Raw genomic sequence first — 55,947 nt, 5'->3', positions numbered from 1 at the left:
CGTGATCGGCGGTGCGCTGTCGGTCAGCCTCGCGGTGCATCGTGTCGCGCTGCCGTTCCTCGAGGCACGCATCGCGCGCATGCGCGGCTTCGCGCTCGGCGACGAGCAACTACAGGTGCTCGACCGTCTCGTGCATGGTCTGTCCGACCAGGAGATCGCGAGTGCACTGCGCACGTCGCTGCACAAGGTCGGCCACCATATCCGCTCGCTCGAAAAACTCTTCAACGTGCAGAACCGCGCGCAGCTCGCATACCTGGCGGCCCGCCGGCTGCCGTCCTGACGCCGCGCGTCCGCCGCGTTCGTCCCCGTTTTTTCCGCGACCGATGAACGTCGGGCCGGCCCATGCGCGGCCGGCCCGACGGGCGGCTGCGGCCGCGCGCGCCGGCGCGCTCTGCAGACGATGCTTGACAGCATTTTTTTCGAGTGATTGGCGAGTTCACCTATGAATTATTGCTGATTTATTTCTTCGTAATATGGCCCGGTCGTCACGCCGGACGGCGGGCCGCGAGGTTGCGCCGTGCGTGACGGAACTGGTCAACAGGGGCGGACAAATCAATGTGCGGAATCGACGGCTTTTTGAATAGCGTCGCCTGCGATGAGGAGACAGCGCGCGGCACACTCGCGCGCATGACGGCGAGCCTTGCGCATCGCGGGCCGGATGGGCAGGGGATCTGGGTCGACCCGGAAGCCGGCATCGCGCTCGGCCACCGGCGGCTCGCGATCGTCGACCTGTCGGTACACGGCCGACAGCCGATGGCATCCGCGTGCGGTCGCTACGTCATGGTCTTCAACGGCGAAATCTACAACCATCGCGAACTGCGCGCGGAGCTCGAGCGCGCGGGGCGCGCACCGGCGTGGCGCGGCCACTCCGACAGCGAGGTGCTGATCGCGGCGATCGTCGCGTGGGGTGTCGACGCGACGCTGCGGCGCGCGACCGGCATGTTTGCGTTCGCGCTGTGGAATCGCGCATCGCGGGTGCTGACGCTCGCGCGTGACCGGATCGGCGAAAAACCGCTCTACTACGGCCGGATCGGCGACGCGCTCGTGTTCGCGTCCGAACTGAAGGCGCTGCGCGGTTATCCGGGCTTCGACGGCGCGATCGATCGCGATGCGCTGTGCCTGTACCTGCGCCAGTCGAGCGTGCCCGCGCCGCATACGATCTATCGCGGTATCCACAAGCTGCCGCCCGGCACGTATATCCAGTTCGAGCATGCGCGCGACACGCCGCGCCTGCGTGCGTACTGGACGCTCGAACAGGTGATCGAGGACGGTCGCGCGGAGCCGTTCGAGGGCAGTGCCGACGACGCGGTGGGCCAGCTCGACGCGGTCCTGCGCCAGGCCGTCGCGCGGCAGATGGAAGCCGACGTGCCGCTCGGCGCGTTCCTGTCCGGCGGCGTCGATTCGTCGACGATCGTCGCGCTGATGCAGGCGCAATCGTCGACACCGGTCGATACGTTCACGATCGGCTTCCACGAGGCCGGCTACGACGAGGCCGGTTATGCAAAGGCCGTCGCGCGCCATCTCGGCACGCGCCATACCGAGCTCTACGTCACGGCCGACCACGCGCTCGGTGTCGTGCCGAAGCTCCCGTCGATCTACGACGAGCCGTTTTCCGATGCCTCGCAGATCCCGACCTTTCTCGTGTCGGAGCTGACGCGCCGGCACGTGAAGGTGAGCCTGTCCGGCGACGGCGGCGACGAGCTGTTCGGCGGCTACACGCGCTATTTCCTGACGCCGCGCCTGTGGCGCAAGCTGCATCGCGTACCGGGCGCCGTGCGCGCGCGTATCGCCGCCGCGCTGCATGCGTTGCGGCCCGATCACGCGGATCAGCTTGCGGCCGTCGCGCAGGGGGCGTGGGGCGGCGCGGAGGCACGCGAATCGGCGGCGCGCATCGGCGATCGCCTGCACAAGCTCGGCCACGTGATGACCGCCGAGAGCCGCATCGGGCTGTACCGGCTGCTGATGTCGTCGGTGCATCATCCCGAGCGCCTCGCGCTGTCGGGGCAGGAGCCGGCGACGCCGCTCGATACCGTATCCGCGTGGCCCGCGCACCTGAGCTTCGCCGAGCAGGCGATGGCGATCGATACGCTCACGTACCTGCCGACCGACATCCTCGCGAAAGTCGATCGCGCGGCGATGGCGGTGAGCCTCGAAACGCGCATGCCGTTCCTCGATCATCACGTCGTCGAATTCGCGTGGCGCGTGCCGGCGCACGTGCGCTTGCCGGAAGGGCAATCGAAGGCGCTGCTGCGCCGGCTGCTCGACCGCTACGTGCCGTCCGCGCTGATCGACCGGCCGAAGCAGGGCTTCTGCGCGCCCGTCGATCACTGGCTGCGCGGCGCGCTGCGCGACTGGGCCGAGGCGCTGCTGCGGCCGTCGCGGTTGCGCGAGGAAGGCTATTTCGATGCGGACGCGGTCGAACGTCTGTGGCGGCAGCACGTGACCGGCCGGATGAACTGGCAGCACCAGCTGTGGACGGTGCTGATGTTCCAGGCGTGGCTGGAGGCGCAACGCGCCGCATGAGGCGGCGCGTTGCGCGTCGTTACTGATCGAGGCAGCGCATGCAGCGCCGCTTCGCGTCGTTCGAGTGGAGGCCGCGACACATCGTCATCACGGGCCGCGCATGGCACGAAGGCGGATCGGCGGAGGCCGCCGGCGAAGCTTGCCGGCGCACGCGATCGGGCGGCGTGGTTGCAGCGGCATCCAACCGGCGCTGGCGTGCGGGCGGCGTGTCGCGACCGGCGCTGCCGTCATCCGGATCGCCCGGCGTCATCGACGCGGCGTGAAGCGTGGTGTCGTTCGCCGCGTGCGCAACGGGCGGCGCGGTGCACACGAGTGCGACCAGCGCGGCCAACGCGCAAAGGCAGGCGACGGCGGTTCGCGAATCGCGCATCTTCATGATCGTTCCGTTCGTTCCGGGCCGGCGGCGCGGAGGGCGCGCGGCTACCGGGTCGATTGTAGGGACGGCGAGTGTCGTGTGTCACGCCGGATTCCGTAGTCGCGGGCATCGGCGGGGGCACGAGCGGACGCGACGACGCGCGACGAAGCGCGGTGTCGTGCGGCCGCCGGCGCCCAAAAGCGACCGCCGCCCGGAGGCGGCGGTCGGGTCGCGACTGGCTGGCGGGCCGGGCGGCGTGCGGGCCGCGCCCGACGGGCGTGCCGCGAAGCGCTGCGGATCGGCGCAGCGCGGTGGGGGGAGCTTGGCAGGCGAGCCGCATGCATGCGGCTCGCGGGTAAATCGTCAGGCGTAGTCGGCGGCCATCACGGCTTGCGGTGTCGCGCGCAGGATCGGCGCGGATTCGTGGCGCTCGACGTGCGTCATCGCCGCACCGAACAGCACCAGGCGATAGCCGACCGCATAGATCGGAATGATCCGCAGGTTCTTGTCGTGATCGAGTTGCAGCTTCGAGCGGATACGCGAGATATGGGTGTCGAGCGTGCGCGACGACACGCCGAGTTCACGGCCCCACACGGCTTCCTGGATTGCCTGCCGCGGCACGATCTTGTTCATGTTGTCGAGCAGGAATTCGACGACGTCGAATTCACGCGGCGTGACGTCGACGATCTTGTTGTCGATTTCGATCGTGCGGCGCACGAAGTTGATTTTTATGTTGTCGATGTACAGGTATTTGCAATCCATGGTGGCCCTCGCATGTCCATAAAGGAGTGTTTGCGGGTCCTGTGCTGCAACTTCCGGGCCAGGGAGGGGATCGTCGTGTCACGACAGGGGGCGGCACCCGAGCGGACGGCGCTGTGGCCTTGAATTTAAAAGAATTTTTAAGGAGTGGCGGGCCGCGGGTAGAGAAAGGGTCCGAGCAAAGGTGAAGGATTGTTACGTAGCATCGGCGGCCGACGTTACGGGCGTTACGTCTGACGTAACGCGGGGGGAGCCGGGGGCAACATGCGCGCGATCCGGATCGGCGGCAGGGGATGGGAACACGACATCGAACCCTACATCGAACCCTACACGGGTCGATGGAAAATCAATATAAATCAGTGACATAAGTGACTATAATTGCCGACATCGAACCCTACATGAAACCCTACACGGAAGCATGACGACCGTCGCCACCTTTGAGCCGTTGTTTCCCGAAGATCGCGTACTCGATCCGCTGCTTGAGCAGGCCGCCGAACTCGTCGATTCGTCGCAGCGGTTGCTTGCCGTGCGCGATACCCCGCTGGCGACTGCGCTCGTGCCGCAACTCCGCGCGATGAATTCGTACTACACGAACAAGATCGAAGGCCAGCACACCACGCCGGCCAAGATCGAGGCGGCGCTGCATCGGGATTATTCGACCGATATCGTCGAACGCCGGAAGCAGCGCTTCGCGGTGGCGCATATCGCGACGGAAACAGCGCTCGAGGAGGAGTGGCGAGCGCTTCCGGTCGCCGCGCTGTTTGAACCGGCGCGAATCGCGGCTATTCACGATCGCTTCTTTTCCTGCCTGCGTGACGATGAACGATTGACCGGCGACGGGGATATCGTTGTCCCGGGCGAATTTCGTCGATCGGATGTGACGGTGGGGCGTCATTTGGCGCCGGAACCCGAAATGATCGAACCGTTGCTTCAGGCCTGGGCGACTCGTTATGCCCGCATTCGCGCCAGGGAATACCAACTGATCGGCATTGCCTGTTCGCATCATCGTCTCGCGTGGGTGCACCCGTTCATGGACGGCAACGGTCGCGTCGCACGCTTGCATTCGCATCTCGGATTGCGCGCGGCCGATCTGACCCACGGTCTCTGGTCGCCGCTTCGAGGGCTGGCGCGAGAGCATGAGCAGTATTACGCCAGGCTGAGCGAAGCCGATCAGACACGGCGCAACGATCTGGACGGCCGGGGCAATCTATCCCAGGAAGGACTGGTCAGGTTTGCGCGTTTTTTTCTCGACTGCTGTCAGGACCAGGTCGGGTTTATGGTGCATATGACTCAGTTCGACGGGGTGACGGGAAGGCTGCTGGATTTGCTGAGATTTCTGGAGGCCAATCCGTGGAAGATCCGCTCGGAAAAATCCGTTATCAAAGCGGAAGCCGCGGCGCTCGCGATGGAGTTCGTCGCGCTGCGCCGAACCGTCACGCGTGCGGAATTTGCGCAGATGCTGGGTGTCAGCGACGTATTGGCGCGCAGGATCGTTCGATCGCTGCTGGATTGCGGTCTGCTGACTTCGCCTTCGCATCGCGGCGAGCTTTCATTCGGATTGCCGCTGAGCAGCCTCCGGTTTCTGTTTCCGAGGCTTTGGCCGGAAGTCGAGCAGGAGTAAGGGGGCCGACGGGCCGCGCGAGGTCGGGTGGCGTCGGCCTGAACAAGCACGACATTCCCGCGATGCATTGAAAACGCCCGCCGCAGGGCGTCTCCGCCCCGCGGCCGGCGTGTCGCCCCGCCGTCAAGCCTTCGCGCTATCCGCCGAATCGAACGGCAGCACGTAATGCCGCTTGCCCGTTGCCGCGAAGATCGCGTTCGCGACCGCGGGCCCGACCGGCGCGACGCCCGGCTCACCGACCCCGGTCGGCGCTTCGGCCGACGGCACGATATGCACCTCGACCTTCGGCATCTCCGCGATGCGCAGCACGTGGTAGCCGTCGAAGTTGCGCTGTTCGACCTGGCCGTCCTTCAGCGTGATCGCGCTGTGCATCACCGCGCCGAGCCCGAAGCCGATGCCGCCCTCCATCTGCGCGGCGACGATGTCGGGATTGATCGCGATCCCGCAATCGACCGCGCACACCACGCGCTCGACCTTCACCTTGCCGTCCGCATCGACCGACACCTCGGCCACCTGCGCGACATAGCTCTTGAACGCCTCGGCGACGGCGATCCCGCGCCCGCGGCCCTTCGGCAGCGGCTTGGCCGGATCCCAGCCGGCCTTCTGCGCGGCCAGGTCCAGCACCGCGCGCATGCGCGGCTCCTTCGCGAGCAGGTCGCGGCGGAATGCGTACGGATCCTTGCCCGCCGTGTGCGCGGCTTCGTCGATGAACGCCTCGACGGCGTACGCGGTGTGTGAGCTGCCGACCACGCGCCACCACAGCACGGGCAGGCCCACCTTGGTGGTGGTGAGTTCGACCGACACGTTCGGCACCGCGTACGGCAGGTTCGCCGCGCCCTCGACCGAGGTGGCGTCGATGCCGTTCTTGACCATGAACGCTTCGAACGGCGTGCCGGCGAGAATCGACTGGCCGACGATCCGGTGGCGCCAGCCGACCAGCTTGCCGTCCTCAGTCAGCCCCGCGTCGAGCTTGTGGAAGTACATCGGCCGGTAGAAGCCGCCCTGGATGTCGTCCTCGCGCGTCCATTGCAGCTTGACGGGCTTGCCGTCAGCGCCGAGCGCCTTCGCGATCGACACGGCCTCGACCACGTAGTCGGACCACGCGTTCGCGCGCCGGCCGAAGCTGCCGCCCGCGTACAGCGTGTGGATCCGCACCTGTTCGGGCTTCAGGCCGGCCGTCCTGGCCGCGTTGGCCTGGTCGACCGTCTGGAACTGGTCGCCGGCCCAGATTTCGCAGCTGTCCGCCGTCAGCTTGACGACCGCGTCGAGCGGTTCCATCGGCGCGTGCGCGAGATACGGGAATTCGTACGTCGCGCCGATCTTGCGCGCGGCGCCCGCGATCGCCGCGTCGGCATCGCCGTCCTTGCGAGCCGACGTGCCCGGCTTGTCGGCGAGCTGCCGGTATTCGCGCATGATCTCGTCCGAGCCGCGCTTTTCGGCGTGCGCTTCGTCCCATTCGACCTTCAGCGCGTCGCGACCCTGTTTCGCGGCCCAGAAGCCGGTTCCGACGACCGCGATGCCGCCCGGCACCTGCACGACCGACACGACACCCGGCACGGCCCTGGCGGCCGTCGCGTCGAACGATTTCACCGTGGCGCCGAAGCGCGGCGGGCGCTGCAGCAGCGCGACCCGCATCCCGGGGAAGGTCGTGTCGAGCGTGAAATGCGCGGTGCCGTTCGATTTCGGCGACGCGTCGACGCGCGGAATCCGCTGGCCGATCAGCTTGAAATCGGCCGGCTGCTTCAGCACGACCTTGTCCGGCACCGGCAGCTTCGACGCATCGGCGACGAGCGTGCCGTATGCGGCCTTCTTGCCGCTCTTCGCGTGCGTGACGACGCCGTTGGCGGTGGTCAGCTCGCCGGCCGGAACCTTCCAGCGGGCCGCCGCGGCCGACACCAGCATCGCGCGGGCCTTGCCGCCCGCTTCGCGCAGCTGCTGCCACGAGTTCGCCATCGCCGAGCTGCCGCCCGTGCCCTGCATCGTGCCGAACGCGAGGTTCGCGTAGCGTTTCGCATCGGCCGGCGCGCTTTCGACACGCACGGTCGACCAGTCGGCATCGAGCTCCTCGGCGACGATCGTCGCGATGCCCGTATAGGCCCCCTGGCCCATTTCGACGTGCTTCGCGATGACCGTGACGGCGCCGTCGGGCGTGATGCGCAGGAACGCATTCGGCGCGAAGTCCGCGGCGGGCGCGGTCGCGGCCAGCGCGCGGCGGCCGAGGCCGGCCCATTCGAAGCCGATGGTCAGGCTGACGGCGGCCGCGGCACCCGCGGCCTTCAGGAACGTGCGGCGCGACGGACGCACCGACCCGGTGTTGTCGAGTTCGATCGTCATGGTCAGGCTCCCAGCGTCGCGGCCGCGTCGTGGATCGCCGCCCGGATGCGGGCGTAGGTCGCACAGCGGCACAGGTTGCCGTTCATCGCGGCGTCGATGTCCGCGTCGGTCGGCTTCGGGTTCTGTTCGAGCAGCGCGGTGGCCGACATGATCTGGCCGGACTGGCAGTAGCCGCACTGCGGCACCTGCAGCTTGACCCAGGCGGCCTGCACGGCCTGCGCGGGCTTGCTCTGCAGTCCTTCGATCGTGGTGATGTGCTTGCCCGCGATGCCGGCGAGCGGCAGCACGCACGAGCGGACGGCCTGGCCTTCGAGATGCACCGTGCACGCGCCGCACTGCGCCATGCCGCAGCCGAACTTCGTGCCGGTGAGTCCCGCGTGTTCGCGAATCGCCCAGAGGACGGGCATCGACGGATCGGCGTCGAGCGTGACGTTCTTGCCGTTCAGGACAAACGAGGTTGGCATTTTGATTGTCTCCGTGGGGAAAACCCGGCATGCGCCCGGTTACAGGGTCTGCTCACGCTCATAGCGGGCTTGCGCTGGCCCCCAGAAGGGCCGAGCGCAAGGAATGCGACGCAGCGAATACTCGCCGTATTCGCAAGGAGCATGACGCCGCGATCGGCCCTTCTGGGGGCCAGCCCCAAGAATGAATTTTCCCAAACAGGGGAACGTGCGTTGCCGGCCGTATTGCGGCGTCGATCGTCCCTTGTTTGGCGCGGCCAAACGGCGCTCCTCACTCCTTGCACTACGACCGGCAACGCACGTTCGCAAGCCCGCTATGAGCGTGAGCAGGCCCTGAGTGTGCGCGAGGCGCCGGTTTTTGCGTCTACCCAATCCTGCAAATTTATTGAACAATCCTGCAAATCCCCGGCAGGCTCCGGGCGGTTTCGCTATGCTCCCGCGACATGGGGAAATCTATCGAGGAAGTGTCATGGACATGACCGATATCGTGACGTCGCGCGAATCCGGGCGGCGCGAGCTGGCGACGCTGATCGGCCGTTTCGCGCCGGCGGACGGCTCGCATTCGACGGCCGTGCCGGGCCTGATGCTGCACCGGCATTCGCGGCCGGTCGATCTCGGCTGCGGCGTGTCGCGCGCCGCGCTCGTGATCGCCGCGCAGGGCGCGAAGCGCGTGATCGTCGCCGGCCAGGCTTACGAGTACGACACGCAGAATTGCCTGATTACATCGATCGACTTGCCGATCCTGTCGCGCGTGACACACGCGTCGCCGGAAGCGCCTTACCTGTGTCTGTCGCTGACGCTCGATCCGCAGCGCATCGTCGAGCTCGCGGCCGAGATGCGGCTGCCCGAACCCGACGCGGGCCCCGAAGGCGAGGGGATCGCGCTCGCCGAGCTCACGCCGCCGCTGCTCGATGCCGCGCTGCGCCTGACGCGGCTGCTCGATACGCCCGCCGACATTCCGGTCGTCGCGCCGCTGATCGAAAAGGAACTGCTGTACCGGCTGATGACGAGCGGGCAGGGCACGCGGCTGCGGCACATGGCGATCGCGGGCAGCCAGACGCACCGGATCGCGCGCGCGATCGAATGGCTCCGCGATCACTTCGCGGAGCCGATGCGCGTCGAGTCGCTCGCGCAGGCAGTCAACATGAGCGTGTCGTCGCTGCACCACCATTTCAAGCACGTGACGACGCTGAGCCCGCTGCAGTACCAGAAGCAGCTGCGGCTGCACGAGGCGCGACGGCTGTTGCTGCGGCAGGGCGGCGATGTCGGGTCGGTGGCGGCCGTCGTCGGCTACGAAAGCGCGTCGCAGTTCAGCCGCGAATACAGCCGGCTGTTCGGCGCGCCGCCGATGCGCGACGTCGTGCAGCTGCGGAAGAAGGAACTGCTCGGCTGACGGCCGGCAGCCGGCGCGCGGCCGGTCGCCGGTCACGGGTCACCGGTCATTTCATCGGGCGACCACCGTCGTCTGCAGGAACGTCGGCGCGATCCGCCAGTCCGGCACGTAATGCACCGGCCACGCGCCCGGCGTATCGACCGCGTTGAAATACACGACCGCCTTCAGCAGCGGATAGCGCCACAGCGACCGCTGGAGTTCGTCGAGTGCCTCGCGCTTGCGCGAACCGGACCCGTCGACGCCGAGCTCCGTGATCATCACCGGCAGCCCGTAATCGGTCACCCGCTCGTATTTGGTCCGCAGGATGCTCGCGGCGGACGCATGGCCGCCGGCCGGCCAGGTCGCGCAGCGCGGACAGTCGAACACGGACAGGCCGACGGCGTCCACATAACCGCGGCCCGGAAAATAGTCGTCGAGGTTCCGGTTGCCGGCCGGCGACCACACGTAGCGGAGCTGGTCGGTCATCGTACGGCACGTGGTCACGACGCGCCGGTACGCATCCACGTAGGCCGGCGCATCGCCGATGGCCCACGGATAGCGCCCGGTGTCGGCCTCCATCTCGTGGCCCCAGCGCACGAACACGGGGCCCTTCAACGCGGCGAGCGCCGAGCAGGTGGCCGCGATCTGCGCGTCGTAGCGCCCGTGCGCGATATCCGCGAGCAGCGCGCCCGGGCGCGTGTCGCCCGCCGCCCAGGGCTCGACGGTCAGCATCAGCGAGCGGTTCCGTGCCTGCGCGTTCCGGTAGGCTGCGTCGATTTCCGCGCGGATGTCGGGCGCGTTCCACGACACGAACACATGGTCGAACGCGAGATCCCGGTTGGCCGCGAGCGTGTTGTCGGGATCGTATGCGCCGAGCTCGGGCTGCTTCACCGGTTCGCCCGGCGCGGGCGCGACCACGGCCGGCAGGCCCGAGCGCCACATCATCGCCTGCCAGCCTTTCGGCGCGCGCAGCCCGATGCCCGCGAGCAGCATCGCGAGCGCGAACACGAACAGCGCGTTGCGCACGGGCAGGCGGCTGAAGAACATCTGCCGGAACGCCGACCATTCGAGCCCTTGCTCCCTGCCGTGATTCACCGCGACGACGGCCGCGATCACGAGATACAGGGTGCTCGTCAGCGTCGAGAACAGATAGAAGCCGGCGGCATTGCGCGGGTTCTCGACCGTGACGACGGGCAGGCTGCAGAACAGCGAGATCAGCAGGTACGGCGCGACCACGCGCAGCGGCGCGTCCTGTTCGATCGTGCCGCCCTTCGGCGTGACCTTGAACGGAAATTCCTTGCCGCGCACGAAGTCGAACACCGCCGACGCGCAGCCGAGCACGACCCACGGCCAGCGCGCGAACACGAACGACAGCCCTTCCCACGACAGCAGCTTCGTATTCAGCGGGCGGCACGACTGGGTCGAACGCGTGGCCCAGGTCACGACGCACAGGAGCAGCACGGCCAGCGGCAGCGCATAGGTGAGGTACGTGAGGTAGTCGACGTGTGCCCACACGCGGCCGGTGAGCAGCGCGACGACCGGAATCACGACGCCGCCGGCCATCGCGAGCGCGCACAGCGGGTACCACAGCTGGCAGAACAGGAACTGCGCCTTCAGCTTCAGCGGCAGCCCCATGAAATAGTGGCGCGTGTAGCGCAGCATGATGATCATCACGCTCTTGGACCACTGGAACTCCTGCGTGGCGAGGTCGCCGAACGTGCGCGGTCCTTCGCCGTTCGCGATCGCGTTCAGCGCGTGCATGCCGCGCCAGCCCTTCGAATTGAAGATCATCGTGGTCGAGTGATCCTCGGCGAGCTCGGGCCCGAGCCCGCCGATCTCGCGCAGTGCACGGCAGCGCACCGCATAGTGCGAGCCGATGCACAGCGGCGCGAGCCCGCCCGCATAACCGGCCTGCATCGTGCCGTGCAGCGGCCCCTCGACGTTCACGCGCCCGCGTGCGCTCCAGCTCCCGGCCGCGTTGCTGTCGCAGATGCTCGGTGCCGACACGTAGCCGACTTCCGGATCGACGAACGGCCGCAGCATCTCCTCGAGATAGGTGCGGGTCGGCACGTGGTCGGCGTCGAGCTGCGACACGAAATCGTAGTTGTCGTAGCCGACCATGTCGTAGAAGTACGCGAGATTGCCTTCCTTGCATCTGGTGCGGCGCGGCCAGCTCGCGCGGTGGTACGCGGCGATGCCGCGCCGCGTCGACACGAATACGCCGTGCTCGCGGCACCAGTCGAGCGTCTCGGGCGACGGGTCTTCATCCGCGAGCCACGTATCGTGCGGGTAGGTCTGGTCGAGCATCGCGAGCAGCGTCGTGCGGACGATGTCGAACGGCTCCGACGGCGCCTTGGTGACGACCATCGCGACGCGCCAGTCGCGCGGCACCGGCAGCGCGGGGTTCGGCACGACCGCCGAGCGGATGATGAAGATGAAGTAGCCGGGAATGAAGGTGGTCCAGAACAGCACGAAGCAGTTGACGCCGAAGCGGAATGCGTCGACGTAATGCTCGTCGCGCAGCCACCAGCGCCAGAAGATGCCCAGCGCGACGAACCAGCACAGCGCGAGGATGTGGAAGACGATCCTGGTCCCGCTGTCCATCAACGGGACGACGAGCGGGACGTCAGCCTGCTGCGAGTCGGTGCGAACGGCCTCGGTGTCGGTTTCGTTGGTATCGGCGGTATCGGTGGTATCCGGCACGGAGCCGCCGGCAAGCGACGCGACCAGCTTCTTCATGGTGTTCTCCCGTCAAGGTCAGATCATCAGTCTTGAAGCAGGCCGCGTTGCGGCCGGGTGTCCTCGCTGGCGTGCTGTTGTTCCGGTTCCGGGGCCGCCGGCGTGCGTTCGCCGCACGAGCGGCCCACGCGTTCGTAGCGGCGAAAGCCGCTGTCGACGGCCAGCCGTTCGCTGAACAGGTTGCGCATGTCGAGCATCACGGGATCGGCCATGTGATCCGCGAGGTCGGCGAGATCGAGTGCCTCGAACGCCTTCCATTCGGTCATCACGACGACGGCGTCCGCGCTGCGCACCGCGTCGATCGCGGAACCCTCCATGAACACCTGCGGCAGCAGCCGCGACGCTTCGTGCGGACGCGCCGGGTCGTACGCGCGGATATGCGCGCCCGCGCCGACGAGCAGCTGGATCACGTCGATGCTCGGGCTTTCGCGCACGTCGTCGGTCTGGCCTTTGAACGTGAGGCCGAGCACCGCGATGCGCTTGTCCTTGATCGAGCCGCCGCAGGCCTTCTCGATGCGGCGCAGGATCCGCTCCTTGCGCAGCGCGTTCGATTCGATCGCCGCGCTGACGATGCGCAGTGGCACCGCGTGTTCGGACGCCGTCGCCTTCAGCGCGCGCGTGTCCTTCGGAAAGCACGAGCCGCCCCAGCCGGGGCCGGCCTTCAGGAACGATGCGCCGATGCGGCGGTCGAGGCCCATCCCGTTCGCGACCAGTTCGACATCGGCGCCGACCGCTTCGCACAGGTCCGAGATCTCGTTGATGTAGCTGATCTTCACCGCGAGGAACGCATTCGCCGCGTATTTCACGAGTTCGGCCGTTTCGATCTCGGTCGCGAGCACGAGGTGGCCCGTCGCTTCGAGCGGCGCATAGATGGCCTTCATGATCTCGATCGCGCGCGGATGCTCGGCGCCGAACACGACGCGGTCCGGATGCATGAAATCGTCGATCGCCGAGCCTTCGCGCAGGAACTCCGGATTCGATGCGATCGCCGCGTCGACGCCTGCCGGCGCGTGGCGTTCGACGATCTGCTTGACGACCCGGTTGGTGCCGACCGGCACCGTCGACTTCGTGACGACGACCGCGAAACCGGTCAGGTTCGACGCGATCTCGCGCGCGGCTGCCTCGACGTACTGCAGGTCTGCCCGGTCGGTGCCCGGCAGCGTCGGCGTGCCGACCGCGATGAATACCGCGTCGCGATCGCACACGCTCGCCGCGAGATCGCTGCTGAAGCGCAGCGTGCCGCGTTCGACGTTGCGTGCGACGAGTGCGTCGAGGCCCGGTTCGTAGATCGGGATGCGGCCTTCGTTCAGCGCGTCGATCTTGCCGCGATTGTTGTCGATGCAGACGACGTCATGCCCGAGATCCGCAAAGCACGCGCCGCTCACCAGCCCGACGTAACCGGTGCCGACGATGGCGATCCGCACATTCATGGTGATTCCCCTGGGTGGCGTTCAAGGAAACTGGCTCACTTGCCGGATTCGACTTGCAGTGCTTTCTGAAACCAGGCCGCGGCGTGTTCGACCATCGGTTCGATCGCGGTGAAACGCGGCCGCCAGCCGAGCACGAGCGCGGCTTTCGTGGCGTCGGCGTACAGCTCGGGCGGGTCGCCCGGGCGGCGCGCGGCCGTCACCGTCGGCACGCGGCGGCCCGTCACGGCTTCGACGGCGCGCAGCGCGTCGAGCACCGACGTCCCTTTGCCGGTGCCGAGATTCAACGCGACGCTGTGGCCGCCGCCGCACAGATAGGCGGTCGCCTGCAGGTGCGCGTCGGCGAGGTCGCTCACGTGCACGTAGTCGCGAATCGCCGAGCCGTCGGGCGTCGGGTAGTCGGTGCCCATCACCTGGAACGCGTCGCCCGTGCCGAGTGCCGCGCGGATCGCGAGCGGCAGCGCGTGCGTTTCCGGTTCGTGGCATTCGCCGATCATGCCGTCAGGGTCCGCGCCTGCCGCGTTGAAGTAGCGCAGCGCGACCCACCTGGTTCCGTACGCACGCTCGAAATCGGCGGCCATCCGTTCCATCGCGTACTTGGTGAAGCCGTACGGATTGATCGGCCGCTGCGGCGTGCGTTCCGAGATCGGCAGCGCATCCGGAATGCCGTAAGTCGCGCACGACGACGACATCACGATCCGCCCGACGCCGGCCGCGCGCATCGCGCTCAGCAGCGTGCAGGTGCCCGTGACGTTGACCGTGTAATAGCGCTCGGGCGCGAGCACCGATTCGCCGACGTAGGCGAGCGCGGCGAAATGGATCACGACGTCGGGCCGATGCACGGCGAATGCCTTCGACAGCGCGTCGCGATCGAGAATGTCGGCCGCGACGAGCGGCCCCCATCGAACGGCGTCGCGATGGCCGGTCGACAGATTGTCGTAGGCGACCGGCTCGTGTCCCGCCGCCGCGAGCGCCTTGCAGGTATGGCTGCCGATATAGCCCGCTCCGCCTGTCACGAGCACCTTCATGCCGTGGCCCCGGTCATGCGCAGCACCGGCTCGAGCCACAGTTCCCGGCTGAAATAGTCGACGGTCCGGCGCAGCCCTTCGTCGAGATCGACGGCCGGCCGCCAGCCGAGCTCGGCCGCCGCGATCGAGATGTCGGGCCTGCGCTGGTGCGGATCGTCGATCGGCAGCGGCCGGAACAGGATCTCCGATTTCGAGCCCGTCATCGCGAGCACTTTCTCCGCGAGTTCGAGCATCGTGAATTCGCCGGGGTTGCCGAGGTTGACCGGCGTGCCGATGTTGCGCTCGGCACTCATCAGGCAGAAGAAGCCGTCGACCAGATCGGTCGCGAAGCAGAACGAACGTGTCTGCATGCCGTCGCCGTAGATCTCGAGCGGCGCGCCGTTGAGCGCGCCGACGATGAAGTTCGACACGACGCGGCCGTCGCGCGGCGACATCCGCGGGCCGTAGGTGTTGAAGATGCGCGCGACGCGTACATCGATGCCGTGCATGCGATAGTAGTCGTAACACAGCGCCTCGGCCGCGCGCTTGCCTTCGTCGTAGCACGCGCGCGGGCCGATCGTGTTCACGTTGCCGCGATAGGTTTCCGTCTGCGGATGCACGGCCGGGTCACCGTAAATCTCGCTGGTCGACGCCTGGAACACGCGCGCGCCCGTCTTGCGCGCGAGCGCGAGGCAGTGGTGCATGCCGAGCACGTTCGTCATCATCGTGTGGACGGGATCGATCTGGTAGGTGGGCGGCGATGCCGCGCACGCGAGATTCCAGATCTCGTCCACCTGCAGTTGCGGCAGGCCGAGCGAGACGTCGCCCTTCACGAACTCGAAGCGGCCGGACGCCTTCAGGTCGGCGACGTTGAGCTTGCGCCCCGTCAGCAGGCTGTCGATGCACGTGACGGATGCGCCTTCCATGACCAGGCGCTCGCAGACATAGCTGCCGAGAAAGCCGGCGCCGCCCGTGACGAGGACACGCTGCCCGGCGCGCGTCTCGAGCGTGACCCTGTCATTCATGGCTTTCACCTTCGTCGTTCAGCTCGGGGAACAACACGTCGATCAGCTCGACGGCGGCGCGCACGCGTTCCATCCCGCTGCACGGGTGTCGCTTCGGCAAGCGCCGGTTCGCATGTACGGAGGTTGACGAAGCGCCGCGACAGGCACTCCGGTTTCGCTGACTACCCCGTTGAAGCTTGAACGACGCAAGCGTCGATCGATCGGTGGTGATCTTCATCGCCTTTTCCCCGATACGCTGATTGACGAGCAGGCCGCCGTTCGTGATCTTGTGCCACGGCGTGCCGCTCGGTGAGAGTCGGATATCAGGCAATCGGCATGCCATGAACGATGTCGGCACGATGCGCACGGGCGCGGCGGCGAGATTGCAGCGTGATATGCGCGCTTCTGTTTCATGCGTGAATCGTGGGGCCAGAAAAGCCGGCATGCCGATTGCCGGATCGATGCGATTCGATACGACGAAAAACGCGATAAATCAGGCTTTTGCGGGATTCGCTTCGTCAATCAGATGTCGAGCGGGAATGTTTCATCAATGAGAAATGAGCGGATAAAGGATTGAAAACGCTTCTCGAACGTGCGGCCAATCTGGAGATCGGGTGGGTGAAAGGATAAGGAATGAAAGTGAAAAAATGTTGTGTGGCGTCCGGACGAGGTCGCGTTTTTTCATTTGTTTTAATTATTACGCCGGTGAGAAAGTTTTAATTTTTACGGTTATTCCGACGCTTGAGCGGCGTGTGATCCTGTCGGTATTTTCACGAATGAATCAAATTCGTTTCGGTCATCCGGAGAAATGCGTGCCGACGTCATGCAGGAGGCTGATGTACCGGGCTCTCCGGGCATTGTGTCGGCCGAATCGATTCTCGTTTGTGATGGCACGCGAGGGGGCCATTTGCGTGTCGCCCCACGGTTCGCAAGCGGAAATGCCGGCGCCGCCGGCCTTGCGCGGCCATGTGCTTCTCAAGTTTGAAACACTCGTTCATCTGACCATCAGACGCACGGCCGCGAGCCGGATTCGTCCGTCAAATCCGGCAGTTGCGTCGCGGCGCTCGACAAGCGCCGAGGGCGTCAAACCGCCATTGCGATACATTCCTGAAACAAAAAATGTCGTTCCCGGCGATGCGGGCTGCCGTGGCGGCCGCTTGCCGTGCGCAATCTCCGGTGGAATAACGTGTGGCACGCTGCTTGCGGTACTGGACGCACCGGCGGGCGGTCGACACGAAGCAACGAACAGGTGGGGCGGCCAACTCGTCAATAAGCAGTCGGGGAAACGGCGATGAAGACCATAAGCTGTAGGTTGATCGGCGCGTACTTTGCGCATCAGTGGGGTAGTCGGAAAGGCCGGGGTGACGCTCGCGACGCTGTGCCAGCATCGCGGGTTGCGCTGTCCCGGTTTCTTGCCCGCCGCGCGCTTCGCGTGATGGCGCGGTTGTCGCGCCGCACGGCAGTCGGGCGACAGCGACACTCACTTTCATTCAGTTCATCGGGATGGATCAGGCTGTTCGTGCCGGACAGCGTGATGCCGATTCGTCTTCGGCCGTGCAGGGCCGCTTCGATCGCGCCTGGCCCATGCCGGCGCCGGCCGGATTAGATCGAACGCCCGTCGGCCGGATTATCCGGAAGACCTTTCGTCGACAGCTCAGGGAGACGGCATGCCACGTGGCTGCAATGCAGGCCCGTTGTCGCCTGAATAAAAGGTGTATTTTTCAACGTCGCTGCATTTGCGGTGGTTAATGTATTCGCGAATTTTCGATACCGGCATGGAGTGCCGCGTACCGGCACGCCGACCGGCGGGGTATCGAATATCGCAGGCCGGAAATGTGTCTGCATCTTTCCGGCTTGTCAGGCTGATTGTGTTTTTTAATAAATCCAATGTTCATAAAAATAATAGAAAACACCTACCAAAAAAATTTGGATAACCAAAAAACACGAGACTAAGCTTCGTCTGGCCAAATTCGCAAAAAACAGAAATTGAAAAGGCAGCATGATTTCTTAATTCGATAGTGATCCTTAATTTCGAGGATTGCTCAAGTCAGGAAGGTTGATGGCGTGCGATCTTCCTGACTCACTCCGTCCACGCCGTTTTGGAGTCGACCATGAAGAAGCTTCTGATTGCAGCAGCAGTTCTGGCGGTTTCGGGTGCAGCGTTCGCAGGTAGCGGCACGGTGTCGAGCAGCAGCTCGTCGAGCGGCGGCTCGACGATGGCAGGCGTTGCCGGCTTCGGCCATTTCACCGCGACCGATTCCGGCTCTGCACTCGGTGCAGCCGGCGCACTTGCAGGTGGCCCTGGCAGCGGTTCGGTCTCGTACACGAACCACACGCAATCGTCGTCGGTTAGCGGTTTCGGCTTCGGCGGCGCACAAGCAGGCGGCACCAGCGGCGCGAACGCCGGCTCGATCGGCTGGACGGTTCACCACTAAGCCGCGACGCGTAGCGTTCGTCATTGGCTGGCGGTACGGATGCCGGGTTCCGCTCGATGGGGGTAGACCCGGCTCCGCCACCGCCGAACTTACTCACAGCAAGGAATTGCTATGAAAGCCAAAGTCATTTTCGCGACAGCGCTCACCGTCATATCGTCGGCTGCATTGGCAGCGGGTTCCTCCACGACCAACCAGACACAGTCCGTTGCGGCGGGTGTTTCCGGTTCGGTTCTGGTCGGCTCTGGCAGCTATACCAGCAATTCGACTTCGACGGCGGGCGCGAACGCGGGCAGTACGGTGACACCCGCTGGTTCCGCCGGCACGGCATCCGCCTTCCACAACACGACCTCGACAGCCAGCGGTTCGGGCACGAACGGGGGCGCGTTCGCGGCAGGCGGCGGTATCGGTGCCGCAGGCTCGTACGGTGGAAACAGCAAAACGAACGAGAACGCGAATGCGCTGTCGGGAGGGGTGAGTGCCACGATCGTGCTGGGTGCAAACCACTACACGGCCAGCAGCGCGAACGACCAGGGCAATGCCAACGCGGGTGCCGCTGGGCTGACCGGCAGTGCTGGGTCAGGCGCGATCACGGGTTCGAATCACTACAACTCGTCGACCGTGTGGAGTACCGGTTCGGCCGGCTCGCCGTCCGCATCGGGCGGAAGCAACGCCAGTTCAAGTGCGACCGGAAGCAGTCATTAGTCAGGTGTGGGGGGGACCAGTTTCCCAGCGACGCTGGTCTCTTTTGCCCACATTGTTGTCACGTAAGGAGTTGGCATGAAGCAGAAACTGATTGCCGCCGCTCTGATGCTCGCGTCTCTGACGGCGTATGGCGCTGACCGTATTGCCAACGACGTGCAATCGAATTTGCAGACGTCAAACAACCCTGACCAGACAACCAAACCGTCAGAACAACAAACGCTTTCTTCGGGCAGTGCCATCGGCGGACCAGACGCCCAGCAGTGGCAGGGCATGTCGGCCGGCTCGTGGTCCCAGCTGGGCAACGGCTGGAAGCAGTTCGGGGAAGCAGGCAAAGCTGAAGGGAATCAGGGGAATTAGTACGGTTGCCTGGGTGGGAGGTAAAACCTCGTCCGGAGAGTGAAATGAACAGCAACAGGATCAAGGTGGCATGCGCTGCGATGTTCGCGATGACCACGATCGGCGCCCAAGCGCAAACCGCCGATTCGACTTCGAGCGCGCAGTCGTCGACGTCGTCGACGGCAGTCAGCCAGGGCGGCGGCTCGAGCATGAACACGAACACCACGAGCTCGCGCGGCGGCAACGCCACCAGCTCCAGCGGGGTTCGCAGCAGCGGCAATTCGAGCGTGAACGTGAACGTGACGATGCCGTCCAGCACGAGCGGCGGCACGAACGTGACGCCGCAGTCGCTGCAGTCGTCCGGCGCGCCCGGCACCAACCCGTACAACACCCAGTCGTCGGAAAACGTCAACTACTCCGGCACGCAGACGATCAAGACGAACCCCGCGATCCAGGCGCCGGGCCTCACGACCACGCTGTCCGATACCTGCATGGGATCGGTGAGCGTCGGCGTGTCGTTCCCGGGGTTCGGCGCGACGGGCGGCACGACGCTGGTCGACCAGGCCTGCGTGCGGCGTCTCGATGCGCGTGAATTCCGTGCGATGGGCCTGACCGACGTGGCGCTCGCGCTGCTCTGCCAGAGCGACGCGAACCGGCGTGCGGTGGAAGCGACCGGGCATCTGTGCCCGGGCACGACGACGCCGCTCGCACGTTCGAACGTGGCGCCGAGCGTGGAAGCGACGGTCGCCGACGACGTGAAGTATCGCGATCCGATCGTGCGTGACCGCATGGGCTTGCCGCCGCTGGGCGCTGCCGCGCCGGCACCGGCGCAGGCCCGCCCGGTGGCGACGACCTCGGTGCAGGCGGCGCCCGTGTCGGTGCCGGTACCCGTGCCCGTGCCGTCGATCGCGCCGGTTGCCGCCGCGCCGGCCGTTGCTGCTGCCGCGCCGGCAGTGGCGGCGCCGGCTGTTGCTGCCGCGGCCCCCGCCGTTGCCCCTGCCGTTGCCAAACCCGCCGTTGCAGCCGCGGCACCGGCCGTCGCTGCAGCGCCTGCGGTGGCTGCCGCGCCGGCTGTCGCGGCCGCGCCCGCAGCCTCGGTCGTACCGGCAGCCGCGATCGCCGCCGTGCCGGCTGCCGCCGTGCTCGCCGCGCCGGCCGTTGCGGACAAGGCATCGCCGGTGCCTGCCGCGCCGGTCGCCGACACGAAGGCCGCCGAACCCGTGCAGCCCGTCGCCGACAAGGCACCGGAGCCCGCACCGGCGGTTGCCGACAAGGCACCGGAGCCCGCACCGGCGGTCGCCGACAAGGCACCGGAGCCCGCACCGGCGGTTGCCGACAAGGCGCCTGAACCCGCACCGGCAATCGCCGACAAGGCCCCCGAGCCTGTGCAGCCCGTCGCCGACAAGGCACCGGAGCCGATGCCGGCCGCGACCGACAACGCAGCGCAGGCCGCTGCCGCGCCGGCTGCGGATACGACGCCGGCCGCTGCCGTCGTCGCGGCGCCCGCAGCCGAGGCCGCGATGCCCGCGCCGGCAGCCGATGCGAAGGCCGCCGAACCGGCTCCGGTCGCCGCGGAAGCGCCCGCACCGGAACCCGTGCAGCCTGCAGCCGCCGCGGCCGCAGCGCCTGCCGACATGCCGGCAGCCGACGCGAAGGTGCCGGACCAGGCAGCCGCGCAGCCCGCCGAGATGCCGGCGTTGTCCGATCCGGCGCAAGGATTGCCGGCGGCTCCGGTCGACCAGCAGGCCGCCCCGGCTGTACCGGTCGTGCCGGCTCCGGCCGTCATCTCGACGAGCACGTCGTCGTAAGCACGCGGGTCCGGCTCCCGTGCGCCGGAATGGCGGCGCACGGGAGCCGTCCGGACCCGAGGCCCGACGGTCGTTTCCTGTTTGACGGGTGTTGGTCCCATCCCCGAGGTCAACACCTCTTTTTGCCTGACGAGGATGCAAGGAGGCCTCAATCATGAGGATCTTTTTGGTCGCTCTGTTGTTGTACAGCGCACAAGCCGCAGCACAGGCGGTATTTCAGAACCCGGCGGTCTTCGTGATCCTGGGCGAGCAGACCGCGGCAAACGCCACGAGCGTCGCGCAGGCGCTGACGACGCTCGGTCGCGCCGACAACACGGCGTGCGCGCCGATGATGATGATCGGCGATCCGCAGATGATCTACATGATGCCGGAGGAGGGTCACGCGCCGTCGTGGCAATCGCCGGTGTATGGCCGAGGCGCGCCGTTCGAGGCGCAGAGGGGGCCGACGCCGACCGGCAAGACGGTCGGCGCGATGCAGCATGCCGAGGACATGCAGACGCAGCCATGGAGCGACGGCAGCGCGATCACGCAGAAGATCGCGGGCGATGCGAGCGTGACGGCGGCGGACCAGGTGAGCGGCTGGCAGCGCAACGGGCTCAACTCGATCGAGACGGCCCGTGCGACGGAAGTGACGGTGAACGGCAAGACCTACCGGGCCTATCGTGACGACCTCAACGGCTCCGCGAAGCCGGTCGTCGAGCCGCAGATCTACACGCAGCGCGTCGTTTTCTGCCGATAACGAACGTCAATCCGAGGACGGCCCGGCGCCGCGCCGCGGGACCACGGTGCCCCGCTCCACGCGATCCGGCGACGGCCGTTTCGACAACCAACCCAAGCCACGAGGCCATCGTGAACTATTGCTGCCAGATCAGGGTGTCGGGCCCGCAGGATCTCGAACGCGATGCGGGGACGGCGCCGTTCATTGCCGTGCGGCGCAACCATGTCGTGCCGTCGCGGCCGCTCGTCTACCTGTCGCAGCAGCACGACGCCGCGCTCGTCGACTGTCTCGCGTCGCGCGGCTGGGACGTGTGGCGCGCGAAAACCGTTGCGGACGCACTGAATCTCGTCAGGGCGAACCGTCTGCATGCGGGCATCGTCGATTTCGGCAGCTTCGCGTCGCCCGACGTCACGTCGTTCGAGGCGCTGCTGCGCGACCCGCGCGTCGGCTGGCTCGCGTTCGCCGACGACGAGCGGCTGCGGGATATTTCCATCGCGCGCCTGATTCGCCACTGCTGTTTCGATTACGTGCGCAACGCGACTGCATACACGACGATCGGCTATCTGGTCGGCCATGCATACGGGATGCTGAGGCTCGCGGACGGCGGCCCGGACGCCGATGCGGCGCCCCCCGGCGGCACGATGATCGGCTCGTGCGACGCGATGCGCCGGCTGTTCGCGACGATCCGCAAGGTCGCGAATACGGAGGCGACCGTCTTCATCGCCGGCGAGTCCGGCACCGGCAAGGAGCTGACGGCGGCGGCGATTCACCAGCAGTCGTCGCGCGCCGACGCGCCGTTCGTCGCCGTGAACTGCGCGGCCATTCCGTCGACGCTGCTGCAGGCCGAACTGTTCGGCCACGAGCGCGGCGCGTTCACGGGCGCGCACCAGCGCAAGATCGGCCGTATCGAGGCCGCGCACGGCGGTACGCTGTTTCTCGATGAAATCGGCGACATGCCGTTCGAGAGCCAGGCGAGCCTGCTGCGCTTCCTGCAGGAAGGCACGATCGAGCGCCTCGGCGGGCACGCGTCGATTCCGGTGGACGTGCGGATCGTGTCGGCGACCCACGTCGATCTCGAGGCCGCGATGCAGGCGGGGCGGTTCCGTGCCGACCTGTACTACCGCCTGTGCGTGCTGCGCATCGACGAACCGCCGCTGCGCGTGCGCGGCCGCGACATCATGCTGCTCGCCGACCATGTGCTGCGGCGCTATCGCGGCGACAATGCGCAACGGATTCGCGGCTTCATGCCGAGCGCGGTCGAAGCGATCCACAACTATCCGTGGCCGGGCAACGTGCGCGAGCTGATCAACCGGATCCGGCTCGCGGTCGTGATGACGAACGGCCCGATGATCTCGGCCGCCGATCTCGAGCTGCACCAGTACACGTCGCGGCAGCCGCCGACGCTCGCCGAAACGCGCCGGCGGGCCGAGCGGCGCGCGATCGAGGAAACGCTGATGCGCCACCGCCACCAGCATGCCGACGTGGCGGCCGAGCTGGGCATCTCGCGCGCGACGCTGTATCGGCTGATGACCGCGCACGGGCTGCACGGCTGACACGCCGCGGCGCGCCGCCGCTCAAGACCCCGCGACGTCGGCCGTTAAGACATGAAACGGCCCGTCCGGACCGCCGGCGCGACGATGCGCGCGCGGCCGGCATGCGGCGCATCACGCTTATCCGAGGTTACCGTGGCAGAGTGCAGTCACTGCGGCAGGACGTTCCTGGTCGGCGGGCGGTCGATCGACGGCCGCCGCTATTGCCGTCCGGCGTGCGCCCGCGCGCATCCGATCGTCGTCGAGGCGGAGCGGGTGCCCGACGCGAAGGTCTGGGAGTATGTGCACGACTGGCGTTACGGGCCGTGCCCGATCTGCCGTCGCGACGACCGGCCGGTCGATGTCCATGCGTCGCATCGCGTCGTGTCGCTGCTGTTCGTCACGCGCTGGGCGACACGGCACCACGTGTGCTGCCGGCGTTGCGGCCGCAGGAAGCAGGCGGTCGCGTTGCTGGCGTCGGCCGCGTTCGGCTGGTGGGGGCTGCCGTGGGGCCTCGTGCTGACGCCGATCCAGCTCGCGCGCAACGCGCTCGGGCTGGCCGCGCGCGATCCGCAGGTCGCGACGCGGCAGTTCGAGCAGCTCGTGCGGCGCAAGCTGGCGGCGCGCCGGCTGCAGCGCGCGCGGCAGGGCGCCGGCGCCTGATCGCGCGGCGCGGCGTGCCGCGCGATCAGGCGGCCGGCCGCTCGAAGCCCGAGGCGACCCAGCGCTCGGCACTGGCCTTGTTGAGCTTGAAACCGGCCGACACCTTGGCTTCGGCCAGCAGCTCGCCATACGGATCGAATGCCTTGAGCTGCGCGTACGGCTCGAATTCGTCCGGCACGATGTCGAGCGTCACCGACACATCCTGGCCGTCCTCGCCCTGAACCGTCACTTCCTTGTGCAGCATCGCGCGCCGCTGCTGCTCGTGGCGCATCAGCACCTCGGTCGCGGTCTTCACGAGCGTGCGGAACGCGTTCGCGTCCATCGGCTTCGGGTTCTTCTTGTCGCGGCCCATGGTCCACGGCCCGACGAGCGCGGGCTCGGACTCGCCGTCCTTGATCATTTCGACGGCCCAGCCGTCGTCGTCTTCGTTCTTGATGATGCGGGCCGTCCAGCCGTTGTCGCGCCAGAGGCCGTCTTCGTGGATGGAGGTGTCGTCGGATTGCAGGTCGGATTCGGTCATGAGGAAAGCGGGGCGGGGCCACCGGAGTACGGGCGCGGGCGCAGGGCGGTGGCGCGCGGCCGGCATCGGCGCGTCGCTCGCCGCCGGCGGCCCGGCGCGGCATGCAAAGGCGTCGATTTTACCTGCTGGCCGGCCGGATGGACCGTGTGGCCCGCCACGCCGGCCATCCGGCCGATGTTTCCAGGTGCCGGCCGCTCCGGGACGGTCGCGAGAACCGGCGCAAATTCAAACTCGTATTACGTCCCTGACGACCAATCCCGTTACCGTCCGATATCCCGTCCGCGTGCGGCTTCATAGAATCGTCGTTCAGGCTAAAAATAGCCTGAACGTCCGATCAACGCCAAACCGGCCGTGCGCGTTGCGCGTTGCGCGTCGCGCGGCCGATGAACCACCGGGAACCACGCATGAGGAAATTCAACGTTCGCATCGTCTTCGCGTACGACTGGCCGTTGACGCTGGCCGGCATCGAGCAGGTGGCAGGCAGCGCCTGCGCGATCGAGCTCGTCGCGGTGTGCAGGAATGTGGCCGAGCTGGCCGCGTCGCTCGGCGGCGTCGATTGCGATGTCGTGCTGGTCGACTATGCGATCCGCGGGGACGTGCAGATGGACGGCCTCGGGCTGCTCGACTGGCTGCGGCGCACGCGTCCGAACGTCGGGGTCGTCGTGCTGGTCGCGAACGAGAATCCGCTGATCGTCGGGTCGATCCTCGCGATCGACGGCGTGAGCGTCGTCAGCAAGTTCGACGAGGTCGGCCATATCGTCACGGCCATTCATTCGGCCTACAGCGGCGGGCGCTACCTGTCGCCGCTCGTCAGGCGCGCGATCGAGGCGGCCGGCGAGCGCGGCAATGCGCCCGTGAAGCTGTCGGCGCGCGAGATCGAGGTCATTCGCCTGTATCTGTCGGGGGTGCCGATCAAGACGATCGCGCAGCGTCTGAGCAAGGGCAAGCAGACGGTCAGCGCGCAGAAGATCAGTGCGATGAAGAAGCTCGGCGCGAACAACGACGTCGAGCTGGTCCAGCGGGCGGCGGGGCTGGGGCTCGGCATCGGCCCCGCCGCGTCACGGCCCGGCGACGCCGCGTGAGCAAGCGTGCGCCGGGCGGCCGCCATCAGGCCGGCAGCGCAAACCGCGTCACGGCGTCCCGCAGCGCCTCGGCCTGATCGCGCAGCGAATGCGCGGCGGCCGCCGCTTCTTCGACGAGCGCGGCGTTCTGCTGCGTGACCTGGTCCATCTCGCCCACCGCGCGATTGACCTGCTCGATCCCGGCGCTCTGTTCGCGCGACGCATGGCTGATCTCGTCGAGGATCTCGTTCACGCGCCGCACCGACTGCACGATCTCGGCCATCGTCTCGCCCGCGTGCGTGACGAGCGCCGCGCCTTGCTCGACGGTCTCGTTCGACGACACGATCAGCGACTTGATTTCCTTCGCCGCCGTCGCCGAGCGTTGCGCGAGCGAGCGCACTTCGGCCGCGACCACCGCGAAGCCGCGGCCCTGTTCGCCCGCGCGCGCGGCTTCGACGGCCGCATTCAGCGCGAGGATGTTGGTCTGGAACGCGATCCCGTCGATCACGCCGATGATGTCGCCGATCTTGTGCGAGCGGTCGGTGATCTCGTTCATCGTGCGCACGACGTCGTCGACCACCGCGCTGCCGCGCGTCGCGACCTGCGCGGCCTGGCCGGCGAGCGACGCGGCCTGGGCGGCGCTGTCCGCGTTCTGCTTCACGTTCGCGGTCATCTGGTCCATGCTCGACGCGGTCTGCACGAGCGCGGCCGCCTGTTCCTCGGTGCGCTGCGACAGGTCCGTGTTGCCCGACGCGATCTCGCTTGCGCCGACGTTGATGTTCTCGGTACCCATCCGCACGCGCGACACCATGTCGATCAGCCCGCCTTGCATCGTGTGCAGCGCGTGCAGCAGGCTGCCGCGATCGTCGTGCTTCACGGCGACGTGCGCGGTCAGGTCGCCCTGCGCGATACGCTGCGCGGCGTCGAGTGCCACTTCCAGCTCGCCGCCGAGGTTCGCGCGCACGCTTTTCAGCACCAGCACCATCACGGCGGTCGCGATCCCGCCGAGCACGGTCGTCATCGCGAGCCAGCGGCCGACGCTTTCGAGCACGGCGGTGCGCACGTCGTTCATGTACATGCCGGTCACGATGTACCAGTCCCAGGGCGCGAAGCGCTGCACGGCGCTGGTTTTCTCCTGCGGCTTGTCGGCGCCCGGCTTCGGCCACAGATACTCGACGAAGCCCTTGCCGCCTTCGAGGTTGCCGGCCTTCACGATCTCGACGAACAGGTGCTTGCCGTTCGGGTCGGTGAAATTCGACACGTCCTTGCCGTTGAGGTCGGCCTTGATCGGATGCATCACGATCACGGGCTTCGAGTCGTTGACGGAGATGTAGCCGTCGGCGCTGGAACGCATCGCGGCGATCGCCTCGAGCGCCTTCTGCTTCGCGTCGGCTTCCGGCAGCGCGTTCTGCTGCGACAGCTTGTAGTAATGGTCGGTCACGCTCGCGGCCTGCGCGACCAGCGACGCGAGCTGGTCGCGGCGGTCCGCGATCATCGATGCGCGCGTCTGCCAGGCGCCGAGCCCCGCGATCACGAGCAGGCCGAGCCAGAGGATGACGATCATCGAGGCGAGTTTCTGATTCAGGGAAAGGTTGCGCATGGTGTGTGGTCGGTCAGTCGTGGAAGCTCGCCGGGGCGGCGTGACGGGATAAGTGTCTTGACGGCGCCCGACGTGCGTCGCCGTAGGCGGGTTATCCCTATGAGGCGCCCTTGCCGATGCCTTCGACACCAGCAAGGGTATCTATGCATATGCATAACGGGCGTCGCTATACTGTCGGGGCGATTGAATACGCGCCGCGCGCGGCGCGGCGGCGAATGAAACCGAAAGGAGGTAACGATGCGGATTCTGGTGGTGGGGGCCGGCGCGGTCGGCGGATATTTCGGCGGCCGGCTGGCCGCGGCGGGGCGCGACGTGACGTTCCTGGTGCGCGACGGCCGCGCGGCCGCGCTGGCGCGCGACGGGCTGCTGATCCGCAGCCCGCGCGGCGACCTGACGCTCGCGAACGTGCAGACCGTGCGCGCGGGCGACGCGGGTGCCGGCGTCGCGCCGTTCGACCTCGTGCTGCTGAGCTGCAAGGCGTACAGCCTCGACGACGCGATTCAGTCGTTCGCGCCGTTCGTCGGCCCGCAGACGCTGATCCTGCCCATGCTCAACGGGATGCGCCATCTCGACGTGCTGCGCGAGCGGTTCGGCGCCGCGCAGGTGCTCGGCGGGCTGTGCGTGATCGCGGCGACGCTCGATCGCGAGCAGCGCATCGTGCACCTCAACGACACGCACGGGGTCACGTTCGGCGAACTCGCGGGCGGCGAATCGCCGCGCGTGCGCGCGGTGGCCGAGGTGCTCGGCGGCGCGGGTTTCGATGCGACGCTCAGTGACGACGTGGCCGCGCGGATGTGGGAAAAATGGGTGTTCCTCGCGACGCTCGCCGCGAGCACGTCGCTGTTCCGCGCGTCGGTCGGCGACATTCTCGCCGCGCCGGACGGCCGCCGCCTGCTCGAGACGATGCTCGGCGAATGCAGTGCGATTGCCGAGCACAACGGCCACCGGCCCGATCCGGCCGCCATCGAGCGGATGCAGCGGATGGTGCTGACGCCGTCGCCGCTGACCGCGTCGATGCTGCGCGACGTCGAAAACCATGCGCGCGTCGAAGCCGATCACGTGATCGGCGACCTGCTCGCGCGCCGCGACCCGCAGGCGGCCGATGCGCTGTCGCTGCTGCGGATCGCGTACAACCACCTGAAGGCGTACGAAGCGCGTACCGCGCGCGAGCACGCGGCCGCGTAAGCGCCGGGCGGGCGGCCGCCCGGCCGTTCCGCACTGCACAAATTTGCCATCCGGCGCCATTTGCGGCCGGAATGGGCAAAAAAGTATCGAAAATCAGGCGTAAAGTTGGTGGAGCCGCGCGCTCGATCGACCTACATTGCTTCCCATGCGACCGGTCGCGTCGCCGCGTGAAATACGCGGCGCACGCGCAAAACGAACCGGCCGGCGAGACACGGGAATGGAGACGCCCACATGATGCACCCCGATCTGGAAGTGGTCGAAGTGCGACGCGACGAGTCGTTCAAGGTCTGGTCGCACGGTTATCCGTATCGCACGATCCGCTGGCACTTCCATCCCGAATTCGAACTGCACCTGATCGTCGCGACGCGCGGCAAGTATTTCGTCGGCGACCACATCGGCTCGTTCGGCCCCGGCCATCTCGTGCTGCTCGGCCCGAACCTGCCGCACAACTGGGTCAGCGACATGGCCGAAGGCGAGACCGTCGAACGCCGCAATCTCGTGATCCAGTTTGATCCGGTATTCGTGCGCCGCTGCATGGACGCGTTTCCCGAATGCCGCGACGCGCAGGCGTTGCTCGACGATGCGCGGCGCGGGGTCGGCTTCGACGCGGCGACCAGCGCCGCGATCGCGCCGCTGTTCGACGAACTGCTGGCCGCGCGCGGCATGCGCCGCATCGCGCTGTTCATGACGATCCTCGAACGGCTGTGCGGGGCGGCCGAACGCACGCTGCTCGCGAGCCCCGCGTACGACCAGGCCGATGTCACGCCGACGCGGCTCAGCCATGCGCTGTCGTACATCGGCAAGAACCTCGCGTCCGAGCTGCGCGAATCCGATCTCGCGCAACTGACCGGGCAGAGCGTCAGCGCGTTCTCGCGCGCGTTTCATCGACAGACGGGCATGCCGTTCGTCCAGTACGTGAATCGCCTGCGGATCGAATCCGCGTGCCAGCTGCTGCTCGCCGACGACGCGAACATCACCGATATCTGCTTCCAGGCCGGCTTCAACAACGTGTCGAACTTCAACCGCCAGTTCCGCGCGGTGAAGGGGATGGCGCCGTCCGAATTCCGCGCACTGCAGCGCCTGAACGCGCGCAGCCGTGAACTGGCGCTGCACGCGGCGCCCACCGGTAATCCGCTGCCGCCGCGCGTCGTGACGCCCGGCGCGCCCGAACTCGCCCCGCAGCCCGGATGATCGCCGGGCCGCCGCCCGCCCGAGTTTTCCACGCCGTTTCACCCAGCCGATCGCGCCGCCCGCGTCGCGAGGGGCTTGCTCACCCACGAAAAAGCCTTATACAACCGGAGACACCGTCATGACGCCTGCATCGCCCGCCTCATCCCCCCGTCGCGCCGCCCGCCTGGCGGCGGTTGCCGCGCTCGCCGCCGCGGCCTGGCTGCCCGCCGCCGCCGTGCAGGCCGCACCGCTGCGGATCGGCATGACGTTCCAGGAGCTCAACAACCCGTATTTCGTGACGATGCAGAAGGCGCTGAACGACGCGGCCGCGTCGATCGGTGCGCAGGTCGTCGTCACCGACGCGCATCACGACGTCAGCAAGCAGGTGAGCGACGTCGAGGACATGCTGCAGAAGAAGATCGACATCCTGCTCGTGAACCCGACCGATTCGACCGGCATCCAGTCGGCGATCACGCAGGCGAAGAAGGCCGGCGCGGTGGTCGTGGCCGTCGATGCGAACGCGAACGGCCCGGTCGATTCGTTCGTCGGCTCGAAGAACTACGACGCGGGCGTGATGTCGTGCGACTACCTCGCGAAAGCGATCGGCGGCAGCGGCGAGGTGGCGATCCTCGACGGCATTCCGGTCGTGCCGATTCTCGAACGCGTGCGCGGCTGCAAGGCGGGGCTCGCGAAATACCCGAACGTGAAGCTGGTCGACACGCAGAACGGCAAGCAGGAGCGCGCGACCGCGCTGTCGGTGACCGAGAACCTGATCTCCGCGCACCCGAAGCTGAAGGGCGTCTTCAGCGTGAACGACGGCGGCGCGATGGGCGCGCTCGCCGCGATCGAGAGCTCGGGCAAGGACATCAAGCTGACGAGCGTCGACGGCGCGCCCGAGGCGATCGCCGCGATCCAGAAGCCGAATTCGAAGTTCATCGAGACGACCGCGCAGTTCCCGGCCGACCAGGTGCGTATCGCGCTCGGCATCGCGATTGCGCGCAAGTGGGGCGCGACGGTGCCGAAGGCGATCCCGGTCGACGTGAAGGTGGTCGACCGCGGCAATGCAAAGGGCTTCAGCTGGTGAACGACGTGCAATGCGACCCGAAGGGCGGCGGCACGGCCGGCGCCCTTCGTACGGAGAAACCGATGGACACGATACTCCGGCTCAGCGACATCGCGAAAAGCTTTCCGGGCGTGAAGGCGCTGTCCGGCATTCATCTCGAGATCGCGCGCGGCGAGATCCATGCGCTGCTCGGCGAGAACGGCGCGGGCAAGTCGACGCTGATGAAGATCCTGTGCGGCATTCATCGGCCCGATACCGGCACGATCGAGATCGACGGCGCGCTGCGTCGTTTCGCGGACTATCGCGACGCGGTCGCGGCGGGTGTCGGCATCGTGTTCCAGGAATTCAGCCTGATCCCGCATCTCGATGCCGTCGACAACCTGTTCCTCGGCCGCGAGCTGCGCAACCGCTGGGGCGCCCGCGACCGCAAGCGGATGCGTCGCGCGGCGGCCGGCATCTTCGCGCGGCTCGGCGTCGCGATCGATCTCGATGCGCCGATCCGTGCGCTGTCGGTCGCGCAGCAGCAGTTCGTCGAGATCGGCAAGGCGCTGTCGCTCGACGCGCGCATCCTGATCCTCGACGAACCGACCGCCACGCTCACGCCGGCCGAGGCCGGGCACCTGTTCGCGATCATGCGCGAGCTGAAGCGGCAGGGCGTCGCGATGATCTTCATCTCGCATCATCTCGAGGAAATCTTCGCGGTGTGCGACCGCATCACGGTGCTGCGCGACGGCCAGTACGTTGCGACGACCGACGTCGCGAGCACCGACGTCGAGCAGCTGGTGCGGATGATGGTCGGGCGGCGGATCGAGAGCAGTTTTCCGCCGAAGCCGGCGCGCGCGGCGGATGCGCCGCGGGTACTGGAGGTCGATGCGCTGCAGATCGAGCGCGACGGCCCCGTGAACCGCTTCGCGCTGCATGCGGGCGAGATTCTCGGCTTCGCCGGGCTGGTCGGCTCGGGCCGTACCGAAACCGCGCTCGCGGTGATCGGCGCGACGCGTGCGCACCGCAAGGACGTGCGCGTGCGCGGCACGGCGGCGACGCTCGCCGATCCGGCCGACGCGTTGCGCGCGGGCATCGGCATCCTGCCGGAAAGCCGCAAGACGGAAGGGCTCGTCACGTCGTTCTCGATTCGCGACAACATCTCGCTGAACAACCTCGGCAAGTACCGGTCGATGCGCTGGCTGATCGACCGCCGCGGCGAGGCGCGCGCGACGCACGACGTGATGCGGCGCGTCGGCGTGAAGGCGCCGTCGATCCATACCGAGGTCGCGACGCTGTCCGGTGGCAACCAGCAGAAGGTCGTGATCGCGCGCTGGCTCAACCATCACACGTCGGTGCTGATCTTCGACGAGCCGACGCGCGGCATCGACGTCGGTGCGAAAGCCGAAATCTACGGGCTGATGCGCGAACTCACCGCGCGCGGCTACGCCATCATCATGATCTCGTCCGAGCTGCCGGAGATCGTCGGCATGTGCGATCGCGTCGCCGTGTTCCGGCAGGGGCGCATCGAGGCGACGCTCGAAGGCGACGAGATCGATCCCGACACGGTCATGACCTATGCCACGGCCGGCACGCGAGGAGCGACCCATGAACCTGCCTGATTCTTCTTCCACGTCTTCCCCGACCCTCGCGGCTGCCGCCGGAAACGGCGACGCGCCGCCGCCGCGCGCGATGTGGGCGCAGTTGCGACGCTCGACGCTGTTCTATCCGCTCGTCGGCCTGATCGTCGTATGCATCGCGATGATGATCGCGAGCCCGAGCTTCCTGTCCGCCGCGAACCTGGAGAACGTGCTGCGCCAGGTGTCGATCAACGCGATCATTGCGGTGGGCATGACCTGCGTGATCCTGACCGGCGGGATCGACCTGTCGGTCGGCTCGGTGATGGCGCTGTCGGGCACGCTCGCGGCCGGGCTGATGGTGGCCGGCGTGAACGCGGTGGCCGCGCTCGCGATCGGCATCGCGGTCGGCCTTGGGTTCGGCTTCCTGAACGGCCTGTTCGTCGCGTTCGCGGGCATGCCGCCGATCATCGTCACGCTCGCGACGATGGGCATCGCGCGCGGCCTGGCACTGATCTACACGGGCGGCTATCCGATCGACGGGCTGCCCGACTGGGTCGCGTTCTTCGGCAGCGGCAAGGTGTTCGGCATCCAGGCGCCGGTACTGATCATGCTGGTGGTCTATGCAATCGCGTGGCTGCTGCTCGACCGGATGCCGTTCGGCCGCTACGTGTATGCGATCGGCGGCAACGAGCAGGCGACGCGGCTCACCGGCGTGCGCGTGGCGCGCGTGAAGCTGATCGTCTACACGCTCGCCGGGCTCACGTCGGCGCTCGCCGCGATCGTGCTGACCGGGCGGCTGATGAGCGGGCAGCCGAACGCGGGCGTGGGCTTCGAGCTCGACGCGATCGCGGCCGTCGTGATGGGCGGCACGTCGATCTCGGGCGGGCGCGGCGCGATCCTCGGCACGCTGGTCGGCGCGCTGCTGCTCGGCGTGCTCAACAACGGGCTGAACATGATCGGCGTGAACCCGTATGTGCAGAACGTGATCAAGGGCGGAATCATCCTGCTCGCGATCTACATCAGCCGCGAACGGTCGCGGTAACGTGCGATCGATCAGATATCCGAATCATCAACGAAAGAGACAACTCATGACGACACCCGAAGTCCAGCCGCGGATGGCCGCGGTCGTCTGCCACGGCCCCGAGGACTACCGCGTCGAACAGGTCGCGAAGCCGCGCCCCGGCACGAACGAACTCGTGATCCGCATCGCCGCGTGCGGCATCTGCGCAAGCGACTGCAAGTGCTATACGGGCGCGAAGATGTTCTGGGGCGGCCCGAACCCGTGGGTCAAGGCGCCCGTGATTCCCGGTCACGAATTTTTCGGCCACGTCGAAGCGCTCGGCGACGGCGCGGCCGAGCACTTCGGCGTGGCGTTGGGCGACCGCGTGATCGCCGAGCAGATCGTGCCGTGCGGCAAGTGTCGTTATTGCCGGTCGGGCCAGTACTGGATGTGCGAAGTGCACAACATCTTCGGCTTCCAGCGCGAGGTGGCCGACGGCGGAATGGCCGAATACATGCGCATTCCGCCCACCGCGATCGTCCACAAGATCCCGCTCGGCGTGTCGCTCGAAGACGCCGCGATCATCGAGCCGCTGTCGTGCGCGATCCATACGGTGAACCGCGGCGACCTGCAGCTCGACGATGTGGTCGTGATCGCCGGAGCGGGCCCGCTCGGGCTGATGATGACGCAGGTCGCGCACCTGAAGACGCCGAAGAAACTCGTCGTGATCGACCTGATCGACGAGCGGCTCGAACTCGCGCGGCAGTACGGCGCCGACGTGACGATCAACCCGGCGCGCGACGATGCGCGCGCGATCGTCAGGTCGCTCACCGACGGCTACGGCTGCGACGTCTACATCGAGACGACCGGCGCGCCGGTCGGCGTGAGCCAGGGGCTCGACCTGATCCGCAAGCTCGGCCGCTTCGTCGAATTCAGCGTGTTCGGCGAGGATGCGACCGTCGACTGGTCGATCATCGGCGACCGCAAGGAGCTCGACGTGCGCGGCGCGCACCTGGGGCCATACTGCTACCCGATCGCGATCGACCTGCTCGCGCGCGGGCTCGTCACGTCGAAAGGCATCGTCACGCACGATTTCGCGCTCGAGGAGTGGGACGACGCGATCCGCGTCGCGAAATCGCCCGAATCGATCAAGGTGCTGCTGAAGCCGGCCCGCTGACGGCCGGCGTGCGCCTCACCGGAGACATCATGGAATACGTCATAGGCGTGGACATCGGCACGCAGAGCACCAAGGCACTGCTCGTCGATCGGCACGGCACGATCGTCGCGCGGCGCTCGGCCGGCTACCAGCCCGATACGCCGCGCCCGCTGTGGGCCGAGCAATGGCCGCAGGTGTGGTTCGACGCCGTGCTCGAATGCATCGCCGGCTGCGTGAGCGATGCGCGCGCGCAGGGTGTGCCGGCCGACGCGATCCGCGCGGTGTGCGTGGGCAGCCTGTACGGCGGCTCGGGCGTTCCGGTCGACAGCGACATGCGGCCGGTCCATCCGTGCCTGATCTGGATGGACCGGCGCGCGACCGCTGAAGTCGACTGGATCAATGCGAACGTGAACGTCGAGCGGCTGCGCGTGATCACGGGCAACGGCGTCGACAGCTATTACGGCTTCACGAAGATGCTGTGGCTGCGCGACCAGCGGCCGGACGTGTGGGCGAACGTGCGCTACTTCCTGCCGCCGAACGCCTACGTGATCTACCTGCTGACCGGCGAGGTCGCGGTCGATCACAGCTCGGCCGGCAACATCGGCGGCGTGTACGACGTCGCGCGCCGCGAATGGTCCGACGATGCGCTCGACATGCTCGGCATCCCGGCGACGATGATGCCCGAGCGGCTCGTCGAATCGACGGACGTCGTCGGCGGCCTGCTGTCGCAATGGACGGAGCCGCTCGGGCTGCCGGCCGGCACGCCCGTCGTCGCGGGCGGCGTCGATGCGGCCGTCGCGACCTTCGCGGCCGGCGCGACACGCGCGGGGCAGCATGTCGCGATGATCGGCACCAGCATGTGCTGGGGTTACGTGAGCCGGCACGTCGATGCGCGGCACGGGCTCGTCAGCATGCCGCACGTGTTCGACGGGCAGCGCGACCTGTACGTGTTCGGCGGCGCGATCACGGCAGGCGCGTCGGTCGCGTGGTTTCGCGACCAGTTCTGTCATGCGGAGATCGATGCGGCACGCCTGCTGCCGCACGGCGATCCGCACGTGTTGCTCGAGGAGGCGGCCGAAAGCGTGCCGCCGGGCGCCGATGGCGTGCTGTTCCTGCCGTACCTGATGGGCGAACGCAGCCCGGTGTGGGACGCGAAGGCGAGCGGCGCATTCGTCGGGCTGAGTCTCGCGCACACGCGCGCGCACCTGTATCGCGCGGTGCTCGAAGGTGTCGCGTTCGCGTTGCGGCACAACATCGAGGCCGGCCGACGCGGCGCGGCCGCGCTCGACGACCGGCTGATCGTCGTGGGCGGGGCCGCGCATTCGGCGCTGTGGATGCAGATCATCGCGGACGTGACGGGCTTCCCGGTGTGGACGATCGAGCAGGACGTCGAAGCCGCGATGGGGGCGGCCCTGCTCGCGGGAGTTGGGGTGGGGCTCGTGTCGCACGAGGATGCGCAAGGCGGATGGGTCACGCTCGTCGAGCGCGCGCGGCCCGATGCCGGACGCGCGGCAGCCTATGCGGCGCGCTTTGCGCTCTATACGGCGCTGTATCCGGCGCTCGCACCGATCATGCACGGGTTGCACACGCCATCATGAAAAGTCGATTCGATTTCGGCGGTTCGCGGGTGCTCGTCACGGGGGCGTCGAGCGGGATCGGGCGCGCGTGCGCGGTCGCGCTGGCGCGGGCGGGCGCGCGGGTCGTCGCGGCGGGGCGCGACATGGCCGCGCTCGACGCGCTGGCCGGCGAGGCTGCGTGCGAGACGTTGCGCGTCGATGTCGGTGGCGACGAGCACGCGATCGACGCGGCGCTCGCCGCGCACGACGCGTTCGACGGCCTCGTGAATTGCGCGGGGATCGCGTCGCTCGAATCGGCGCTCGACGTGAGCGCCGCGCATTTCGATCGCGTGATGGCGGTCAACGCGCGCGGCGCGGCGCTCGTCGCACGGGCCGTCGCGCGGAAGATGATCGCGCGCGACGGACGTGGCGCAGCGCGGGCGCGGGGCAGCATCGTCAACGTATCGAGCCAGGCCGCGCTCGTCGGCCTGCCCGCGCATCTGGGTTATTGCGCGTCGAAGGCGGCGATGGACGCGATCACGCGCGTGCTGTGCATCGAACTCGGGCCGCACGGCATTCGTGTGAACAGTGTGAACCCGACGGTCACCCTCACGCCGATGGCGCAGTTCGCCTGGAGCGATCCGGAAAAGCGTGCGCCGATGCTGGCCGCGATCCCGCTCGGGCGATTCGCGGAGCCGGACGAGGTCGTCGAGCCGATCCTGTTCCTGCTGAGCGATGCGGCATCGATGGTCAGCGGCGTATCGCTGCCGATCGACGGCGGGTATACCGCGCGTTAGGCAACGTCATGCGCGGGCGCCGCATGACCGGAACCCGTGGCGAATGCACGGCGAATGCCCGGCGCGGCCGCGCGGCGGCTAGACCGGGTCCTTGCTCGGCGGTCCGTCCGGTTGCTGCGGGTTGTCGTGATGGCCGGGCGGCGACGACAGCGGGTCGTCTTCCGGGTCGCGGTTCGGGTCGGCCGGTGGCTCGGGCGTCGGGGTCGTGTGATCGGTCATGGAGAACTCGCGCAGTGCGTGACGGCGGTGGCGCGGCGGGGGCGCCTCGTCTCCGTTATAGGCAATCGGGCGTGCATTTGCAGCGGGATTGTCGCGGTGGGGCGCCGGTCGTCGGGGCAATCCGCGCGGGCGTGGTTTTCGTGCCGACGCCTGTTGCGCCGGGGCGGGCCATGCGCCGCTCCGCGTGCGGGGCGGGATCGGCGTCAGCGCAGATCCGCGGGCGTATCGACGTCGCGCACGATGCCCGGATCGTCGACGTCGAGCAGCCTGACCGGTGCACTGGCGAACAGCGCGCGGGCGCCGGTGTCGCCGTCGAGGGCGGCGAGCGCATCGAAGTGGTGCGCGGCGAACCCGACCGGATGGCCGCGCGCGCCGCGATGCGCGGGTGCGACGATCGACGCGTCGTCGGCGTCGAGTGCGCGTGTGACGCTTTCGTAGGTGGACGCCGCGATCCACGGCATGTCGCCGAGCGCGACGAGCCAGCCGTTCGCGTCGGGTGTCGCGCGCACGCCGGCCGCGAGGCTCGCGCCCATGCCGCGCACCGCATCGGGCGCGTAGACGACATGGCAGCCGGCCTCGTTCAGCAGCATCGCGAGTTTTTCGGCACCGGGACGCACGACGGCGATCACGTCGGCCGTGGCCGCCGCGAGACGGCGGGCGGCCGCGACCGCAACCGGCGTGCCGTCGGGAAGCAGCGCGAGCAGCTTGCTGTGCAGGCCGCTCGGGTCGAAGCGTTGACCGAGGCCGCCCGCGAGGAGGACGCCGGTGGCGAGTGACGCATAGGACATCGGCGCGGGGGAGAGTGATGCAGGTGCTGCGATTGTGCGGGAGCGGGCAGGGATCGACAAGTGAGGATGTTACCGGGGCGGGTTCGTTTCGTCGGAAAGAACGTCAGCGCGCGGCTTCGTCGAGCATGCTTTCCTCGACGGGACCGTAAATTGCGTGCGACTGGTTGTGCATGACGGCCCAATAGCGGTCGCCGAATGACCAATGCCACCATTCCGACGGGTAATTGGTGAAGCCGGCGCCCGTCAGCGCGGCGATCAGCACCTGGCGGTGGCGGGCGGCAGCCCGGCTGATGAACGGGTTGTGCGTATAACACGCGCCGGACGATTCCTGGTCGGTTGCGTCGAGCACGCAGCCCATGTCGAGCTCGACGCCGTCCGTCGAGATCAGTGTCAGGTCGACGGCCGCGCCCGTCGGATGGGCGGCGACTTCCGGCGGCGCGACGTAGTGGCTCGTCAGCGCGACCAATGTGTCTTCGTCCGGCAGCGGGTTCAGCGTCCGGCGCAGGTGCGCGAGATGCCGGGTGAAGTAGCGGCGTTGCAGCGCCAGCGGACGATAGCCTTCCTTGACGTACAGGCGCAGGCCGTCGGGCAGCGCGTGCGCGGCGGCGATCAGCCGTTGCGCCACACCGTGACGCACTTTCAGGAAATGCCGGCTCGAGTGTGCGGCGTCGTCGCGGCCGGGATCGACGGCGATGCGGTCATGAAAACCGGCGAGATCGACAAACCCTTCGTGCGACTCCAGCAGGGCGATCGAGCGGACAACCGGATCGGAGAGCGATATCACGATAGCGGACGAAATGGCGCGATGACGCGATGACGGTTGCGGGCCATGAGCCGGCGCCGAGGCAGGCCGGCCGAGGCCGTTTTGGTCAGACGATTCGCCAATATGCCAGAGTCCGGCAAAGGATGCGCGGCGGTTTGGACCGCGGGCAGGCGACGCTCACCAGAGCGTCTTGACGTGCGCGTAAGCGCGGATTTTTTCGTCGCGCGTGACGAGCGGCACGCCGAGCCGTCGAGCGGTCGCGACGATCATGCGATCGGCCGGATCCTTGTGGAACGTGCCGGGGAGGTTGGTGGATTTCGCGGCGATGTCGGCGTCGACGGGCACGAAGCGCATCCCGTCGATCTGCGCGACGGTGGCGAGCCATGCTTCGACCTCCATCGTCAGTGCGAGGCGGTCGTTGCGCACCAGCATCGCGATCTCCCACGCGGAGATCGCGGACGCGGCGAGCGCGCCTTCGCTCCGGGCGCGATCGATCGCGCTTCTCGCCTTCCTGCTGAGCGACGGGTCGCCCGCCACCCACCATACCAATGCATGTGTATCCAGCACGATCACCGCGACGCCTCCCAATCATCTTCCGCAATCGGATCGAGAGGATTGTCATAGCGCATGACCGAACCGCGCAATATGTCCAACGGCTGAGCTTCGCGTGCGTGATACGGCCGGATCTCGAGCGTCGGCTTGCCGTGATCGGTGACGATCAGGCTTTCGCCCGACGCCTCGACGAGCCGGAAGTATTCGAGTGCGCGAGCCTTGAATTCGGATTTCGATACGGGAGCGTGCGGCATCATGATATGAGCATGGTCATTTGACGATAGTCATTTTAGTCATGGAGTCCGACGCAGCGCAAGCGCCGGGGGGGCAGCGTTAACCGTTCGCGTTACGCATCCGCCCACTTCCTCAACAGGTTGTGATAAATCCCCGTCAACGCAATGACCATCGGATCCTTCGCGCCTTTATCCGCGGAAAGCGCCTGAATCTGCATATCGAGCTGGAACAGCAGCGTGCGGTCGCCGTCGTCGCGCACCATGCTCTGGATCCAGAAGAACGACGCGACGCGCTCGCCGCGCGTGACGGGCGTCACCTGATGCAGGCTCGACGCCGGATACAGCACGAGATCGCCTGCCGGCAGCTTCGCGCGATGGGTGCCGTACGTATCCTCGACACACAGCTCGCCGCCGTCGTACGCATCGGGTTCCTCGAGAAACAGCGTCGCCGACAGGTCGCTGCGCACGCGGAAATCCGTGCCGCGCAGCAGCCGGATCGCGTTGTCGACATGCGTGCCGAACGTCTCGCCGCCTTCGTAGCGATTGAACAGCGGCGGAAACACCTTGAGCGGCAGCGCCGCCGAAAAGAACAGCGGGTGGCGCGCGAGCGCGTCCTGGATCGCGTCGCCCACCGCACGCGCGGCGGGCGAGCCTTCCGGCAATTGGCGGTTGCGTTTCGCGAGCGCCGACTGCGCGCCGGACGTCGCGTTACCGTCGACCCATTCGGCCGCATCGAGGTGGTCGCGGCATTGCGCGACCTGCGCCTTGGTCAACACGCCGGGGATATGAAGCATCATGTTGCGGATTCCATAACGTGCGGCTGCGGTTGGGGTTGCAACTGCAGCGCCGCCGCACGAAATGCGTCGATCGGCGACGACGCGAGATACGCGCGCATCTTCGCGACGAACGCGGGGGTAGCGGTGGCCGGCACGCGCGCGAGCCAGCCGAGCGCTTCGTCGACGCGCCCGCGCTCGGCGAGCAGCCGCGCATAGTTGAACTGGCCGCGGAAGTCGCCGGCGACGGCGGCGCGGCGATAGTGGTCGAACGCGGCGTCGGGGTCGGCCGGTACGACCCAGCCGTCCTCGTAGAAACCGCCGATCAGGTTGATCGATTTCGCATGGCCGAGCGCGGCCGCGCGGCGGAACCAGTCGAGCGCGTCGGCGCGGTTCTCGTCGACGCCATTGCCGAGCGCGAGCGCCGTCGCGTAGTTGTACATGCCCCAGTCGAGCCCCGCATGAGCGGCGAGCCGGTACCAGTACACGGCGACCGGCGCGCACGCGGCCGTGCCCCAGCCGAACTCGTAGCAGCGGCCGAGCATGTTCATCGCCATCGCGTGGCCGGCCCGCGCCGCGTGCCGGAACCAGTTGAACGCGGCCGCCGGGTCGCGCGCGACGCCATGCCCGTCGAGCAGGTACTGCCCGTAGACGGCCTGCGCATCGACGATGCCGTTGTCGGCCGCCGCCGCGATCCACGCGGCGGCGCGCTCGGGCGGCCCGGCCAGGATATCGGCGAACTCGCGCGGCGACACCGACGCGAGCGCCTTCAGCGATATAGCCTCCATCGATCAGTAGCGCGCGTTCAGCGTGACGAACGCCGAGCGGCCCGGGGCGATCGACGCGTAGTGCGCCGGGTACGCCTGGTCGAAGTAGGAGCGGTTGAACAGGTTGTTCACGTTCAGTTGCAGGTCGAGCTTCTTGTTGATGCGGTACTGCGCCATCGCGTCGAAGCGCCAGTACGACGGCACTGCTCGCAGGTTCGCGGGATCGCCGAACACTTCCGACATGTAGAACGCGCCGCCGCCGACCGTGAACTTCGGCGTCACGTCGTAGTTCGACCACATCGTGAGACTGTGCTTCGGCGTGTTCGGGAAGCGGTTGCCGTCGTTCGCCGCGTCCTTGCCGTTGTCGCGCAGCGCGCTCTTCATGTACGTGTAGCCGCCGAACACCTGCCACTGCTTCGTGATCTGCCCTGCGACGCCGAGTTCGAGACCCTGCACACGCTTGTTGCCGACCATCGCGTACTGGTTGTTCGGCAGCGTCACGCGCGCGTTGGTCGTGTCGATCTGGAACAGCGCGGCGGTGAGTGACAGCTTGTCGTTCAGCACGTTCCACTTGGTGCCGAGCTCGATGCTGCGGTTCTTCTCGGGCGCCATCTGATCGGCGTTCGGGCCGACGCCGCCGCGGCCCGGCGTGAGCGACTGCGTCTCGCTGCCTTCGCCGAGCAGCATGCCGGCCGGCGTCGACGACGTCGCATACGACGCGTAGATGCTGCCGTTCTGCGCGGGTTTGAACACGAGGCCGGCCTGCCAGTTCACGAGCGTGTCGTCGCGCGTATAGGTTTTACCGCCGTTGGCCTTGGTGTCGGTGAAGCGGGTCGAGTAGTCGTCGACGCGCACGCCGGCGTTGACCTGCCAGCGCGGCGTGATCTCGATCGTGTCGAAGCCGTAGATCGACTTCGTCGTGGTGCGTGCATGCGCGTAGTCGTTGTTGCGTGTGATCGAACCGGCCCACGGGTCGTTCGGGTTCGGCGACCACAGGCTCGTGCAGTTGTAGCCCGATGCGGCGCCGATGCCTTTCTGGCAGATCTTGCCGGTGTCGGTCGCGACGTTGTAGCTGTCGCGCTTGCCCCATTCGCGCGTCAGCTCGATGCCGGTCGTGAAGCTGTGCTTGAACGGGCCGGTGCGGAACTCGCCGAACAGCTCGGTCAGGTTCGCCAGGCTGTTGATCGAACTGTCGCGGTTGTTGTTGCGGCGCCAGACCTTGCCGTTCACCACGTTGCCCTGGCTGTCGTCCGGCTGGGTCCAGATGTAGTCCTGCGTCGATTCCGTGTAACGCGTGGTGTTGCGAATCGTCAGCGCCGACGTGATGTCGTGCTCGATCTTGATCGTGCTGATGTCCGACGTGGTCTTGCGGAAGTCGCGGTCGATCAGCCCGTAGAAGTTGTGGCGGTCGACGGGGGCCGGATAGATCGTGCCGACGTTCGCGGGTTTGTTCGACGCCGTATAGAAATACGGGATGCCGCCGTCGGGCATGTCGTCGGTCGACAGGTGGTAGTAGCTCGCGGTTACGCGCGTCGGCGTGCCGAGGCCGAACGCGATCGACGGCGCGACGCCCCAGCGTTCGTTGTTGACGGCGTCGCGGCCGGCGACGTCGTTGTTGTGGCTCATCAGGTTCAGGCGGAATGCGGCGTGATCGGCGAATTGCCAGTTGCCGTCGGCCGTGAAGCGGCGATAGCGGTCGGTGCCGAGGCCCGCGCTCGCGGCGGCGGTGGTGCCGAGGTGCGGGGCCTTCGTGATCAGGTTGATGCTGCCGCCCGCGCCGCCGCGGCCGCCGTACGCGCCGTCGGAGCCCTTGGTGATCTCGATGCGTTCGGTATTGAAGATCTCGCGCGTCGTGGCACCCGTGTCGCGCATGCCGTCGACGAACATGCTGCCCTGCGTGTCGTAGCCGCGGATGAACGGACGGTCGCCGAGCGGGTTGCCGCCTTCGCCGGCGCCGAACGTGATGCCGGGCACGGTGCGCAGCGCTTCCGTCAGCGTCGACGCGCCGCTGTTCTGGATCAGCTCCTGCGGGATCACGGTGACGGATTTCGGCGTGTCGACGAGCGGCGCGGTGAATTTCACGGAAGCGGAGAAATCGGCCTTGTAGCTGTGCTCGGCCTTGCCCTGTACCTCGATCGGCGCGAGATGGCCTTCGGTACCGGCCGGGGCGGGTGGCGGCGTACCGTCCGCCGCGAATGCCGGGCCGGCGGCGAGCACGCTGCACAAGGTGGTGAATTTACCGAGCTTCAGCTCGTCGGGACGTGACTTCATGGTGCGCTTCGACCTCGCGGTGTGTCCCCGGGGCGGTGCGCTGCGGAAATGTGCACGCCGTCGGGAATTATTACGATTTGTTTTCAGGCGGCATTCTATGTAATTTCATCGTGAATGAGAAGCGTTCTTGTTCTCGTTTGTTAGGGAATTGTTGACGAATGTGACGGGGTCATTGCGGAGGGAAGATTGGCCGAATGACCAGATAGGAAGGGCTTGTCGGGCCGGTTAGAGTCGCAGTGTCGCGATTCACTTGGTATGACTGCAAAATGCTAATATGACTGCATTGAAAGCAATCTTGATGAGGCGCACCATGCCGGTGATCACCGTCCGAAATCTGTCCGATGAAGTGCATCGAGCACTTCGCATTCGCGCGGCCCAACATGGGCGCAGTACCGAAGCCGAGGTGCGCGACATTCTCGAACAGGCCGTTCTTCCGGGCGGGCGGCTCAAGCTGGGAACGATGCTGGCGGCAATCGGGCAGGAGGCCGGCGGATTCGATTTCGACGCCCAGCGCGACAAGACGCCTGCCGATCCGATGAGCTTCGAATGATCCTTGTTGATACGAATGTCATTTCCGAACCGCTACGACGCGAGCCGAACGCGGCCGTGATCGAGTGGCTCGATGCCCAGAATGTCGAAACCTTGTTTCTGGCTGCGATCAGTCTCGCGGAAATACGATTGGGCGTGGCTGTATTGCCGGAAGGACGCCGGCGAGAGTGGCTGCATCAGAGCATCGAGCAGCGCGTGCTGCCATTGTTTCGAGGACGAATCCTGCCATTCGACGATGCTGCGAGCAAAGCGTATGCGAGCCTTCGCGCACGCGCTCGTGCCGCAGGTGTCGCAATTGCACCATCCGATGGTTTTATCGCCGGCACGGCCGAAGCGAACGGCCTGATCGTCGCCACGCGCGATGTCACGCCGTTCGAGGCAATGGGAATTCGCGTAATCGACCCGTGGGCGCGCTAGCGAGCCCACGGCTGCCGGCCGCGCAGGCTGCCCCGCAATTGAAAAACGCGCCGTGCGATGCGGCGCGTTCTGCTTCAGGCGAGCGCGCTTTCCAGCCTGAAACGATGGCGGGCGCGAGACCCCGGATGCGGTTCAATCGACGCCGTGAAACACCGCGTCCTCCGGCCCGAGGTATGCCGGCGGGCGCCACGTCGCGTCGCGCATCGAATGCTGGACGAGGTTCTCGACGCCGAGCAGCACCGCGAAGATCGCCATCCGCACCGGAATGCCGTTGTCGGTCTGACGGAAGATCGCGAGGCGCGGGTCGCGGTTCAGGTCGACCGACAGGTCGTTCGCGCCGGGCCGGCTGTCGCGCGGCAGCGGGTGCATGATCAGCGTGTCGGGCTTGCACACCGTGTCGACGAGCGCCTGGTTGATCTGGAAATCCGGCGTGTAGCCTTCGAACGACTCGTCGGTGAAGCGCTCCTTCTGGATCCGCGTCGCGTAGACGACGTCCGCGCCGCGCAGCCCGGCCGCGAGGTCGGTGGTCTGCTCGATCACGTGGCCGTTCGTCGCGATCTGGTCGACGATGTAGGCCGGCATCTCGAGCGTCGGCGGCGACACGAGCGTGAACTTCAGCCCGCGGTACAGCGCGAGCAGCTTGACGAGCGAGTGCACGGTGCGCCCGTACTTGAGGTCGCCGACCAGCGCGATGTGCGCGCCGTCGACGATCTTGCCGAGCCGCGAGAACTCGCGCTGGATCGTATAGAGATCGAGCAGCGCCTGGCTCGGGTGCTCGCCGGGGCCGTCGCCGCCGTTGATCACGGGCAGGTTGGTCGCGCGCGCGAACTCGGCCACCGAGCCTTTCTCCGGGTGGCGGATCACGAGCGCATCGACGTAGCCGGCCATCACGCGGCTCGTGTCGTAGATCGATTCACCCTTGGCCATCGACGAGAACGTGAAGCCCGTCGTGTCGCACACCGAGCCGCCGAGCCGGCAGAAGGCGGCGCCGAACGACACGCGCGTGCGCGTGCTGGCTTCGAAGAACAGGTTGCCGAGCACGGCGCCTTCCAGGACGCGCGAAATCTTGTGGCGGCGTGCGATCGGCTGCATCACGTCGGCCACGCGAAACAGCGCCTCGACCGATTCCCGCGAGAACTGGTCGACCGACAGCAGTTGCGGCTTGCCTTCGAAAAAGAACTGCTTGGCGAGTCCTTGATTATCTACGCTTTGCGTATAGCTGCCGCCTTCCGGTGCCGAGCGCTCGACGATTTCCGACACGAAGCGCTCGACGATCTCGGGCATCCCGCGCGATTCCTGCGAATCGTCGGGCAACAGCCAGGTGTCCAGCGCGCGCCGGCTGACGCCGATGCGATTGGCGAACGCTTCGCGGGTCATGTTGAGGCGGCGCATCGCGTCGCGGAGGAAGGCTTGCTGGGGGACGGTCATCGGCGGCTCCTGACGGAAAATATACGCGGTGCGTATATTAGTTCCTGGCGCGTTGAAGTCAAGGAAAATCTGCGCGGACCGGCTGTGTGGCCCATGTGACATGCGGCGGGTTCGTAGTGGCGCGTCGCGGCCGTCTCCGTATAATCAGGTCAGGCCCCGTGCCCGGCGTCTTGCCGGGCACGGGGCCGCATACGATTCGCCCGTCGGGCTTGTTGATTCGAAGGAGAATGAGAATGACGCGTACGATTGCTGCAATGCTGCTGGTAGTGACCGCCGCGCTCGCCGGTTGCAACACGGTCGCCGGTGTGGGCCAGGATATTTCGAAGGGTGGCCAGGCGATCAGCGATACGGCTGAAAAGGCCAAGTAAGCCGACTGGTTTCGGAATGCAGAAAGCGCCGGCCGTCCCGCAATTGCGGGGCGGCCCGGCGCTTTTTTTTCGACCGGCGCCGACGCCGGCGGCGTCACGCGTGTTCGACGAACGCGTAGCGGCCTTCGACCTTGCGCGGCGTGAACCAGCCGTAGTCGGGGAACATCCGGTTGCGCACGTACCAGACGTAGCCCACCAGCAACGCGGTGATCACGAGACTCGGCAGCGCGGTCGACGGATCGCGTCCGAGTTCGGCGATGGTTTTCGGCAACTGCAGCAGCGACAGCAGGATGAACGCGTGATAGGCGCCGACGCGATGAGTCGCGAAGCCCCAGATGAACAGCAGCGACAGCGGCACGGTCAACGCCAGGAACACGGCCACGAGGCCGGTGCCGGCGCCGCTTGCGAAGAAGTAATACGCGAGCACGAGGCTGATCGCGAGCTGGGCGATACCGAGCGCGACCAGGATCCGGACGTGCACCTTGTTCTTGCGGCAGCGCTCGGGGTCGGGGCGCGATGCGATCAGGTGCGCGAGCACGCGATCCTTGAGCCCCTGCCCGGACAGTTCGGCCAGTGCGTCGGCCTTCCTCGTTCCCGCGGAGAGCAGCACCGCGATTCTTGTTTTGGCTTCCTTCCTGTTCATTGCGTGTCGGATTGTTGTTCGATGGTTGTCAAAGGGGCCGGCCACGCGAATATTGCATCTTGCGGGGTGGTGCGCAATGGATTTGCGGCGCACGGACACATTCCTACAGTGGCCGGGGGCGCGGGCCGCGACGATGTGACGGGAGGAAGTGGCCGCCGTTGCCGCAATCCCGCGATGACTGCAATCAGTCGGCGGCGGTTTGAGCGGGGGTGGGCGCGGGGCTGGTTGGCCGGGCATCGTGCGTGTCGACGAGCCGCTCGCGCCGCCGCGTCGCGCCGACGAGCATGCCCGCGACGACGAGCGCGATGCCGGCGACCCGCGTGACGTTCAACGTTTCACCGAACAGCGCGACCGCGAACAGCACGGCCGAGACCGGCGCGACCGCCGTGAACAGCGCGGCCTCGGTTCCGCTGGTGCGCGCCGAACCCGCGTACCAGCACAAGTAGCCGAGCACGGTCGGCACCAGCGCGTAGTAGGCGATTGCCGACACCGCGCCGAGAGTCCAGCCATCTGCGACCGCGTGCCATTCGAATACAGCCGGCACGAGCGCGAGCACGAAGCCGAGGCCCGACATTGCGGTGGACAGCGCGAGCGGCGGCAGCGGCGCGGCAAGGCGCCGGTTGAGCAGGATGAATACGGCTTCGCATGCAACGGCGGCCAGCACCAGTGCATCGCCGGCAAGCGTCTGGAGCGACGGCAGCGCGTGGCCGGGGGCGAACGTGACGAACAGCACGCCGGCCGTGGCGAGCGCGGCGGCCACCCAGTCGCGCGGCGTCTGCCGCTCGCGCAGCACGACGGCCGCGATCAGCGTCGACATCGCGGGCAGCGTGCCGAGCATCACGCCTGCGTCGAGCGGCGACGACAGCTTCGTGCCGCTGATCAGCAGCACCGTATAACCGACACCGCCCGCTGCAGCCTGGATGACGAGCAGCACGCCGTCGCGGGTGGAAATGCGTGGCCAGCGCATTCGCTGCGCGCGCATCAGCGCGAACAGCAGCGGTGTCGCGATCAGGAAGCGCAGCGCGGTGGCCGTGAACGGCGGCAGGCCGCCTGCCGCGAGACGGCTCGCGATGACGGTGCTGCCGACGCCTGCCATCGCGGCGGCGAGATAGAGATAGCCGATCAGTCGTGTCTTCATGCGCCGCATCGTCGCGTATGGCGGCATCGCGCGTCTTGAACGAAATTGCAGCGGGCGCGGGTGCGTCGAGGGCCGTGCGTGGGGCGTTACGCACGTGCGTTTGCGCAGACTGCTGCCGAAGCGGAAGCGGAAGCCGAAGCGGAAGCCGCAGCCGCAGCCGCAGCCGCAGCCGCAGCCGCAGCCGAAGCCGACGCCCAAGCCGACGCCCAAGCCCAAGCCCAAGCCCAAGCCCAAGCCCAAGCCCAAGCCCAAGCCCAAGCCGCGCCAGCCGTCGTCGACATCGGGGCCCGCCTTCGATCGCCTTGCAACCGATCGCGTTGCGCGGGGGCCCGACGTCAACCGACCTGCGCAAACCTCCCCGGCGTGATCCCGAACTGGCGCGCGAACGCGCGCGTCAGGTGGCTCTGATCGGCAAAGCCGGCTTCGGCCGCGGCATCGGCGATCGGCAGGCCGCTGGCGAGCAGCGCGCGTGCCAGCCGCGCACGCGACTGGATCAGGTAGGCATGCGGTGTGATGCCTAGTTCGCGGGCAAACCCGCGCAGCAGCTGGAAGCGGCTCACGCCGCTCAGGCCGGCCAGCTCGGCGAGCGAAACGGGGGCGGCCGGTGCCGCGTCGAGCCGCTCCCGCGCGATGCGGATCGCCGGTGCAACGCCCGCCGTCGGCAGCGTGCGGTTCGCGTGCCGGGCGAGCAGCCCGGCGACGAGCATCACGAGTGCCTCGTCGCGGGCGAGCGGCGGGGATTCTCCCGCGACGATGCGCGCATGCAGCCGGCCGACGGCGGCCGTGAGCCGCGCGTCGCGTACCGCCGGATGCGCCAGTTCGATGCCGCCGAGGCCTTCTTCCGCCGCGACGCCCGCGACCAGCGCGGGCGCGAGGTACAGCATCCGCCAGCGCCGGCCCGTGCCGGCCTCGATCGGCGAACCGTCGTGCATCTCGCCCGGGTTGACCATGATCGCGTCGCCGGCCACGGCGTCGACCTGCCCGCGGCCGCTCCACGACCGGTGCGCGCCGCTGACGATCACGCCGACCCCGAATTCGTCGTGCGCGTGGCGCGGAAACGCGCGGTCGGAGTCGAGGCTGATTGCCTCGATGCCTTCGCCGGTCCGTCGGTAGTGGGTGACGCGGTGCATGTGCGCTCCTCGCGCCGGTCGCGGCGCGGATTTCGTGCACTTTAGCGCGTTCCGGCGGCGCGCGCCCTTCATCCTTTTGGCCGATACCGCGCATCGCGCGCAGCCCGCACCATGTGCACATGAGCAGCGTACACGGTCCGCCGGGCCTGAAGCTGCGCGGGAGACGGCAGGTGGAACGACAGGATCCGGTATTCATTCAGGTTGGCGCGCTCGCGGACGGCTTCGCGCCGGAAGCGAACATCCTCGCATCCGTCGATGCGCTCGCCGGGCATACGCTGACGCTCGGCGACGCGTCGGGGGCATGGCGGGTCTACATGTTCGAGCCGGGCGCGCTGCAGTGGCGCGACGCGGCGACCGACACGGGCGGCCGCGAGCCGTGCCGCGTGACGCGGTTGCGCAACGGGCTGTACTTCGTCGACTACATCGATTCGTCAGCCCGCGCGACGTCGGTCAGTCTCGTGATCGATCTCGACAACGGGGTATGGACGTCGGTTGTCGGCGCGCTGCCGACCGAAGCCGACACGCGTATCGACGCGTTCACGCGGGTGGCGCGCGGGCTGCCGCTGACGGGCGTCGAGGCCGGTTTCCGGCACGGCACGCTCGGCGGCCATACGCAGCCGGGGCCGCTGCACGGGCCCACGCGCGAACTGATCGGCAAGCGGACGCTGTACCGCTACAGCCCGACCGAGTGCTACGAGCACATCTACCTGAACGAGAACTTCTACGCGTGGCAGTGCCTGCAGGGTGTCGAAGGCGGCCTGGCCGATGTCGACCGCTGCCATTACTTCAGGATTGCAGAGGAGCTGTATCTGTTCGTGTGGCGCGAAAAGGTGGTGCCGACGCTCGGCGTCGTGCTGATCGACCTCGCGCAGCGCAAGACCGACGGCAAGATCTTCGGCTACCAGGGCGGCGATTTCGGCACGCTGTCGAACTTCCCGATCGGCGCGCATGCGCAGGTGCTGAACGACACCGTGCATCCGCTCGACGGCGGGGCGCAGCGATGAATGCCGCGCCGGGCAGCGGCCGCCTGCGGGCGGATTTCAGCGGGCGTGTCGTGCTCGTCACGGGCGGCGCGCAGGGGATCGGCGCGGCGATCGCGCGCCGTTTCGCGGAATCCGGCGCGTTCGTCGCGCTCGCCGACCTGAACGGCGAGGCCGCCGCCGCGCAGGCCGACGCGCTCGCGAGCACGGGCGGCGAGGTGCGCGCCTATCGGGTGGATGCGGCCAGCCGCGACCAACTGGTCGCGCTGGTCGCGGCAGTCGAGCGCGATGGCGGCCGGCTCGATGTCGTCGTCCACAATGCCGCGTATTTTCCGCTGACGCCGTTCACGCAGATCGACGAGCCGACGCTCGACCGGACGCTGTCGGTCAACCTGTCGGCGCTGTTCTGGCTCGCGCAGGCCGCGTTGCCGGCCTTCGGGCGCGCGGGGGCGGGGCGGCTGCTCGTCACGTCGTCGGTGACGGGGCCGCGCGTCGTGTATCCGGGGCTCGCGCATTACGCGGCGTCGAAGGCCGGCGTGAACGGCTTCATTCGCGCGGCGGCGCTCGAGCTCGCACGCCACAACGTGACGGTGAATGGTGTCGAACCGGGAATGATCCGCACGCCGGCGGCAGGCAATCTTGGCGATGCGTCGGTCGCCGCGCAGATCGCGCGCGACATTCCGCTTGCGCGGATGGGCGAACCGGAAGATATCGCGAACGCGATGCTGTTTCTCGCGTCGGCCGATGCCGCGTACATCACGGGGCAGACGATCGTCGTCGACGGCGGTGCGACGTTGCCCGAGAGCGGGGCGGTGCTGGGCGGCGAGTGATGGCTGGCCGGGTAACGCGCCGCGCAACGAGGCGGCTCCGGCGGCCTGCCGCGCGTTCACGCAGCAGGCTCGGCAGGTTCCGTCGGGGGCATCTTCGCGAGCGTCAGTCCGGCATGCCGTCGTGGTCCCCGAGCGGCCTGGCGGGCCAGTCCACCCAGCGGTCCGCGCGGGTAAGCTCGTACGCCTCGTTCTTCGGGTAGCGGATACGGTTGTCGTCGCGCGGGCGTTCGCCGATCACCATCAGCCTGACCTCGTCCTTCGTGTTGTTGATGAAGGTGTGACAGATGCCGGTGCCCGCCGGAAACGCGACGGAATCACCTTCTGCAACGGGGTGCAGCACGCCGTCGATCCAGACATCGGGCTTGCCCTCGAGCACGTACACGAACTCCTGCTCGGTGCTTTCGGCATGCGGATATGACGTCCGCCGACCCGGCAGGAGCCTCACGTGATGAATGCCGATACGGGTGATGCCGAGTTCGGCGGAAAGCGGTGCGTCCAGCGCCATCGGCTCGGTGTCGCCGCGGTAGCAATGCGCTTCCGGTTCTTCGAGCTCGGTCCAGTGCTTGATGAAATCGGGGCGGGTCATTGGATGCTCTCCTTTCGGGGGATGTCGACTGTGGCGATTCACGCGCCGGCGTCGGCAGCGGTTTGCGCCCCATCTCGGCGAATGAACCTCGGCCGATAACTTGCCGGCCGATACGAAACGACGTTTGCACGTCGCGGCTGCCGGGGGCGGGACGTTGGCCCGGATGCCGCCGGCGAAGCGATCGGCGACATCCACGGCATTTTGCGACGAACCTGTTTTCGTTGTGGAAACGACGTGCGAGACGCGCGCATGCCTGCCGCCGCGTACCGCCGCGACTACAGCCAGCCGTTGCGGATGAACTCGACGATCGAATAGCGGCGGTGCTCGAGATCGTGCTGCCGGACGGCGTCGACGATGCGCGATACGCCATCCGCGTAGGGCGTATCGCCCACCACGCGCGATTCGAACTGCAGGCTGCACGCACCGTCGTCGATGCGTATCCGGTGAATCGCGTGGCGGCCGAGCTGATCGTCGGCGACGGCGAATTCGCTGCGCTGCACGTCCGGGTCGCGCACGGAGCGGATGTCTTCCGGCCGCACGCCGAGCGACTGGCCGATCCCGACGGCCGTGCCCGGGACGGACGTCTTGCCGGCCTGGTGCGACTCCGTCAGGCTGATCCGGCAGTCGTGAAACAGGTGGCCGCTGGTCTCCAGCATGCTCATGAACTTGAGCATCAGGATGTTCGTGTTCGGACACAGCACGATCGGGAAAGCGTACGAGCCGGCTTCGAGCACGGAGCCGGTGGACAGCTCGACGAGCGGCGCCGCGGTGGCCTCGCAGAACGCGATGACATCAGGGAGCTCGCGGCCGGAACCGGCGTGCACGACGATCGAGCGGGCGTCGGTATGCCGGGCGTCACCATGCCGGGCGTCGCTATGCTGCGCATCGTGGTGCGTGCTGTCCGACCACGCCATCACGCGACAGGTTGCGGGGTCGAGCCGGTGCGCGCCGAGCAGTTCGCTGGCCAGCTTGCCGGTTCCTACGACGAGTACTTGCATGGCATTGACGGGTTGAGGTTCGGAATTCGTTCAGGACGGGAAATGGCGCCGGCCGTCGGGTGGCCCGGCACGGTCGCGGCGCGTGCCGCCGCAGCGGCCTCGCGCATTATGCCCGGCCGCCCGCCTGCGCGCCCGCCGGGCCGGCAGGCGGCGTGCGGCGTGCGGCGTGCAGCGTGTGGTGCGCGGTGCGCGGTGCGCGGTGCGTCAGCTCGCCGACACCGTCGGCAGCCACGCGTTCGCCGCATTCTGCGTGGCGAGCTGCTTCGCGATCGAGCGCGCGAGTCGATCCGTATCGGACACCACCGTGTCGTGCTTGGCTTCCGACACGCCATGCAGGCCGGCGCCGACCGCTGCCGACGTCGCGAGGCGGCCGGCCGCCGCGCCGACCCCGGCGGTTTCCACCATGCCGGGCAGGTGGCCGCTGTTCGCGCTGGACGAGAACGTGCCGAGCGGTTGCGGCGCGCCATACGCCGGCCGGAACAGCACGGTGACCGATGCCTTCACTTCGCTCTTGCCCGCTCCGAGCCCGATCAGGGTGCGGCGGCGGCGGTTGCCGGCGTCGATCGACTCGAACCGGCCTTCGATCACCAGCGCGTCGCGGCCGTCGGGCACCGGGCCGCGCAGCGCGGGGATGCCTTGCGACCGGAGTTCGCGCACGAGCGCGTCGGCGAGCCGCTCGCGTGTCGTCAGCGCGCTCTGCTGGCGTTGCACGTCGGCGGACGAACCGCTCGCGAGGGTCGTGAGCTTGGCGATCATGCCGGCGTCGACCTTGACGTCGGTCGTGTCCACGTCGAACGCGGACACGTAGACGACGTCCGCACGAACCTGCGGCTGCGTGCGGGCCGCCGGCGCGGCGGTCATGGCGGTGGTTGAGGTCGATGCGCAGCCGGTCATCGCGAGCGCGCCGGCGATCAGCGCGACGCTCGTCAGACGTTTGGCGTGGGTGGCAAGGGTGTGAAGGGAAGTGAGCATGTCGATCTCCGAGGCCTGGATGAAGTTGCCGATACTGTCGCGGCATTCAGGAACGCGAACGATCGGAAGCGGGGCGTGATCGCTGGCGAGGGAGAGGTTTCATGCCGTTGCGCAACACGCAGGCGCAAGTATGCGGAGGCCGGGCGTGATGCGCCACGCAGGAATTATGTCGGCGCATGTCACGTGCCGCCGCGCGCGGGCACGCTGGGCCGCCGGATCGTCGGATCGTCAGGCAGTAAGGGAGTAAGGCGGTAAGGCGGTAAGGCGGTAAGGCGGTAAGGCAGTAGGGCAGTAAGGCAGTAAGGCGGACAGAAGAACCGAAGAACCATCGAGCCGCCACTCAACCCGAAAGCCCTCGCCGCGCCTGCCCGGACGAATCGAGCGGCAGCGCGACGACGGCCTCCAGGCCGCCGCCGTCGCGGTCGCGGAACGTCAGCGAGCCGCCGTGCAGGCGGGCGATCCGCTCGACGATCGCGAGGCCCAGGCCCGTGCCGCCCGCATGGCTGCGTGCGTTCGCGCCCCGGCTGAACGGTGCCTTGAGCCGTTCGAGTTCGGCCGCGCGGATGCCGTTGCCGCGATCGCCGACCACCGCATACGCAATCCCGCCTTCGGCCCACGTGCGCACGCCGAGGCCCGTGCGGCCATAGACGACCGCGTTCTGCATCAGGTTCATCAGCAGCCGCATTACGCTGATCGGACGAAACGCGAACATGGGCACCTCGCCTTCGTCGAACTCGAATTCATGGCCGAGCCCCGCGAAATCCGCGACGAGCTGGCCGATCAGCGCGTTCAGGTCGCCGGTTTGCGGCGTTTCGCGCTCGCCGCTGCCCGCGTAGTCCATGAATTGCTGCAGGATCGTATCGATCTGGTCGAGATAGTGCTCGGCCGATGCGGTGAGCGCGTCGTGCGTGCCGCGCGGCAGCGCCATCGCGATCGCCAGGCGCAGCTTGGTGAGCGGCGTGCGGATGTCGTGCGACACGCCGGCCAGCATCAGCGAGCGGGTCGCTTCCGCCTGTTGCAGTGCGTCGGCCATCTGGTTGAATGCGCGGCTCACGTCGGCGATTTCGGTCGGGCCGTCGGTGGGCAGCGGCGGCGGGCGCTCGCCCGCGCTGACGCGCTGCGCCGCCCGCGCCAGCGCGTCGAGCGGCCGGTTCAGGTGGAGCTGGATCAGGTAGCCGGTCAGCGCCGCGAGCAGCGCCAGCCCGACCGACAGCACGAGGGCCGTCGTGATGCCGCTCGCCTGCGCGTCGGCGGCCATCGGCAGCGGCACCCAGACAGGCGAGCCGGCCGCGTGCAGTCGGATCCACAGGCGCTCGTCGTCGCCGGATTGCCAGCGCGCCGGGAGGTCCGGCGGCAGGTGGCGTTCCAGGGCCTGCATGAACACGTCGCGCTGCCAGGTGCGGAAGAAGGCCGCCAGGTTCGGCGCTTGCGGCGGTGCGGCCGGCGGCAGCGCGGCCTGGCCGCCGAACTGCGCGACGGCCGTGCGGCCGGCATCGGGCGGCAGGCTGGCGAGCGTGCGGTCGAGCAGCTGCACGTAGTCGGCGAAAACGATCGAGGCCCGCTCGATGCGCGGGCGTTGCACGTAGTGCAGCAGCACGGTGAGCGAACAGGCGAGCGACAGCGCGACGAGCGCCACCAGCAGCGCGATGTTGCGCGCGAGCAGCGAGCGCGGCAGCGGGATGCGCATCACGGCTCGATGCCGGCCACCAGCATGTAGCCGATGCCCCAGACGGTCTTGATGAAGCGCGGCTTGGCGGGATCGTCCTCGACGATCTGGCGCAGCCGCAGGATCTGGACGTCGACGCTGCGGTCGAGTGCGGCATGGTCGCGGCCGCGCGCGCGGGCGAGCAGGTTCTCGCGGCTCACCGCGCGATTCGGCGACGAGCCGAGCGCGTGCAACAGCAGCATCTGCGCCGAATGGATCTCGACGGGCGTGCCGTCGCGCATCAGCGTCTGCTGGCCGACGTCGAACGTGAACGCGCCGAAACGCAGGCGCTGCGACGTGACCGTCGGCTCGCCGGCCGCCATCTTCTGCCGCCGCAGCAGCGCGCGGACGCGGGCCACGAGTTCGTCGGGGAGAAACGGCTTCGCCAGGTAATCGTCGGCGCCCGTCTCGAGGCCGACGACCTTGTCCGCGGCATCGCCTTTTGCGGTGAGCATCAGGATCGGCAGCGTCTGGCCTTCGGCGCGCAGGCGCCGGCATACGCTCAGGCCGTCCTCGGGCTCCATCATCAGGTCGAGCACCAGCAGGTCGTACGGCTCGCGCTGCAGCAGGCGGTCAAGCCGCTTGCCGTCGGCGACCGCGCGGACCTGGAAGCCGTGGCCGGTCAGGAAGCGCTGCAGCATGTTGCGCAGCTCGGCTTCGTCGTCGAGCACGACGATCCTGCAGGACTGTTCCATCGCTTGCCTCCCGGTGCGTGCGCGGCCGGATCGTCGTGCGGGTTCAACGGGCCGCCATGCGCTGGCGCATGAAACCGGCCAACTGCTCGAGCGTGACGTAGCCGTTGTGCTGCGTATCGATTTCGTCGAAATGCTGCGCGACCATCGGCATGCCCGCGGCGGCCTGCTCGCGGGTGAGCCTGCCGTCGTGCGTCGTGTTCGCGCTGGCGAAGCGGGCCTGCAACTGCATCAGTGCGCGTTCGACGCGTGCACCACCGTTCGCCGCGCCGGGCGGCACCTGCTGTGCCGACGCTGCTGCTGAGACGATACACAAAACGACGACGGCAATCATCTTCTTGATGGACTTCATGGGGTTTCTCCTTGCGTGGCCGACGGTCTGCGCCGGCCGGGTGGTTGATGAAACGGATGGAAAACGAAACAGACCGGAGCGGGGCCGGGTCATGCCCAGTGCGCCGGCACCCACACGCGGCCGGCCCAGTGGCCGGGCACCCAGACGACGGCGCGCGGCGGGTGGGCGACATACACGGCGCGCGGGGCGACGTACACGGCACGCGGCAGCGGCGGCGCGAGGTACAGGACCTTCGGCGGCGGCGGCGCGACGTAGACGACGCGCGGCGCGGGTGCGACCACGACGGCCTTCGGCGGCGCAACATGCACGACCTTCGGCGGGGGCGTGACG

Annotated in this window: 54 protein-coding genes and 2 pseudogenes (1 of these 56 only partly in view); 26 read left to right on the top strand and 30 right to left on the bottom strand. The window is 67.7% G+C overall.

All coding sequences use genetic code 11. The features are described from left to right. Both DPV79_RS09640 and asnB read left to right on the top strand, forming a co-directional pair. Positions 1-280 carry the 3' portion of a helix-turn-helix transcriptional regulator gene (locus DPV79_RS09640; RefSeq protein WP_113045292.1) on the top strand. Its footprint begins 554 nt before the window's first position, so only the last 280 of its 834 coding nucleotides appear in the window; the start codon falls outside the window, past its left edge; its stop codon occupies positions 278-280. A gap of 275 nt (positions 281-555) precedes the next feature. Next, positions 556-2,523, top strand: a complete 1,968-nt coding sequence (gene asnB, locus DPV79_RS09635) for an asparagine synthase (glutamine-hydrolyzing) (protein WP_113045291.1) — start codon at positions 556-558, stop codon at positions 2,521-2,523. Between the two features lie 19 nt (positions 2,524-2,542). Here the strand turns inward: asnB and DPV79_RS09630 are convergent. Both DPV79_RS09630 and DPV79_RS09625 read right to left on the bottom strand, forming a co-directional pair. Next, a pseudogene (locus DPV79_RS09630) lies at positions 2,543-2,734 on the bottom strand (lytic transglycosylase); the annotation flags it as partial. A 507-nt stretch (positions 2,735-3,241) separates the two neighbouring features. After that, positions 3,242-3,640 carry a winged helix-turn-helix domain-containing protein gene (locus DPV79_RS09625; RefSeq protein ID WP_113045290.1) on the bottom strand — a complete coding sequence of 133 codons (399 nt, stop codon included), beginning with the start codon at positions 3,638-3,640 and terminating at the stop codon, positions 3,242-3,244. Between the two features lie 415 nt (positions 3,641-4,055). Here DPV79_RS09625 and DPV79_RS09620 point away from each other — a divergent pair, with 415 nt between their 5' ends. Further along, positions 4,056-5,258 (top strand): Fic family protein, encoded by a 1,203-nt coding sequence (locus tag DPV79_RS09620; RefSeq protein ID WP_111998948.1) that lies wholly within the window; start codon positions 4,056-4,058, stop codon positions 5,256-5,258. A gap of 123 nt (positions 5,259-5,381) precedes the next feature. Here DPV79_RS09620 and DPV79_RS09615 read toward each other — a convergent pair whose 3' ends face one another. Next, positions 5,382-7,592: a xanthine dehydrogenase family protein molybdopterin-binding subunit gene (locus DPV79_RS09615; RefSeq protein ID WP_060224968.1), complete on the bottom strand. Its 2,211-nt coding sequence runs from the start codon at positions 7,590-7,592 to the stop codon at positions 5,382-5,384. A gap of 2 nt (positions 7,593-7,594) precedes the next feature. After that, positions 7,595-8,056, bottom strand: a complete 462-nt coding sequence (locus DPV79_RS09610) for a (2Fe-2S)-binding protein (RefSeq protein ID WP_021162969.1) — start codon at positions 8,054-8,056, stop codon at positions 7,595-7,597. Positions 8,057-8,522: 466 nt separating this feature from the next. Between DPV79_RS09610 and DPV79_RS09605 the strand changes: the two genes are divergently transcribed. Beyond that, positions 8,523-9,446 (top strand): AraC family transcriptional regulator, encoded by a 924-nt coding sequence (locus tag DPV79_RS09605; protein WP_027789521.1) that lies wholly within the window; start codon positions 8,523-8,525, stop codon positions 9,444-9,446. Between the two features lie 51 nt (positions 9,447-9,497). On the opposite strand, the gene DPV79_RS09600 is transcribed toward DPV79_RS09605, so the two are convergent. From DPV79_RS09600 to DPV79_RS09580, 5 genes are read right to left on the bottom strand one after another with little or no spacing between them, the layout of a single operon-like run. After that, a complete protein-coding gene (locus tag DPV79_RS09600) occupies positions 9,498-12,164 on the bottom strand; it encodes a glycosyltransferase (RefSeq protein WP_113045289.1) in 2,667 nt (888 codons plus the stop codon). 26 nt (positions 12,165-12,190) lie between these two features. Then, positions 12,191-13,594: a UDP-glucose dehydrogenase family protein gene (locus DPV79_RS09595; protein WP_113045288.1), complete on the bottom strand. Its 1,404-nt coding sequence runs from the start codon at positions 13,592-13,594 to the stop codon at positions 12,191-12,193. Positions 13,595-13,629: 35 nt separating this feature from the next. Further along, on the bottom strand, positions 13,630-14,619 hold the full coding sequence (galE, locus tag DPV79_RS09590; RefSeq protein ID WP_060205076.1) for a UDP-glucose 4-epimerase GalE: 990 nt from the start codon (positions 14,617-14,619) through the stop codon (positions 13,630-13,632). After that, positions 14,616-15,623, bottom strand: a complete 1,008-nt coding sequence (locus tag DPV79_RS09585) for a UDP-glucuronic acid decarboxylase family protein (protein WP_042977503.1) — start codon at positions 15,621-15,623, stop codon at positions 14,616-14,618. The genes galE and DPV79_RS09585 overlap by 4 nt, the downstream gene beginning before the upstream one ends. Further along, on the bottom strand, positions 15,616-16,047 hold the full coding sequence (locus DPV79_RS09580; RefSeq protein ID WP_059485440.1) for a hypothetical protein: 432 nt from the start codon (positions 16,045-16,047) through the stop codon (positions 15,616-15,618). The genes DPV79_RS09585 and DPV79_RS09580 overlap by 8 nt, the downstream gene beginning before the upstream one ends. 169 nt (positions 16,048-16,216) lie before the next feature. Here DPV79_RS09580 and DPV79_RS42015 point away from each other — a divergent pair, with 169 nt between their 5' ends. From DPV79_RS42015 to DPV79_RS09535, 8 genes are all read left to right on the top strand, one after another. After that, positions 16,217-16,897, top strand: coding sequence for a hypothetical protein (locus DPV79_RS42015; protein ID WP_133295629.1), 681 nt, complete (start codon positions 16,217-16,219; stop codon positions 16,895-16,897). A gap of 816 nt (positions 16,898-17,713) precedes the next feature. Further along, complete coding sequence (locus DPV79_RS09565; protein ID WP_060066535.1) at positions 17,714-18,037, top strand: hypothetical protein; 324 nt, start codon at positions 17,714-17,716, stop codon at positions 18,035-18,037. Between the two features lie 111 nt (positions 18,038-18,148). Continuing rightward, entirely contained in the window at positions 18,149-18,739 is a 591-nt protein-coding gene (locus DPV79_RS09560; protein ID WP_034195965.1) for a hypothetical protein, read from the top strand. Positions 18,740-18,814: 75 nt separating this feature from the next. Further along, positions 18,815-19,096 (top strand): hypothetical protein, encoded by a 282-nt coding sequence (locus DPV79_RS09555; protein WP_011354481.1) that lies wholly within the window; start codon positions 18,815-18,817, stop codon positions 19,094-19,096. Between the two features lie 44 nt (positions 19,097-19,140). Continuing rightward, positions 19,141-20,883, top strand: a complete 1,743-nt coding sequence (locus DPV79_RS09550; RefSeq protein WP_113045287.1) for a chemotaxis protein CheA — start codon at positions 19,141-19,143, stop codon at positions 20,881-20,883. Between the two features lie 154 nt (positions 20,884-21,037). Beyond that, complete coding sequence (locus DPV79_RS09545) at positions 21,038-21,622, top strand: hypothetical protein (RefSeq protein WP_060066530.1); 585 nt, start codon at positions 21,038-21,040, stop codon at positions 21,620-21,622. Between the two features lie 110 nt (positions 21,623-21,732). Beyond that, positions 21,733-23,154 (top strand): sigma-54 dependent transcriptional regulator, encoded by a 1,422-nt coding sequence (locus DPV79_RS09540; RefSeq protein ID WP_104767138.1) that lies wholly within the window; start codon positions 21,733-21,735, stop codon positions 23,152-23,154. Between the two features lie 132 nt (positions 23,155-23,286). Further along, positions 23,287-23,793 (top strand): hypothetical protein, encoded by a 507-nt coding sequence (locus tag DPV79_RS09535; RefSeq protein WP_059587033.1) that lies wholly within the window; start codon positions 23,287-23,289, stop codon positions 23,791-23,793. Between the two features lie 25 nt (positions 23,794-23,818). On the opposite strand, the gene DPV79_RS09530 is transcribed toward DPV79_RS09535, so the two are convergent. Beyond that, the gene (locus tag DPV79_RS09530; RefSeq protein WP_059485433.1) at positions 23,819-24,313 is read right to left on the bottom strand and encodes a hypothetical protein; all 495 of its coding nucleotides are present in this window, start codon (positions 24,311-24,313) and stop codon (positions 23,819-23,821) included. A gap of 404 nt (positions 24,314-24,717) precedes the next feature. On the opposite strand from DPV79_RS09530, the gene DPV79_RS09520 reads away from it, so the two are divergent. Continuing rightward, positions 24,718-25,395, top strand: coding sequence for a LuxR C-terminal-related transcriptional regulator (locus DPV79_RS09520; protein ID WP_059677585.1), 678 nt, complete (start codon positions 24,718-24,720; stop codon positions 25,393-25,395). Positions 25,396-25,420: 25 nt separating this feature from the next. Here the strand turns inward: DPV79_RS09520 and DPV79_RS09515 are convergent, their stop codons facing one another. Beyond that, positions 25,421-26,974 (bottom strand): methyl-accepting chemotaxis protein, encoded by a 1,554-nt coding sequence (locus DPV79_RS09515; RefSeq protein ID WP_059492133.1) that lies wholly within the window; start codon positions 26,972-26,974, stop codon positions 25,421-25,423. Between the two features lie 237 nt (positions 26,975-27,211). Here DPV79_RS09515 and panE point away from each other — a divergent pair, with 237 nt between their 5' ends. The 8 genes from panE to DPV79_RS09475 all read left to right on the top strand — a co-directional run bounded on the left by panE (position 27,212) and on the right by DPV79_RS09475 (position 36,463). Continuing rightward, on the top strand, positions 27,212-28,159 hold the full coding sequence (gene panE / locus DPV79_RS09510) for a 2-dehydropantoate 2-reductase (protein ID WP_059686664.1): 948 nt from the start codon (positions 27,212-27,214) through the stop codon (positions 28,157-28,159). A gap of 231 nt (positions 28,160-28,390) precedes the next feature. Further along, entirely contained in the window at positions 28,391-29,350 is a 960-nt protein-coding gene (locus tag DPV79_RS09505) for an AraC family transcriptional regulator (RefSeq protein WP_048023218.1), read from the top strand. Positions 29,351-29,468: 118 nt separating this feature from the next. Then, a complete protein-coding gene (locus DPV79_RS09500) occupies positions 29,469-30,413 on the top strand; it encodes a substrate-binding domain-containing protein (protein WP_059686662.1) in 945 nt (314 codons plus the stop codon). A gap of 62 nt (positions 30,414-30,475) precedes the next feature. Beyond that, entirely contained in the window at positions 30,476-31,996 is a 1,521-nt protein-coding gene (locus DPV79_RS09495; protein ID WP_060067077.1) for a sugar ABC transporter ATP-binding protein, read from the top strand. Beyond that, positions 31,983-32,996 (top strand): ABC transporter permease, encoded by a 1,014-nt coding sequence (locus tag DPV79_RS09490; RefSeq protein WP_060066519.1) that lies wholly within the window; start codon positions 31,983-31,985, stop codon positions 32,994-32,996. Before DPV79_RS09495 ends, DPV79_RS09490 begins: the two co-directional genes overlap by 14 nt. A gap of 46 nt (positions 32,997-33,042) precedes the next feature. Then, the gene (locus DPV79_RS09485; protein ID WP_113045286.1) at positions 33,043-34,131 is read left to right on the top strand and encodes an alcohol dehydrogenase catalytic domain-containing protein; all 1,089 of its coding nucleotides are present in this window, start codon (positions 33,043-33,045) and stop codon (positions 34,129-34,131) included. A gap of 29 nt (positions 34,132-34,160) precedes the next feature. Continuing rightward, positions 34,161-35,708, top strand: a complete 1,548-nt coding sequence (locus DPV79_RS09480; RefSeq protein WP_113045373.1) for an FGGY-family carbohydrate kinase — start codon at positions 34,161-34,163, stop codon at positions 35,706-35,708. Further along, positions 35,705-36,463: an SDR family oxidoreductase gene (locus DPV79_RS09475; RefSeq protein ID WP_060048710.1), complete on the top strand. Its 759-nt coding sequence runs from the start codon at positions 35,705-35,707 to the stop codon at positions 36,461-36,463. The genes DPV79_RS09480 and DPV79_RS09475 overlap by 4 nt, the downstream gene beginning before the upstream one ends. A 78-nt stretch (positions 36,464-36,541) precedes the next feature. Here the strand turns inward: DPV79_RS09475 and DPV79_RS42550 are convergent, their stop codons facing one another. From DPV79_RS42550 to DPV79_RS09440, 8 genes are all read right to left on the bottom strand, one after another. Beyond that, positions 36,542-36,682 (bottom strand): hypothetical protein, encoded by a 141-nt coding sequence (locus DPV79_RS42550; RefSeq protein ID WP_021158153.1) that lies wholly within the window; start codon positions 36,680-36,682, stop codon positions 36,542-36,544. A 203-nt stretch (positions 36,683-36,885) separates the two neighbouring features. After that, entirely contained in the window at positions 36,886-37,470 is a 585-nt protein-coding gene (locus DPV79_RS09470) for a nucleotidyltransferase family protein (protein WP_021158154.1), read from the bottom strand. A 103-nt stretch (positions 37,471-37,573) separates the two neighbouring features. Continuing rightward, positions 37,574-38,254, bottom strand: coding sequence for a M15 family metallopeptidase (locus tag DPV79_RS09465; protein ID WP_226203994.1), 681 nt, complete (start codon positions 38,252-38,254; stop codon positions 37,574-37,576). 156 nt (positions 38,255-38,410) lie between these two features. Continuing rightward, the gene (locus DPV79_RS09460; RefSeq protein ID WP_042973908.1) at positions 38,411-38,806 is read right to left on the bottom strand and encodes a type II toxin-antitoxin system VapC family toxin; all 396 of its coding nucleotides are present in this window, start codon (positions 38,804-38,806) and stop codon (positions 38,411-38,413) included. After that, positions 38,803-39,042, bottom strand: coding sequence for a type II toxin-antitoxin system Phd/YefM family antitoxin (locus DPV79_RS09455; protein WP_011659184.1), 240 nt, complete (start codon positions 39,040-39,042; stop codon positions 38,803-38,805). Before DPV79_RS09455 ends, DPV79_RS09460 begins: the two co-directional genes overlap by 4 nt. 89 nt (positions 39,043-39,131) lie before the next feature. Next, positions 39,132-39,815: a Fe2+-dependent dioxygenase gene (locus tag DPV79_RS09450; protein ID WP_113045285.1), complete on the bottom strand. Its 684-nt coding sequence runs from the start codon at positions 39,813-39,815 to the stop codon at positions 39,132-39,134. After that, complete coding sequence (locus tag DPV79_RS09445; protein WP_113045284.1) at positions 39,812-40,579, bottom strand: tetratricopeptide repeat protein; 768 nt, start codon at positions 40,577-40,579, stop codon at positions 39,812-39,814. The genes DPV79_RS09450 and DPV79_RS09445 overlap by 4 nt, the downstream gene beginning before the upstream one ends. A 3-nt stretch (positions 40,580-40,582) precedes the next feature. After that, on the bottom strand, positions 40,583-42,829 hold the full coding sequence (locus DPV79_RS09440; protein ID WP_113045283.1) for a TonB-dependent receptor: 2,247 nt from the start codon (positions 42,827-42,829) through the stop codon (positions 40,583-40,585). Between the two features lie 310 nt (positions 42,830-43,139). Here DPV79_RS09440 and DPV79_RS09435 point away from each other — a divergent pair, with 310 nt between their 5' ends. Next, positions 43,140-43,379, top strand: coding sequence for a FitA-like ribbon-helix-helix domain-containing protein (locus DPV79_RS09435; RefSeq protein ID WP_021158161.1), 240 nt, complete (start codon positions 43,140-43,142; stop codon positions 43,377-43,379). Then, positions 43,376-43,795 carry a type II toxin-antitoxin system VapC family toxin gene (locus DPV79_RS09430; RefSeq protein ID WP_021158162.1) on the top strand — a complete coding sequence of 140 codons (420 nt, stop codon included), beginning with the start codon at positions 43,376-43,378 and terminating at the stop codon, positions 43,793-43,795. The genes DPV79_RS09435 and DPV79_RS09430 overlap by 4 nt, the downstream gene beginning before the upstream one ends. Positions 43,796-43,927: 132 nt before the next feature. Here DPV79_RS09430 and DPV79_RS09425 read toward each other — a convergent pair whose 3' ends face one another. Further along, positions 43,928-45,223 carry an aspartate carbamoyltransferase gene (locus tag DPV79_RS09425; protein ID WP_027789492.1) on the bottom strand — a complete coding sequence of 432 codons (1,296 nt, stop codon included), beginning with the start codon at positions 45,221-45,223 and terminating at the stop codon, positions 43,928-43,930. Between the two features lie 233 nt (positions 45,224-45,456). Here DPV79_RS09425 and DPV79_RS09420 point away from each other — a divergent pair, with 233 nt between their 5' ends. Further along, the gene (locus DPV79_RS09420; protein WP_021158165.1) at positions 45,457-45,591 is read left to right on the top strand and encodes an entericidin A/B family lipoprotein; all 135 of its coding nucleotides are present in this window, start codon (positions 45,457-45,459) and stop codon (positions 45,589-45,591) included. A 94-nt stretch (positions 45,592-45,685) separates the two neighbouring features. Here DPV79_RS09420 and DPV79_RS09415 read toward each other — a convergent pair whose 3' ends face one another. The 3 genes from DPV79_RS09415 to DPV79_RS09400 form a co-directional block, all read right to left on the bottom strand. Then, positions 45,686-46,234 (bottom strand): hypothetical protein, encoded by a 549-nt coding sequence (locus DPV79_RS09415; protein ID WP_021158166.1) that lies wholly within the window; start codon positions 46,232-46,234, stop codon positions 45,686-45,688. Between the two features lie 184 nt (positions 46,235-46,418). Further along, positions 46,419-47,372, bottom strand: a complete 954-nt coding sequence (locus DPV79_RS09410; protein ID WP_113045372.1) for a DMT family transporter — start codon at positions 47,370-47,372, stop codon at positions 46,419-46,421. A gap of 335 nt (positions 47,373-47,707) precedes the next feature. After that, entirely contained in the window at positions 47,708-48,502 is a 795-nt protein-coding gene (locus tag DPV79_RS09400; protein WP_113045281.1) for an AraC family transcriptional regulator, read from the bottom strand. Positions 48,503-48,672: 170 nt separating this feature from the next. Here DPV79_RS09400 and DPV79_RS09395 point away from each other — a divergent pair, with 170 nt between their 5' ends. After that, positions 48,673-49,506 carry a MoaF C-terminal domain-containing protein gene (locus tag DPV79_RS09395; RefSeq protein WP_113045371.1) on the top strand — a complete coding sequence of 278 codons (834 nt, stop codon included), beginning with the start codon at positions 48,673-48,675 and terminating at the stop codon, positions 49,504-49,506. Then, positions 49,503-50,312 (top strand): SDR family oxidoreductase, encoded by an 810-nt coding sequence (locus DPV79_RS09390; RefSeq protein WP_113045280.1) that lies wholly within the window; start codon positions 49,503-49,505, stop codon positions 50,310-50,312. Before DPV79_RS09395 ends, DPV79_RS09390 begins: the two co-directional genes overlap by 4 nt. Positions 50,313-50,415: 103 nt before the next feature. On the opposite strand, the gene DPV79_RS09385 is transcribed toward DPV79_RS09390, so the two are convergent. The 7 genes and pseudogenes from DPV79_RS09385 to DPV79_RS09350 form a co-directional block, all read right to left on the bottom strand. After that, positions 50,416-50,898, bottom strand: coding sequence for a cupin domain-containing protein (locus tag DPV79_RS09385; protein WP_021158171.1), 483 nt, complete (start codon positions 50,896-50,898; stop codon positions 50,416-50,418). Positions 50,899-51,173: 275 nt separating this feature from the next. Continuing rightward, complete coding sequence (locus tag DPV79_RS09380) at positions 51,174-51,896, bottom strand: dihydrodipicolinate reductase (RefSeq protein WP_113045279.1); 723 nt, start codon at positions 51,894-51,896, stop codon at positions 51,174-51,176. Between the two features lie 204 nt (positions 51,897-52,100). Further along, on the bottom strand, positions 52,101-52,868 hold the full coding sequence (locus tag DPV79_RS09375) for a DUF4410 domain-containing protein (protein ID WP_113045278.1): 768 nt from the start codon (positions 52,866-52,868) through the stop codon (positions 52,101-52,103). A 340-nt stretch (positions 52,869-53,208) separates the two neighbouring features. Next, positions 53,209-54,555, bottom strand: coding sequence for an ATP-binding protein (locus DPV79_RS09365; RefSeq protein WP_113045276.1), 1,347 nt, complete (start codon positions 54,553-54,555; stop codon positions 53,209-53,211). Beyond that, positions 54,555-55,268 (bottom strand): response regulator, encoded by a 714-nt coding sequence (locus tag DPV79_RS09360; protein WP_048026791.1) that lies wholly within the window; start codon positions 55,266-55,268, stop codon positions 54,555-54,557. Before DPV79_RS09360 ends, DPV79_RS09365 begins: the two co-directional genes overlap by 1 nt. 43 nt (positions 55,269-55,311) lie before the next feature. Next, entirely contained in the window at positions 55,312-55,617 is a 306-nt protein-coding gene (locus tag DPV79_RS09355; RefSeq protein WP_081058806.1) for an EF-hand domain-containing protein, read from the bottom strand. 89 nt (positions 55,618-55,706) lie between these two features. Beyond that, positions 55,707-55,947: pseudogene (locus DPV79_RS09350) on the bottom strand (hypothetical protein); the annotation flags it as partial.

It is taken from the genome of Burkholderia reimsis, assembly GCF_003294055.1.
Classification (GTDB): domain Bacteria; phylum Pseudomonadota; class Gammaproteobacteria; order Burkholderiales; family Burkholderiaceae; genus Burkholderia; species Burkholderia cepacia.
Note: the sequence above shows the minus strand (reverse complement) of the source record. Positions and strands in the feature narration are given on the sequence as shown.

Excerpts from the sequence above, each read along its gene's own strand:
- asnB (WP_113045291.1), top strand. The coding sequence starts at position 556 with ATGTGCGGAATCGACGGCTTTTTGAATAGCGTCGCCTGCGATGAGGAG.
- DPV79_RS09625 (WP_113045290.1), bottom strand. The coding sequence starts at position 3,640 with ATGGATTGCAAATACCTGTACATCGACAACATAAAAATCAACTTCGTG.
- DPV79_RS09620 (WP_111998948.1), top strand. The coding sequence starts at position 4,056 with ATGACGACCGTCGCCACCTTTGAGCCGTTGTTTCCCGAAGATCGCGTA.
- DPV79_RS09615 (WP_060224968.1), bottom strand. The coding sequence starts at position 7,592 with ATGACGATCGAACTCGACAACACCGGGTCGGTGCGTCCGTCGCGCCGC.
- DPV79_RS09610 (WP_021162969.1), bottom strand. The coding sequence starts at position 8,056 with ATGCCAACCTCGTTTGTCCTGAACGGCAAGAACGTCACGCTCGACGCC.
- DPV79_RS09605 (WP_027789521.1), top strand. The coding sequence starts at position 8,523 with ATGGACATGACCGATATCGTGACGTCGCGCGAATCCGGGCGGCGCGAG.
- DPV79_RS09600 (WP_113045289.1), bottom strand. The coding sequence starts at position 12,164 with ATGAAGAAGCTGGTCGCGTCGCTTGCCGGCGGCTCCGTGCCGGATACC.
- DPV79_RS09595 (WP_113045288.1), bottom strand. The coding sequence starts at position 13,594 with ATGAATGTGCGGATCGCCATCGTCGGCACCGGTTACGTCGGGCTGGTG.
- galE (WP_060205076.1), bottom strand. The coding sequence starts at position 14,619 with ATGAAGGTGCTCGTGACAGGCGGAGCGGGCTATATCGGCAGCCATACC.
- DPV79_RS09585 (WP_042977503.1), bottom strand. The coding sequence starts at position 15,623 with ATGAATGACAGGGTCACGCTCGAGACGCGCGCCGGGCAGCGTGTCCTC.
- DPV79_RS09580 (WP_059485440.1), bottom strand. The coding sequence starts at position 16,047 with ATGCCGGCTTTTCTGGCCCCACGATTCACGCATGAAACAGAAGCGCGC.
- DPV79_RS09565 (WP_060066535.1), top strand. The coding sequence starts at position 17,714 with ATGAAGAAGCTTCTGATTGCAGCAGCAGTTCTGGCGGTTTCGGGTGCA.
- DPV79_RS09560 (WP_034195965.1), top strand. The coding sequence starts at position 18,149 with ATGAAAGCCAAAGTCATTTTCGCGACAGCGCTCACCGTCATATCGTCG.
- DPV79_RS09555 (WP_011354481.1), top strand. The coding sequence starts at position 18,815 with ATGAAGCAGAAACTGATTGCCGCCGCTCTGATGCTCGCGTCTCTGACG.
- DPV79_RS09550 (WP_113045287.1), top strand. The coding sequence starts at position 19,141 with ATGAACAGCAACAGGATCAAGGTGGCATGCGCTGCGATGTTCGCGATG.
- DPV79_RS09545 (WP_060066530.1), top strand. The coding sequence starts at position 21,038 with ATGAGGATCTTTTTGGTCGCTCTGTTGTTGTACAGCGCACAAGCCGCA.
- DPV79_RS09530 (WP_059485433.1), bottom strand. The coding sequence starts at position 24,313 with ATGACCGAATCCGACCTGCAATCCGACGACACCTCCATCCACGAAGAC.
- DPV79_RS09520 (WP_059677585.1), top strand. The coding sequence starts at position 24,718 with ATGAGGAAATTCAACGTTCGCATCGTCTTCGCGTACGACTGGCCGTTG.
- DPV79_RS09515 (WP_059492133.1), bottom strand. The coding sequence starts at position 26,974 with ATGCGCAACCTTTCCCTGAATCAGAAACTCGCCTCGATGATCGTCATC.
- panE (WP_059686664.1), top strand. The coding sequence starts at position 27,212 with ATGCGGATTCTGGTGGTGGGGGCCGGCGCGGTCGGCGGATATTTCGGC.
- DPV79_RS09505 (WP_048023218.1), top strand. The coding sequence starts at position 28,391 with ATGATGCACCCCGATCTGGAAGTGGTCGAAGTGCGACGCGACGAGTCG.
- DPV79_RS09500 (WP_059686662.1), top strand. The coding sequence starts at position 29,469 with ATGACGCCTGCATCGCCCGCCTCATCCCCCCGTCGCGCCGCCCGCCTG.
- DPV79_RS09495 (WP_060067077.1), top strand. The coding sequence starts at position 30,476 with ATGGACACGATACTCCGGCTCAGCGACATCGCGAAAAGCTTTCCGGGC.
- DPV79_RS09490 (WP_060066519.1), top strand. The coding sequence starts at position 31,983 with ATGAACCTGCCTGATTCTTCTTCCACGTCTTCCCCGACCCTCGCGGCT.
- DPV79_RS09485 (WP_113045286.1), top strand. The coding sequence starts at position 33,043 with ATGACGACACCCGAAGTCCAGCCGCGGATGGCCGCGGTCGTCTGCCAC.
- DPV79_RS09480 (WP_113045373.1), top strand. The coding sequence starts at position 34,161 with ATGGAATACGTCATAGGCGTGGACATCGGCACGCAGAGCACCAAGGCA.
- DPV79_RS09475 (WP_060048710.1), top strand. The coding sequence starts at position 35,705 with ATGAAAAGTCGATTCGATTTCGGCGGTTCGCGGGTGCTCGTCACGGGG.
- DPV79_RS42550 (WP_021158153.1), bottom strand. The coding sequence starts at position 36,682 with ATGACCGATCACACGACCCCGACGCCCGAGCCACCGGCCGACCCGAAC.
- DPV79_RS09470 (WP_021158154.1), bottom strand. The coding sequence starts at position 37,470 with ATGTCCTATGCGTCACTCGCCACCGGCGTCCTCCTCGCGGGCGGCCTC.
- DPV79_RS09455 (WP_011659184.1), bottom strand. The coding sequence starts at position 39,042 with ATGATGCCGCACGCTCCCGTATCGAAATCCGAATTCAAGGCTCGCGCA.
- DPV79_RS09450 (WP_113045285.1), bottom strand. The coding sequence starts at position 39,815 with ATGATGCTTCATATCCCCGGCGTGTTGACCAAGGCGCAGGTCGCGCAA.
- DPV79_RS09445 (WP_113045284.1), bottom strand. The coding sequence starts at position 40,579 with ATGGAGGCTATATCGCTGAAGGCGCTCGCGTCGGTGTCGCCGCGCGAG.
- DPV79_RS09440 (WP_113045283.1), bottom strand. The coding sequence starts at position 42,829 with ATGAAGTCACGTCCCGACGAGCTGAAGCTCGGTAAATTCACCACCTTG.
- DPV79_RS09435 (WP_021158161.1), top strand. The coding sequence starts at position 43,140 with ATGCCGGTGATCACCGTCCGAAATCTGTCCGATGAAGTGCATCGAGCA.
- DPV79_RS09430 (WP_021158162.1), top strand. The coding sequence starts at position 43,376 with ATGATCCTTGTTGATACGAATGTCATTTCCGAACCGCTACGACGCGAG.
- DPV79_RS09425 (WP_027789492.1), bottom strand. The coding sequence starts at position 45,223 with ATGACCGTCCCCCAGCAAGCCTTCCTCCGCGACGCGATGCGCCGCCTC.
- DPV79_RS09420 (WP_021158165.1), top strand. The coding sequence starts at position 45,457 with ATGACGCGTACGATTGCTGCAATGCTGCTGGTAGTGACCGCCGCGCTC.
- DPV79_RS09415 (WP_021158166.1), bottom strand. The coding sequence starts at position 46,234 with ATGAACAGGAAGGAAGCCAAAACAAGAATCGCGGTGCTGCTCTCCGCG.
- DPV79_RS09410 (WP_113045372.1), bottom strand. The coding sequence starts at position 47,372 with ATGAAGACACGACTGATCGGCTATCTCTATCTCGCCGCCGCGATGGCA.
- DPV79_RS09400 (WP_113045281.1), bottom strand. The coding sequence starts at position 48,502 with ATGCACCGCGTCACCCACTACCGACGGACCGGCGAAGGCATCGAGGCA.
- DPV79_RS09390 (WP_113045280.1), top strand. The coding sequence starts at position 49,503 with ATGAATGCCGCGCCGGGCAGCGGCCGCCTGCGGGCGGATTTCAGCGGG.
- DPV79_RS09385 (WP_021158171.1), bottom strand. The coding sequence starts at position 50,898 with ATGACCCGCCCCGATTTCATCAAGCACTGGACCGAGCTCGAAGAACCG.
- DPV79_RS09380 (WP_113045279.1), bottom strand. The coding sequence starts at position 51,896 with ATGCAAGTACTCGTCGTAGGAACCGGCAAGCTGGCCAGCGAACTGCTC.
- DPV79_RS09375 (WP_113045278.1), bottom strand. The coding sequence starts at position 52,868 with ATGCTCACTTCCCTTCACACCCTTGCCACCCACGCCAAACGTCTGACG.
- DPV79_RS09365 (WP_113045276.1), bottom strand. The coding sequence starts at position 54,555 with ATGCGCATCCCGCTGCCGCGCTCGCTGCTCGCGCGCAACATCGCGCTG.
- DPV79_RS09360 (WP_048026791.1), bottom strand. The coding sequence starts at position 55,268 with ATGGAACAGTCCTGCAGGATCGTCGTGCTCGACGACGAAGCCGAGCTG.
- DPV79_RS09355 (WP_081058806.1), bottom strand. The coding sequence starts at position 55,617 with ATGAAGTCCATCAAGAAGATGATTGCCGTCGTCGTTTTGTGTATCGTC.